The organism is Pseudomonas sp. KU43P, from assembly GCF_033095865.1.
Lineage (GTDB): Bacteria > Pseudomonadota > Gammaproteobacteria > Pseudomonadales > Pseudomonadaceae > Aquipseudomonas.
Window position 1 is genome coordinate 4,236,802 of record NZ_AP019365.1, and the last position, 56,654, is coordinate 4,293,455.

The 56,654-nt window shown below is 62.7% G+C and carries 51 protein-coding genes and 7 tRNA genes (2 of these 58 only partly in view); 10 read left to right on the plus strand and 48 right to left on the minus strand.

What is annotated here, in order from left to right; translation table 11 throughout:
* The 6 genes from folC to KU43P_RS19340 form a co-directional block, all read right to left on the minus strand.
* A protein-coding gene (folC, locus tag KU43P_RS19315; protein WP_317659063.1) for a bifunctional tetrahydrofolate synthase/dihydrofolate synthase crosses the window boundary here: on the minus strand, positions 1-571 show its start. 716 nt of this gene lie to the left of the window's left edge; only the first 571 of its 1,287 coding nucleotides appear in the window; its start codon is at positions 569-571; its stop codon lies off the left edge, out of view.
* Positions 571-1,464, minus strand: a complete 894-nt coding sequence (accD, locus tag KU43P_RS19320) for an acetyl-CoA carboxylase, carboxyltransferase subunit beta (RefSeq protein WP_317659064.1) — start codon at positions 1,462-1,464, stop codon at positions 571-573. Before accD ends, folC begins: the two co-directional genes overlap by 1 nt.
* A gap of 223 nt (positions 1,465-1,687) precedes the next feature.
* Positions 1,688-2,308, minus strand: a complete 621-nt coding sequence (locus KU43P_RS19325; protein WP_317659065.1) for a phosphoribosylanthranilate isomerase — start codon at positions 2,306-2,308, stop codon at positions 1,688-1,690.
* A gap of 60 nt (positions 2,309-2,368) precedes the next feature.
* Positions 2,369-3,223: a tRNA pseudouridine(38-40) synthase TruA gene (gene truA, locus KU43P_RS19330; protein ID WP_317659066.1), complete on the minus strand. Its 855-nt coding sequence runs from the start codon at positions 3,221-3,223 to the stop codon at positions 2,369-2,371.
* Positions 3,224-3,330: 107 nt separating this feature from the next.
* Positions 3,331-6,069: a FimV/HubP family polar landmark protein gene (locus KU43P_RS19335; protein WP_317659067.1), complete on the minus strand. Its 2,739-nt coding sequence runs from the start codon at positions 6,067-6,069 to the stop codon at positions 3,331-3,333.
* A gap of 72 nt (positions 6,070-6,141) precedes the next feature.
* Positions 6,142-7,146 carry an aspartate-semialdehyde dehydrogenase gene (locus KU43P_RS19340; protein ID WP_317659068.1) on the minus strand — a complete coding sequence of 335 codons (1,005 nt, stop codon included), beginning with the start codon at positions 7,144-7,146 and terminating at the stop codon, positions 6,142-6,144.
* A 677-nt stretch (positions 7,147-7,823) separates the two neighbouring features.
* On the opposite strand from KU43P_RS19340, the gene KU43P_RS19345 reads away from it, so the two are divergent.
* On the plus strand, positions 7,824-8,999 hold the full coding sequence (locus tag KU43P_RS19345; protein WP_317658136.1) for an IS481 family transposase: 1,176 nt from the start codon (positions 7,824-7,826) through the stop codon (positions 8,997-8,999).
* Positions 9,000-9,361: 362 nt separating this feature from the next.
* Here KU43P_RS19345 and asd read toward each other — a convergent pair whose 3' ends face one another.
* The 5 genes from asd to leuC form a co-directional block, all read right to left on the minus strand.
* Entirely contained in the window at positions 9,362-10,474 is a 1,113-nt protein-coding gene (asd, locus tag KU43P_RS19350; protein WP_317659069.1) for an aspartate-semialdehyde dehydrogenase, read from the minus strand.
* Between the two features lie 63 nt (positions 10,475-10,537).
* Positions 10,538-11,620 carry a 3-isopropylmalate dehydrogenase gene (gene leuB / locus KU43P_RS19355; protein WP_317659070.1) on the minus strand — a complete coding sequence of 361 codons (1,083 nt, stop codon included), beginning with the start codon at positions 11,618-11,620 and terminating at the stop codon, positions 10,538-10,540.
* Between the two features lie 54 nt (positions 11,621-11,674).
* The gene (locus KU43P_RS19360) at positions 11,675-12,439 is read right to left on the minus strand and encodes a class I SAM-dependent methyltransferase (protein ID WP_317659071.1); all 765 of its coding nucleotides are present in this window, start codon (positions 12,437-12,439) and stop codon (positions 11,675-11,677) included.
* Between the two features lie 148 nt (positions 12,440-12,587).
* Complete coding sequence (gene leuD / locus KU43P_RS19365) at positions 12,588-13,232, minus strand: 3-isopropylmalate dehydratase small subunit (protein ID WP_317659072.1); 645 nt, start codon at positions 13,230-13,232, stop codon at positions 12,588-12,590.
* Positions 13,229-14,662, minus strand: coding sequence for a 3-isopropylmalate dehydratase large subunit (gene leuC / locus KU43P_RS19370; protein ID WP_317659073.1), 1,434 nt, complete (start codon positions 14,660-14,662; stop codon positions 13,229-13,231). Before leuC ends, leuD begins: the two co-directional genes overlap by 4 nt.
* Before the next feature lie 130 nt (positions 14,663-14,792).
* Between leuC and KU43P_RS19375 the strand changes: the two genes are divergently transcribed.
* A complete protein-coding gene (locus tag KU43P_RS19375; protein ID WP_317659074.1) occupies positions 14,793-15,671 on the plus strand; it encodes a LysR family transcriptional regulator in 879 nt (292 codons plus the stop codon).
* A gap of 61 nt (positions 15,672-15,732) precedes the next feature.
* A complete protein-coding gene (locus tag KU43P_RS19380; protein ID WP_317659075.1) occupies positions 15,733-19,029 on the plus strand; it encodes a PAS domain S-box protein in 3,297 nt (1,098 codons plus the stop codon).
* A 51-nt stretch (positions 19,030-19,080) separates the two neighbouring features.
* Here KU43P_RS19380 and KU43P_RS19385 read toward each other — a convergent pair whose 3' ends face one another.
* The 12 genes from KU43P_RS19385 to gltX all read right to left on the minus strand — a co-directional run bounded on the left by KU43P_RS19385 (position 19,081) and on the right by gltX (position 25,275).
* On the minus strand, positions 19,081-19,524 hold the full coding sequence (locus KU43P_RS19385; RefSeq protein ID WP_317659076.1) for an Hsp20 family protein: 444 nt from the start codon (positions 19,522-19,524) through the stop codon (positions 19,081-19,083).
* A 222-nt stretch (positions 19,525-19,746) separates the two neighbouring features.
* A complete protein-coding gene (locus KU43P_RS19390) occupies positions 19,747-20,718 on the minus strand; it encodes a tRNA dihydrouridine synthase (RefSeq protein ID WP_317659077.1) in 972 nt (323 codons plus the stop codon).
* 51 nt (positions 20,719-20,769) lie between these two features.
* A complete protein-coding gene (locus KU43P_RS19395; RefSeq protein WP_317659078.1) occupies positions 20,770-21,204 on the minus strand; it encodes an acyl-CoA thioesterase in 435 nt (144 codons plus the stop codon).
* A gap of 43 nt (positions 21,205-21,247) precedes the next feature.
* Positions 21,248-22,081, minus strand: coding sequence for an alpha/beta fold hydrolase (locus KU43P_RS19400; RefSeq protein ID WP_317659079.1), 834 nt, complete (start codon positions 22,079-22,081; stop codon positions 21,248-21,250).
* Between the two features lie 25 nt (positions 22,082-22,106).
* Complete coding sequence (locus KU43P_RS19405) at positions 22,107-22,646, minus strand: TetR/AcrR family transcriptional regulator (protein ID WP_317659080.1); 540 nt, start codon at positions 22,644-22,646, stop codon at positions 22,107-22,109.
* 170 nt (positions 22,647-22,816) lie between these two features.
* Positions 22,817-22,892: transfer RNA gene (locus KU43P_RS19410), tRNA-Glu, on the minus strand.
* A 43-nt stretch (positions 22,893-22,935) separates the two neighbouring features.
* Positions 22,936-23,011, minus strand: a tRNA-Ala gene (locus KU43P_RS19415).
* A gap of 65 nt (positions 23,012-23,076) precedes the next feature.
* Positions 23,077-23,152 (minus strand) — tRNA-Glu (locus tag KU43P_RS19420).
* A 42-nt stretch (positions 23,153-23,194) separates the two neighbouring features.
* Positions 23,195-23,270: transfer RNA gene (locus KU43P_RS19425), tRNA-Ala, on the minus strand.
* 52 nt (positions 23,271-23,322) lie between these two features.
* Positions 23,323-23,398 (minus strand) — tRNA-Glu (locus KU43P_RS19430).
* 72 nt (positions 23,399-23,470) lie between these two features.
* Positions 23,471-23,546 (minus strand) — tRNA-Ala (locus tag KU43P_RS19435).
* 247 nt (positions 23,547-23,793) lie between these two features.
* Positions 23,794-25,275 (minus strand): glutamate--tRNA ligase, encoded by a 1,482-nt coding sequence (gltX, locus tag KU43P_RS19440; protein ID WP_317659081.1) that lies wholly within the window; start codon positions 25,273-25,275, stop codon positions 23,794-23,796.
* A 143-nt stretch (positions 25,276-25,418) separates the two neighbouring features.
* On the opposite strand from gltX, the gene KU43P_RS19445 reads away from it, so the two are divergent.
* Together KU43P_RS19445 and KU43P_RS19450 are read left to right on the plus strand one after the other, a co-directional pair.
* Positions 25,419-26,474 (plus strand): HlyD family secretion protein, encoded by a 1,056-nt coding sequence (locus KU43P_RS19445; protein WP_317659082.1) that lies wholly within the window; start codon positions 25,419-25,421, stop codon positions 26,472-26,474.
* 49 nt (positions 26,475-26,523) lie between these two features.
* On the plus strand, positions 26,524-28,014 hold the full coding sequence (locus KU43P_RS19450) for an MDR family MFS transporter (protein WP_317663869.1): 1,491 nt from the start codon (positions 26,524-26,526) through the stop codon (positions 28,012-28,014).
* A gap of 91 nt (positions 28,015-28,105) precedes the next feature.
* Here the strand turns inward: KU43P_RS19450 and uvrB are convergent, their stop codons facing one another.
* Positions 28,106-30,121, minus strand: a complete 2,016-nt coding sequence (gene uvrB, locus KU43P_RS19455; RefSeq protein ID WP_317659083.1) for an excinuclease ABC subunit UvrB — start codon at positions 30,119-30,121, stop codon at positions 28,106-28,108.
* A gap of 287 nt (positions 30,122-30,408) precedes the next feature.
* On the opposite strand from uvrB, the gene KU43P_RS19460 reads away from it, so the two are divergent.
* A complete protein-coding gene (locus KU43P_RS19460; RefSeq protein WP_317659084.1) occupies positions 30,409-31,605 on the plus strand; it encodes an amino acid aminotransferase in 1,197 nt (398 codons plus the stop codon).
* A gap of 73 nt (positions 31,606-31,678) precedes the next feature.
* Positions 31,679-31,754, plus strand: a tRNA-Asn gene (locus KU43P_RS19465).
* A gap of 56 nt (positions 31,755-31,810) precedes the next feature.
* Here KU43P_RS19465 and KU43P_RS19470 read toward each other — a convergent pair.
* The 5 genes from KU43P_RS19470 to KU43P_RS19490 form a co-directional block, all read right to left on the minus strand.
* Entirely contained in the window at positions 31,811-32,227 is a 417-nt protein-coding gene (locus tag KU43P_RS19470) for a cupin domain-containing protein (RefSeq protein WP_317659085.1), read from the minus strand.
* Positions 32,228-32,316: 89 nt separating this feature from the next.
* Positions 32,317-32,877, minus strand: coding sequence for a DUF1285 domain-containing protein (locus tag KU43P_RS19475; protein ID WP_317659086.1), 561 nt, complete (start codon positions 32,875-32,877; stop codon positions 32,317-32,319).
* A gap of 10 nt (positions 32,878-32,887) precedes the next feature.
* A complete protein-coding gene (locus KU43P_RS19480) occupies positions 32,888-33,493 on the minus strand; it encodes a DUF4823 domain-containing protein (protein ID WP_317659087.1) in 606 nt (201 codons plus the stop codon).
* Between the two features lie 65 nt (positions 33,494-33,558).
* Positions 33,559-34,527, minus strand: coding sequence for a GTP 3',8-cyclase MoaA (locus KU43P_RS19485; RefSeq protein ID WP_317659088.1), 969 nt, complete (start codon positions 34,525-34,527; stop codon positions 33,559-33,561).
* 108 nt (positions 34,528-34,635) lie between these two features.
* Entirely contained in the window at positions 34,636-35,271 is a 636-nt protein-coding gene (locus KU43P_RS19490) for a TetR/AcrR family transcriptional regulator (RefSeq protein ID WP_046786550.1), read from the minus strand.
* A 72-nt stretch (positions 35,272-35,343) separates the two neighbouring features.
* Here KU43P_RS19490 and KU43P_RS19495 point away from each other — a divergent pair, with 72 nt between their 5' ends.
* Positions 35,344-36,477 carry an aminotransferase class V-fold PLP-dependent enzyme gene (locus KU43P_RS19495; protein ID WP_317659089.1) on the plus strand — a complete coding sequence of 378 codons (1,134 nt, stop codon included), beginning with the start codon at positions 35,344-35,346 and terminating at the stop codon, positions 36,475-36,477.
* A 305-nt stretch (positions 36,478-36,782) separates the two neighbouring features.
* Here KU43P_RS19495 and KU43P_RS19500 read toward each other — a convergent pair whose 3' ends face one another.
* The 12 genes from KU43P_RS19500 to KU43P_RS19555 form a co-directional block, all read right to left on the minus strand.
* A complete protein-coding gene (locus tag KU43P_RS19500) occupies positions 36,783-37,565 on the minus strand; it encodes a TatD family hydrolase (RefSeq protein ID WP_317659090.1) in 783 nt (260 codons plus the stop codon).
* Positions 37,566-37,595: 30 nt separating this feature from the next.
* A complete protein-coding gene (locus KU43P_RS19505) occupies positions 37,596-38,582 on the minus strand; it encodes a DNA polymerase III subunit delta' (protein WP_317659091.1) in 987 nt (328 codons plus the stop codon).
* The gene (tmk, locus tag KU43P_RS19510; RefSeq protein WP_317659092.1) at positions 38,575-39,207 is read right to left on the minus strand and encodes a dTMP kinase; all 633 of its coding nucleotides are present in this window, start codon (positions 39,205-39,207) and stop codon (positions 38,575-38,577) included. Before tmk ends, KU43P_RS19505 begins: the two co-directional genes overlap by 8 nt.
* Before the next feature lie 9 nt (positions 39,208-39,216).
* Positions 39,217-40,395: an endolytic transglycosylase MltG gene (mltG, locus tag KU43P_RS19515; protein ID WP_317659093.1), complete on the minus strand. Its 1,179-nt coding sequence runs from the start codon at positions 40,393-40,395 to the stop codon at positions 39,217-39,219.
* 4 nt (positions 40,396-40,399) lie between these two features.
* Positions 40,400-41,215, minus strand: a complete 816-nt coding sequence (pabC, locus tag KU43P_RS19520) for an aminodeoxychorismate lyase (protein ID WP_317659094.1) — start codon at positions 41,213-41,215, stop codon at positions 40,400-40,402.
* The gene (gene fabF, locus KU43P_RS19525) at positions 41,215-42,459 is read right to left on the minus strand and encodes a beta-ketoacyl-ACP synthase II (protein WP_317659095.1); all 1,245 of its coding nucleotides are present in this window, start codon (positions 42,457-42,459) and stop codon (positions 41,215-41,217) included. Before fabF ends, pabC begins: the two co-directional genes overlap by 1 nt.
* Positions 42,460-42,632: 173 nt before the next feature.
* The gene (acpP, locus tag KU43P_RS19530; protein ID WP_317659096.1) at positions 42,633-42,869 is read right to left on the minus strand and encodes an acyl carrier protein; all 237 of its coding nucleotides are present in this window, start codon (positions 42,867-42,869) and stop codon (positions 42,633-42,635) included.
* Positions 42,870-43,072: 203 nt separating this feature from the next.
* Positions 43,073-43,813: a 3-oxoacyl-ACP reductase FabG gene (gene fabG / locus KU43P_RS19535; protein ID WP_317659097.1), complete on the minus strand. Its 741-nt coding sequence runs from the start codon at positions 43,811-43,813 to the stop codon at positions 43,073-43,075.
* A 16-nt stretch (positions 43,814-43,829) separates the two neighbouring features.
* Entirely contained in the window at positions 43,830-44,768 is a 939-nt protein-coding gene (fabD, locus tag KU43P_RS19540; RefSeq protein WP_317659098.1) for an ACP S-malonyltransferase, read from the minus strand.
* A 124-nt stretch (positions 44,769-44,892) separates the two neighbouring features.
* On the minus strand, positions 44,893-45,903 hold the full coding sequence (gene plsX, locus KU43P_RS19545; protein WP_317659099.1) for a phosphate acyltransferase PlsX: 1,011 nt from the start codon (positions 45,901-45,903) through the stop codon (positions 44,893-44,895).
* A 3-nt stretch (positions 45,904-45,906) separates the two neighbouring features.
* Complete coding sequence (rpmF, locus tag KU43P_RS19550; protein ID WP_003247154.1) at positions 45,907-46,089, minus strand: 50S ribosomal protein L32; 183 nt, start codon at positions 46,087-46,089, stop codon at positions 45,907-45,909.
* A 13-nt stretch (positions 46,090-46,102) separates the two neighbouring features.
* Entirely contained in the window at positions 46,103-46,630 is a 528-nt protein-coding gene (locus KU43P_RS19555) for a YceD family protein (RefSeq protein WP_012313431.1), read from the minus strand.
* A 96-nt stretch (positions 46,631-46,726) separates the two neighbouring features.
* On the opposite strand from KU43P_RS19555, the gene KU43P_RS19560 reads away from it, so the two are divergent.
* Entirely contained in the window at positions 46,727-47,305 is a 579-nt protein-coding gene (locus tag KU43P_RS19560) for a Maf family protein (protein WP_317659100.1), read from the plus strand.
* A gap of 89 nt (positions 47,306-47,394) precedes the next feature.
* Here the strand turns inward: KU43P_RS19560 and KU43P_RS19565 are convergent, their stop codons facing one another.
* From KU43P_RS19565 to rluC, 3 genes are read right to left on the minus strand one after another with little or no spacing between them, the layout of a single operon-like run.
* Positions 47,395-48,393, minus strand: a complete 999-nt coding sequence (locus KU43P_RS19565) for a S49 family peptidase (RefSeq protein ID WP_317659101.1) — start codon at positions 48,391-48,393, stop codon at positions 47,395-47,397.
* Between the two features lie 23 nt (positions 48,394-48,416).
* Positions 48,417-49,076 (minus strand): HAD family hydrolase, encoded by a 660-nt coding sequence (locus KU43P_RS19570; RefSeq protein ID WP_317659102.1) that lies wholly within the window; start codon positions 49,074-49,076, stop codon positions 48,417-48,419.
* A gap of 3 nt (positions 49,077-49,079) precedes the next feature.
* The gene (gene rluC / locus KU43P_RS19575; protein ID WP_317659103.1) at positions 49,080-50,036 is read right to left on the minus strand and encodes a 23S rRNA pseudouridine(955/2504/2580) synthase RluC; all 957 of its coding nucleotides are present in this window, start codon (positions 50,034-50,036) and stop codon (positions 49,080-49,082) included.
* A gap of 810 nt (positions 50,037-50,846) precedes the next feature.
* Between rluC and rne the strand changes: the two genes are divergently transcribed.
* Positions 50,847-54,098, plus strand: a complete 3,252-nt coding sequence (rne, locus tag KU43P_RS19580) for a ribonuclease E (protein WP_317659104.1) — start codon at positions 50,847-50,849, stop codon at positions 54,096-54,098.
* Between the two features lie 161 nt (positions 54,099-54,259).
* Here rne and murB read toward each other — a convergent pair whose 3' ends face one another.
* The 4 genes in view from murB to KU43P_RS19600 are tightly spaced (each overlapping or abutting the next) and all read right to left on the minus strand, a layout consistent with a single transcriptional unit that may run on beyond the window.
* Positions 54,260-55,279, minus strand: coding sequence for a UDP-N-acetylmuramate dehydrogenase (gene murB, locus KU43P_RS19585; protein ID WP_317659105.1), 1,020 nt, complete (start codon positions 55,277-55,279; stop codon positions 54,260-54,262).
* Positions 55,276-55,740 (minus strand): low molecular weight protein-tyrosine-phosphatase, encoded by a 465-nt coding sequence (locus tag KU43P_RS19590; protein ID WP_317659106.1) that lies wholly within the window; start codon positions 55,738-55,740, stop codon positions 55,276-55,278. Before KU43P_RS19590 ends, murB begins: the two co-directional genes overlap by 4 nt.
* Positions 55,740-56,504 (minus strand): 3-deoxy-manno-octulosonate cytidylyltransferase, encoded by a 765-nt coding sequence (gene kdsB, locus KU43P_RS19595; protein ID WP_317659107.1) that lies wholly within the window; start codon positions 56,502-56,504, stop codon positions 55,740-55,742. The genes KU43P_RS19590 and kdsB overlap by 1 nt, the downstream gene beginning before the upstream one ends.
* A protein-coding gene (locus tag KU43P_RS19600; RefSeq protein WP_003247142.1) for a Trm112 family protein crosses the window boundary here: on the minus strand, positions 56,501-56,654 show its 3' portion. Its footprint extends 32 nt past the window's final position; the window shows 154 of its 186 coding nt (coding positions 33-186); the start codon falls outside the window, past its right edge; it ends in the stop codon at positions 56,501-56,503. The genes kdsB and KU43P_RS19600 overlap by 4 nt, the downstream gene beginning before the upstream one ends.

Sequence of the window (56,654 nt, forward strand, 5' to 3'; positions counted from 1 at the left end):
CCGGCTTGCCCTGGCGGAAGATGCCGGCCTTCTCGAAAGCCACCAACTCGCGGGTATCGCCCAGATAATCGATATGGTCGACGCCGATACTGGTCACCAGGGCCAGGTCGGCATCGACCACGTTGACGGTATCGAGGCGACCGCCAAGGCCCACTTCGAGCACTACGGCATCCAGCTTCGACTGGTAGAACAACCAGAACGCCGCCAAGGTGCCCATCTCGAAATAGGTCAGGGAAATCTCGCCACGCGCCGCCTCGACGGCGGCAAAGGCCTCGCACAGGCGTTCGTCGCTGGCTTCATGGCCGTCGATCAGCACCCGCTCGTTGTAGCGCAGCAGGTGAGGCGAACTGTACACGCCTACCTTCAAGCCCTGAGCACGCAGCATCGAGGCCACGAATGCACAGGTCGAACCCTTGCCGTTGGTGCCGGTAACGGTCACCACACGCGGCGCCAACTTGCCCAGCGCCAGCCGGGCAAGTACCTTCTGCGACCGCTCCAGGCCCATGTCGATGGCCGACGGATGCAGCTGTTCGAGGTAGGCGAGCCATTCGCCCAGGCTACGCTCCGTCATCACGCGACCGCAGCCGCCTCACGCGCCTGCACTGGCGTTTCCTGACCGGTCATCTGCGCCAGCAGGCGGGCCAAGCGCGGGCGCAGCTCGCCACGGGAAATGATCAGGTCGATGGCGCCATGCTCCAGCAGGAACTCACTACGCTGGAAGCCTTCTGGCAGTTTTTCGCGCACGGTCTGCTCGATCACGCGCGGGCCGGCGAAGCCGATCAGCGCCTTCGGCTCACCGACGATGACGTCGCCCAGCATTGCCAAGCTGGCGGAAACACCACCGTAGACCGGGTCGGTCAGCACGGAGATGAAGGGGATGCCTTCTTCACGCAGGCGCGCCAGCACGGCCGAAGTCTTGGCCATCTGCATCAGCGAGATCAGCGCTTCCTGCATGCGCGCACCGCCGGAAGCCGAGAAGCAGACCATCGGGCAACGGTTTTCCAGGGCATAGTTGGCGGCGCGAACGAAGCGCTCACCGACGATTGCACCCATGGAGCCGCCCATGAACGAGAATTCGAAGGCGCTGACCACGATCGGCATGCCCATCAGGGTACCGCTCATGGAAATCAGCGCGTCCTTCTCACCGGTCTGCTTCTGCGCAGCGGTCAGGCGGTCCTTGTACTTCTTGCCGTCACGGAACTTCAGGCGGTCGACCGGCTCCAGCTCGGCGCCCAGTTCGGCACGGCCTTCCTCATCGAGGAAGATATCGATACGCGCACGTGCGCCGATTCGCATGTGGTGGTTGCACTTGGGGCAGACATCCAGGGTCTTTTCCAGCTCCGGACGATACAGCACGGCCTCGCAGGATGGGCACTTGTGCCACAAACCTTCTGGCACCGAACTCTTCTTCACCTCGGAACGCATGATCGAAGGGATCAGTTTGTCGACTAACCAGTTGCTCATGCTTTATTTCTCCAGTATTGGCGGGCGGGGACCGATCTGGCCGGCCATGCCCTGCCCTTTGAGCTCAAATTCTTTTATGAAACGATGACGGCCCGGTCGCAGGGGCTGCCTGCGCAGCGCGCCGTCTTCAATATGTGCGTCGGCTGCCCGGCATACCGGCAGCCACCCCGCAGGGTTGCGATAGGTATGGACGATGGCGCGCAGCCAGCCGTCACATCTGGCATCACGCCTGTTTCACCGCACGCATGAACGCCTCGATCCTGGCGGCATCCTTGATGCCTTTGGCCTGCTCCACGCCGCCGCTGACATCCACCGCATAAGGCCGCACCTGGGCAATTGCCTGGCCAACGTTATCCGCTGACAAGCCACCGGCAAGAATGATCGGCTTGCTCAGCCGCGCCGGCACCAGCGACCAGTCGAAGGCCTCGCCGGTCCCCCCTGGCACGCCGGCCACATAAGTGTCGAGCAGGATGCCGCGGGCGCCTGCATAAAGCTGGCAGGCAGCTTCCAGATCGTCACCGGGGCGTACGCGCAGCGCCTTGATCCAGGGGCGATGGTAGCCCTCGCAATCGGCCGGGGTTTCATCGCCGTGGAACTGTAGCAGGTCCAGTGGCACCACTTCGAGAATCTCGTTCAGCTCGCAGCGCGAGGCATTGACGAACAAGCCGACAGTGGTCACGAACGGCGGCAGCTCGGCGATGATCGCCCGCGCCTGGCGCACGTCAACGGCACGCGGGCTCTTGGCGTAGAAGACGAAGCCGATGGCATCGGCACCAGCCTCGGCAGCGGCCAGCGCGTCCTCGATACGGGTGATGCCGCAGATCTTGCTGCGTACGTTGCTCATGGACTGCGAACCCTGAGTGGACAGTGAAAGGCCCGATGGTAGCAAATGCCTTTTCGCCCGTCAGTCCGCCAATGCTTCGTAGCCGGTCAGAAAGTGTGGGCCAATGTAACGCTGCGGCAGCTGGAACTCTTCCGGGTACTCCACCTGCACCAGATACAGGCCATAGGGGTGAGCCGTGACCCCGCCTTCACGGCGGTTGCGCCCTTCCAGCACCTCCCAGGCCCAACTTGCAGGGCGCTCACCAGCACCGATGGTCATCAGCACCCCGGCGATATTGCGCACCATGTGATGGAGGAACGCGGTGGCACGCACGTCCAGCACGATCATCTGGCCATGGCGGGTGACGCGCAGGTGATGGATGTGCTTGATCGGCGACTTGGCCTGGCACTGGCTGGCACGGAAGGCGCTGAAGTCGTGGGTGCCGAGCAGGTACTGCGCCGCTTCGGCCATGCGCTGGACATCCAGCGGGCGATGGTTCCAGGTCACCTCTTCGGCCAGGTGCGCCGGGCGGATCGGGTCGTTGTAGATGACGTAGCGATAGCGCCGAGCGCAGGCCTTGAAGCGGGCGTGGAAGTCTGCCGGCATCGGCCGCGACCAGACCACGCTGATGTCGTGAGGCAGGTTGAAGTTGGTGCCCAAGGTCCAGGCGCGCTCGTCGCGCACGGCGCGGGTGTCGAAGTGCACGATCTGGCCGCAGCCATGTACGCCAGCATCGGTGCGGCCGGCGCACACCACGCTGATCGGCTCGTTGGCCACTTTCGACAGCGCTTGTTCCAGCGCCTGCTGGACACTGGGCACACCGCTGGCCTGGCGCTGCCAGCCGCGGTAACGCGAGCCCTTGTATTCCACGCCCAGGGCGATGCGGGTGAAGCCTTCGGCGGCGGATTCGGAAGGGGCGGTGTCGATGATGTCCAAGCGTGGAAACCTGTTGGGGCAATACGGAATGGCGGGATTATAACGACAACGGCAGCCTTGTTGGGCTGCCGTTGGTTTTACCCCGTGAGAGGGCTGCCAGGAAAACCTCAGACCAGCCGGGACAGCATCTCCTCGGCTTCCTGACGCTGGGTGTCATCGCCATCCTTGACCACTTCATCGAGGATGTCGCGTGCGCCCTGGTGGTCACCCATGTCGATGTAGGCGCGTGCCAGGTCGAGCTTGGTGGCCACTTCATCGCTGCCGGAGAAGAAATCGAAGTCCAGGTCGTCCAGCGGCTCTGGCTCCTGGGCCGCGTCAGCAGCAGTGAAGTGCGGCTCCAGCGACGGCGACTCAAGGCTCTGCGACAGCTTGTCCAGCTCAGCGTTGACGTCGCTCAGTTCCGAGGCAAAGCTCTTGGCGGCTGGCGACTGGTCATCCAGCGACAGTGACAGGTCGAAGTCGTCTGGCAGCTCCAGCTCGGATATCGGATCGAATTCCGGGATCGCGTCGAAGGCGGCGAGTTCGGCAGCTACGTCTACAGGCTCCTCAGGTACTTCAGCCGGGCTGACTGGTTCGCCGACATCCAGGTCGAAATCGGCCAGGTCATCGATGCTTTGCGGTTCGGCCTGGGCCTGTGCCAGCAAGGCTTCGAAGTCTTCATCGGCATCGGTCTGGGGGGCGGCGCCAGCGTCGGCCACAGGCTCCGACACAGGCGCCTCATCCAACATCGGCGGCTCGAGCGGGTCGCTTTCCGGCAGTTCATCGCCCAGGCTCAGGTCGAAGGCGCTGTCCAGGTCGTTGTCATCCAGCACCGAAGTCTCGACGAAGGCCTCGGCAGCCGCATCGAGGTCTGGCTCAGGCACTTCGACTTCGGGCTCAGGCACCTCAATTTCCGGCTCAGGCGCCTCCAGGTCGAGCTCAGCCGCTGGTTCATCGAACGCAGCCGATTCGGCCTCGGTGACCGGTTGCACGGCAGGTTCGGCTTCAGCCGGCGCTTCGGGTTTATCCTCCAGCAGCTCCTGGACGTACTGTTGATCCATCTCTGCGGCCAGCGCTGCAGCTCCCAGACCGGCGGCGGCGAGGCCGAGCATGGCCGGGAAGCGCTCTTTCAGCGCACTGACTTGCGCGGTGTTCCCTTCGTTTTGCGCAAGCTTGCGCTCCTGTTCGACGAAGGCACTCTGGTCGCCTTGACGGGCATACACTTCCATCAGCTTCAAGCGCAGGCCATCTTGCTCAGGCTGGGCGGCAACCGCCGTTTCCAGCAGGTCGGCGGCATGATTGAGCCGGCCGCGGGCCAGGCTCTGCTCCACTTCAGCCAACAACTCGGCATTGGCATCCTGCGTGGGAGCCACAGGAGCCGGCGCTGCAGGTTTCTCGGCGGCAACCGCCGCCGCTGCCGAAGCCGCCACAACGGCTGGCGACAGGGTCACGCTCGGCGCAGAAACGTCCAGTTCGTCGAAGCTGCTCGGTGGCAAGTCGAGGTCGGGGCTACGCTCGCCCTCCTCGGACAATGCTCGCGCCATGCGCAGGTGCTTTTCAGCCTCCTGCTGGGCTTTGCGCTTGCGTGCCAGCAGCAACAACAGAAGCAGCAGCACCAGGAATGCAGAGCCGGCGATCAGGCCAAGCACCACCGGGTTGCCCAGCATCTCGTCCAGGGCGCTTGGCTGCTGGGCCGCAGGTGCGGGTTGGGTGACCGGAGCGGCTTCAGGTGCGGTGTCGACGGCGGCGGGTGGCGGAGCGACAACAGGCTCGGCCGGTTGTGCCGAGGCAGCGTCGGCCGGCTGGGCAGGGTTCGCTTCGCCCGGCAGGGCCGCTGCTGCCGGCGTCTCGCCAGCCGCACCCTGGGCTTCAAGGCGGGCGAGCTGGTCGTTCTTCAACTGGATCAACTTCTGCAGCTTGTCGAGCTGGCTCTGCAGGTCGGTCATCCGGCTCTTGAGTTCTTCATTGTCACGACGGCTGGTATCCAGGCTTTCCTGGGCGACGGCCAGCTTGTCGTTGATCGCCTTGGCATTGCCAGCGCCCGCCTGATTGCCCGGGCTGACCAAGCGCAGGTTGTCGCCCTGGGCAATACGCTCGGGTGCCGCATCAGCCGCCCCGCGACGGGTAGCATCGAGCTGCCGCGCGCGCGGGCCCAGGCGCCGGCCTTCACGCCAGGCCGCATACTGCTCGGCCACTTCGCGATTGGCCTCACCCTGGGGGACGCTCTGGATCTGCTGCTGGTCGGGCAGGCGCAGCACCTGGCCCACCTTCAACTGGTTGATGTTGTTGCCGATGAACGCATCCGGGTTCAGCGCCTGGATGGCGATCATGGTCTGCTGCACCGAACCGCCACCCTGGGTGTTGCGTGCAGCAATCTGCCACAAGGTATCTCGGCGCTTGGTGGTGTAGCTGCCAGCGTTGCTGACCGCCGGGGTGACATTGGCTGCCGCAGGTTGCTGGCCCTGGGCCTTGGCCTGATCGAGCAGCACGCTGTAATCACGCAGCAGGCGGCCCTGGGGCCACATCACCTGAACCAGGAATTTGACCACCGTGCCTGGCAACGGCTGGCTGGAGGTGACCCGCAGCACGCTCTTGCCGTTAGGGTTGATCACCGGGGTGAAGGTCAGGTCTTCGAGATAGGTCGGATACGCCACCCCGGCCTTGCTGAACTCTTCCGGCGGCGCCAGGCTCGGCGCCACTTCGGCAGCGGTCAGGTCGCGCACATCGAGCAATTCGATCTCGGCGTCCAGCGGCTGGTTCTGTGCCGACTTGAGCGTCAGCTCACCCAACCCCAGGGCATTCGCCATGCCAGACGACAGCGCCGACGCTGCCGCCACGGCCAGAACCAGTTTGCGAATTCGAAGCATGACCTCTTCCCTTGTATGAATCGTCCCGGAAACCTGCAGGCAGAGCGGGACAAAAGTGCTCGCCAGTATCTTTTACGCTATGTGTTTAATCAACAATTGTGCCACCTGCACGGCATTCAGCGCGGCGCCCTTGCGCAGGTTGTCGGTGGTCAGCCAGAGGTTGAGCTGTTGCTGCTCGTCAATTCCATGGCGCACACGACCAACATAGACCACGTCTTGCCCCACTGCGTCACCAACTGGCGTTGGATAATCATCGCGTTCGACCAGTTCGACGCTGTCAGCAGCGTCGAGGGCCTGGTTGACGGCGTCCAGGTCCACCGGTGTACGGCTTTGTACCGCCACACTGAAGCTATCGCCGAAAAACACCGGGACTTGAACGCAGGTCACGGAAATCTTCAGTTCGGGCATGTTCAGCAGCACGCGTAGTTCGCCCACCAGGCGCTGCTCAAGGGCCGTATGGCCGAGCGTATCGGCGGCACCGACCTGGGCGAGCAGGTTGAAGGCTACCTGACGATCGAAGAAGCGCGGTTCCAGTGGGCGGGCGTTGAGCAGCTCGGCGGTTTGCCGGGCGAGTTCGTTGACCGCTTCGCGGCCCTGGGCTGAGACCGCCAGCGCGGCCATGACCTGCACGCGCTCGATGTCGAGCTGGCTTTTGAGAGGAGCCAGGGCGACGGCGAGGGCAACGGCGGCGGAACTCGGGCTGGCCAGGCGCGCCGGCAGCTCGAGGTTGGCGATGCGCTCGGCATTGGCTTCCGGCACCACCGCCAGGGCGTCGTCCAGGCCGCCAGAGAGATCGATGACCGTGCAACCTGCCTGTTCGGCTTTGCTGGCGAAGCTGCGGCTGACGGCTGGGCTGGCGGCGAAGAAGGCGAGTTTGACCTGGCTGAAGTCGAAGCTGTCCACTTCACGGACTTTGATCTTCTTGCCGGCGAACATCACACTACTGCCCGCCGATTCCATGCTGGCCAGCAGGTGCAGGGTTGCGACCGGGAATTGCAGTTCTTCGAGGATCTGAACGAGGGTTTCACCGACGCTACCGGTAGCGCCAATGACGGCGATGTCCAAGGGTTGGGTCATGGTGGGGATCCTTTTGCTGAAACGGCGGGGGCGGCACTTTACTTGGATTGTAGAGTTTTGTCTGTGCTGACCCAGTTGGTGATCTTGATCTTGATCTTGATCTTGCTTTTGCCCTTGCTTCTAAGCGCGCGGTAGTTCAGACAACGCAGAGTGCGACTTCAGGAGGCCGAGTGGAGGTGACTGGAGGGGGCCGGTGCGCAGCACCCTTCGGCGTCAGCCGAAGCGCGAGATGTAGACTTGCGCAGCAAGTCGTAGGCCGCGGAGCCCCCGGAAGGCACCGGAGCGAGGGGACCCCGGAGCGAAGCGCAGGGGCCGTATAATGGGAGCCTTTTTTGGTTACTTTTTGGGGCGTTTGCCAAAAAGTGACCCGCCGTAAGGGCGGAAAGGTGACTTGGCGTCGCTGCTGAAAATGGATATGTGTGCACAGCCTAGAACCACTAGATGGCTTTTGGCTTTTGGCTTTTGGCTTTTGGCGTGGGCGTCGAAACCCATAGTGGTATCCATACGCCATGGTGGCACCACTTCACCTTTTCGCCCTTACGGCGACCTACTTTTTGACTGGGCAAAAAGTAGGCAAAAACCCCGGCTGGTATGACTCACCCACATGGGTTACAAATCAGTTCACTCACATAGGTGACAGTTTTTAACTGGCAAGGTCGGTTTTCGAGGATCTGACCATGCCTTGGCGAGAGCTAACACCTATGGACCTGAAATTGCTTTTCATCGCTGACTATCTCAAGGGGCCGCCCAGCTTCAGCGCCCTGTGCCAGGCTTATGAAATAAGCCGGAAGACCGGCTACAAGTGGATCGAGCGGTATGAAAAGGAAGGCCCGGCAGGGCTGGAGGAGCACAGCCGTCGCCGATTGACTCAAGACGGCGGCATCCCTCATACCGTCCGTGAGGCAATCATTGAGCTGCGTGGCCGGGGTGAGACAGAACCTGGGCCCAAGAAAATCCAGGCTGCTTTACAGGTACGATTTCCAGATCAGGTGCCCCCGTCGAAGACGACGATCTACAACGTCCTGAAGCAAGCAGAACTCGTAAAGCCGCGCCGCCTGCGTCAGCGAGTGGCGGTTTACCCCAAGCCCCTTGAGAAAGCAGAGACGCCCAACCAGCTCTTTAGCGCCGATTACAAGGGGCAATATCTGACGGGTGCTGGAGTGTGGTGCTATCCGCTGACGATCATGGACCACGCCAGCCGCTTCTTGCTCGCGTGCCACAGCATGCCCAACACCAACTTTCAGGAAACTCAGGCGGTATTTACCAAGGTGTTCCGTGAAAATGGCTTACCCGAGCGTATTCGAACCGACAATGGCGTACCGTTTGCCAGCAAAGGGCGTGCAGGCCTTTCCCAGTTATCTATCTGGTGGCTGCGCCTAGGCATCATTCCTGAACGAATCGCACCCGGCAGGCCTGAGCAAAATGGTCGGCATGAACGTATGCATCGAACTCTTAAGAGCACTCTTCCAGCGCCACCAGCGGTAGCATGGGAAGCTCAACAGCAGCACTTTGATCGATTCGTGCAGCATTACAATCACGAGCGTTTGCACGAAGCGCTGAAACAGAAAACGCCTGCATCCTGCTATATGCCCTCACCGCGCCCGTATCCTGAAAAATTGCCTGAAATGGCCTATCCAAGTCACATTGAATGCTACCCAGCGGACAGCTGTGGCATCTTGAATCGGCGGGGTTTGAGGATTTATGTTGGCTATGTGCTCAAGCATCAGCTCATTGGGCTGGAGCTGATCGGCGATGGGGCGTGGGATGTCATTTTCGGTCCAATCATCCTCGGTCGTATCGATGAGCGAGATGCTATCGACGGCTATGTGACACTCAAGGTGTTACCTATGTGAGTGTACTTTTCTGTAACCCATGAGGGTGACCCGTACAGGCTCCCATCATCCGGCCCCTGCGCTTCGCTCCGGGGTCCCCTCGCTCCGGCGCCTTCCGGGCCCACGCGGCCTACGACTTGCTGCGCAAGTCTACATCTCGCGCCTTCGGCTTCGCCGAAGGGGTGCTTCGCACCCTGGCCCTCCAGTCACCTCCACTCGGCCTCCTGAAGTCGCACTCTGCGTTGCCTGGTCTATCGCGCACTTAGAAGCAAAAGCAAGAGCAAGAGCAAGAGCAAGAGCAAGAGCAAGAGCAAGAGCAAGAGCAAGAGCATAAAAAAACCCGCGCTGTCTCCAGCGCGGGTTTCTTCAGTATCGCAGTGCGATCAACGCTCCAGCAGAATCCGCAGCATGCGACGCAGCGGCTCGGCAGCGCCCCACAGCAGCTGGTCACCCACGGTGAACGCGCCCAGGTACTGGGAGCCCATGTTCAGCTTGCGCAGACGACCCACCGGGATGTTCAGGGTGCCGGTAACCTTGGTCGGTGCCAACTCCTGCATGCTGATCTCGCGCTGGTTCGGCACCAGCTTCACCCATGGGTTGTGCTGGCTGATCATGCCTTCGATGTCGGCCAGTGGCACGTCCTTGTTCAGCTTGATGGTCAGCGCCTGGCTGTGGCAACGCATGGCACCGATGCGCACGCAGATGCCATCGACCGGAATCGGGCTCTTGAAGCGACCAAGGATCTTGTTGGTCTCGGCCTGGGCCTTCCACTCTTCACGGCTCTGCCCGTTGGGCAGTTCCTTGTCGATCCACGGAATCAGGCTGCCGGCCAGCGGCACGCCGAAGTTCTCGATCGGGAACGCTTCACCACGCATGGCTTCGGCGACTTTGCGGTCGATGTCGAGGATGGCGCTGGCCGGGTTGGCCAGGTCATCGGCGACCGCGGCGTGGATGCCACCCATCTGCTTGATCAGCTCACGCATGTTCTGCGCGCCGGCACCGGAGGCCGCCTGGTAGGTCATGGCGCTCATCCACTCGACCAGGCCGGCTTCGAACAGGCCGCCCAGGCCCATCAGCATCAGGCTGACGGTGCAGTTGCCGCCGATGTAGTTCTTGGTACCGGCATCGAGCTGCTGGTCGATTACCTTGCGGTTGACCGGGTCGAGCACGATGACCGCGTCGTCCTGCATGCGCAGCGACGAGGCGGCGTCGATCCAGTAACCCTGCCAGCCGGCTTCGCGCAGCTTGGGGAAGACCTCGTTGGTGTAGTCGCCGCCCTGGCAGGTCAGGATCACGTCGAGGGTCTTGAGCTCTTCAATCGAATAAGCGTCCTTGAGCGGAGCAATATCCTTGCCCACGTTCGGGCCCTGGCCACCGACATTGGAGGTGGTGAAGAACACCGGCTCAATAAGGTCGAAGTCCTGCTCCTCCAGCATCCGCTGCATGAGCACGGAACCGACCATACCGCGCCAACCGATCAGACCTACACGTTTCATCGCAACTACACCTTTGCTAAAAGTGGGCCGCCACCGACCAAAAACGGTGGCGGGCCAGAGAGATTACAGATTCCGCAGCGCTGCGACTACTGCGTCGCCCATTTCCTGCGTGCCTACTTTATTACAGCCTGCCGACCAGATGTCACCGGTACGCAGGCCTTGGTCCAGCACCAGGCTCACGGCCTGCTCGATGGCCTCGGCTGCGGCGTGCTGGTTGAAGCTGTAACGCAGCATCATCGACACCGACAGGATGGTCGCCAACGGGTTGGCGATACCCTGCCCGGCGATGTCCGGCGCCGAACCGTGGCAAGGCTCGTACATACCCTTGTTGTTGGCATCCAGCGACGCCGAAGGCAGCATGCCGATGGAACCGGTGAGCATGGAAGCTTCATCCGACAGGATGTCACCGAACATGTTGTCGGTCACCATCACATCGAACTGCTTGGGTGCGCGCACCAGTTGCATGGCGGCGTTGTCCACGTACATGTGGCTCAGTTCGATATCCGGGTAGTCCTTGGCCACGTCTTCGACCACTTCACGCCACAGCTGGCTGGACGCAAGCACGTTGGCCTTGTCCACCGAGCACAGCTTCTTGCCGCGTACGCGCGCCATGTCGAAGCCGACACGGGCGATACGGCGCACTTCGCTTTCGCTGTAAGGCAAGGTGTCGTAGGCCTGGCGCTCGCCACCTTCGAGTTCGCGCTGGCCGCGCGGTGCACCGAAGTAGATGCCGCCGGTCAGCTCACGGACGATGAGGATATCCAGGCCCGAGACGATTTCCGGCTTCAGCGAGGAGGCATCAGCCAGTTGCGGATAGAGAATGGCCGGGCGCAGGTTGGCGAACAGGCCCAGTTGCGAACGGATCTTCAGCAGGCCGCGCTCCGGGCGGATGTCACGCTCGATCTTGTCCCATTTCGGGCCACCGACGGCGCCCAGCAGCACGGCATCGGCCTTGCGCGCACGCTCCAGGGTCTCGTCAGCCAGTGGCACGCCGTGCTTGTCGATGGCTGCGCCACCGATCACGTCGTGCTCAAGGCTGACGCCGAGCTGGAACTTGTCGTTGGCCAGCTCCAGCACCTTGACCGCTTCGGCCATGATTTCCGGGCCAATACCATCACCTGGGAGAATCAGAATCTGCTTGCTCATGCTTTCCTCTATCCATTCAAGCGATGCGGCCGGTTCGGCCGCACCGAAAAAAACTTAGCGCTCGGCCCACAACACGATGACATCGGTGCTGAACGAGCCATCGGTTTCGATCTGGTAATACTGCCGCACTTCTTCGCCCATCGCCTGTTGCAACTGGCGAATCGCCACGCGCAGCGGTTCGGGCGTGCGCATACGCTCCACCCACGACGCCCACTCCAGGCGCAGGCGCTGGCGCGTGTGGCTGCGCACGTGCAGGCCGGCCTCGCTGACCAGGCGCTGCCACTGGGCAGCAGAATAATCGCGCACGTGGCTGGTGTCGCGCAGCACTTCCACCGACTGCAAGTAGGTGTCGAGCAGCGGGCTGCCCGGCGACATCACGTCGATGAACGCCGCAACCCCACCCGGCTTGAGCACCCGGCGCACTTCACGCAAGGCCAGGCCAACATCGCTCCAGTGGTGCGCCGAGTAACGGCTGAAGACGAAGTCGAACGACGCATCGGCGAACGGCAGGCGCTCGGCGGCGCCATGGGCGGTCTTGATGTTGCCCAGGCCACGCTCGGTAGCTGCGCTGGCCACTACGTCGAGCATCGCTTGCGACAGATCGTAGGCGACCACTTCGGCGACCAGCGGTGCGACGTGGAAGCTGACGTGACCGGCACCACACCCCAGGTCCAGCACGCGGGCGCTGCCCTGCCCTGCCAGCTCTGCCTGCAGCAGGGCGAATTCGCTGCCTTGGGCATGCACGGCGCTGCTGAGGTAGGCATTGGCCTGTTCGCCGAACTGGCGTTGGACCACATCGGTGTGGGTAGTGCTGGTCATGGGGTGTTCCTTCTGGTTTGAGGCTGCTTGTACGGCCGCTATCGCCGGCAAGCCGGCGCCCACAGAAACCCCACGCGCCCAAAGCGCTGTGCAGTACCTGTGGGAGCCGGCTTGCCGGCGATGAGGCCAGCAAACCCAATTACATCATTCAGGCATCACGAAACAACCAAGGCTGCCCGGCGCGGTGCTTGCCTTCGAAGGCCTTGATCGCATCGCTGTCCTGCAGGGTCAGGCCGATGTCGTCGAGGCCATTGAGCAGGCAATGCTTGCGGAAGGCGTCGATCTCGAAATGCAGCACCTTGCCATCCGGACGGGTCACCGCCTGCGCCTGCAGGTCAATGGTCAGCTGGTAGCCCGGGCTGGCTTCGACCTGCTTGAACAACTCGTCGACTTCCTCATCGCTGAGGATGATCGGCAACAGGCCGTTCTTGAAGCTGTTGTTGAAAAAGATGTCGGCGAAGCTCGGCGCGATCACGCTGCGGAAGCCGTACTCGTCCAATGCCCACGGTGCGTGCTCACGGCTCGAACCGCAGCCGAAGTTCTCCCGCGCCAGCAGGACGCTGGCACCCTGGTAACGCGCGTGGTTGAGCACGAAGTCCTGGTTCAGCGGGCGCTTGCTGTTGTCCTGGTAGGGCTGGCCCACATCCAGGTAGCGCCACTCGTCGAACAGGTTCGGGCCGAAGCCGGTGCGCTTGATCGACTTGAGAAACTGCTTGGGAATGATCTGGTCGGTATCGACGTTGGCACGATCCAACGGGGCGACAAGGCCAGTGTGCTGGGTAAAGGCTTTCATGCTGCGCTCCCTTGGATCAACTCGCGGACATCGATGAAGTGGCCAGTTACCGCGGCAGCGGCGGCCATGGCCGGGCTGACCAGGTGAGTACGACCACCGGCGCCCTGACGGCCTTCGAAGTTGCGGTTGGAGGTGGACGCGCAATGCTCGCCGCTTTCCAGGCGGTCCGGGTTCATGGCCAGGCACATCGAGCAACCCGGCTCACGCCATTCGAAACCGGCTTCGAGGAAGACCTTGTCCAGGCCTTCACGCTCGGCCTGGGCCTTGACCAGGCCGGAGCCCGGTACTACCAGCGCCTGCTTGACGTTGGCAGCGACCTTGCGGCCTTTGGCGATTTCCGCGGCAGCGCGCAGGTCTTCGATACGCGAGTTGGTGCACGACCCGATGAACACGCGGTCGAGCTTGATATCGGTGATCGCCTGGTTGGCATCCAGGCCCATGTACTTGAGGGCGCGCTCGATCGAGCCACGCTTGATCAAGTCAGGTTCGGCAGCCGGGTCCGGTACACGCTGGTCGACGGCCAGGACCATCTCGGGCGAAGTGCCCCAGCTCACCTGCGGCTTGATCTGCGCGGCATCCAGTTCAACCACGGTGTCGAATACCGCATCGGCATCCGAAACCAGGCCTTTCCAAGCCTCGGCAGCCTGTTTCCACTGCTCGCCCTTGGGCGCATACGGGCGGCCTTCGACATAGGCGATGGTGGTGTCATCCACTGCCACGAGGCCGACACGGGCACCGGCTTCGATCGACATGTTGCAGATGGTCATGCGGCCTTCCATCGACAACTCGCGGATGGCGCTGCCGGCGAACTCCATGGCGTGGCCGTTGCCACCGGCAGTGCCGATCTTGCCGATCACGGCGAGAACGATGTCTTTGGCGGTGACGCCGGCCGGCAACTGGCCTTCGACCCGCACCAGCATGTTCTTCATCTTCTTGGCGACCAGGCATTGGGTGGCGAGCACGTGCTCGACCTCGGAGGTGCCGATGCCATGGGCCAAGGCACCGAAGGCGCCATGGGTGGAGGTGTGCGAGTCGCCGCAGACCACGGTCATGCCTGGCAAGGTAGCGCCCTGCTCCGGGCTGATGACGTGGACGATGCCCTGGCGCACGTCGTTCATCTTGAATTCGACGATGCCGTATTCGTCACAGTTTTCATCGAGGGTCTGCACCTGCAGGCGCGACACCTGGTCGACGATGGCCTCGATGCCGCCCTTGCGTTCCGGCGTGGTCGGCACGTTGTGGTCGGGGGTGGCGATGTTGGCGTCGATGCGCCATGGCTGGCGTTTGGCCAGGCGCAGGCCTTCGAAGGCCTGCGGCGACGTCACTTCATGGATGATGTGGCGGTCGATGTAGATCAAGGACGAGCCGTCATCACGGCGCTTGACCTCATGAGCTTCCCAGAGTTTGTCGTAGAGCGTTTTGCCAGCCATCAGACTGTTCCTCATCAGCGTCTTTCTATGCCAAAGACCCCTTGGCTTGTACGGACGATGCTATGGCGATAGATTGAATAACTCAAATTCATAATTTTTATGCTTTGGATAACCAACAGGAATTCTAACCATGGACTTGGCCAACCTCAGCGCCTTTATCGCCATTGCCGAAACCGGCAGCTTCTCCGGCGCCGCCGAACGCCTTTTCCTGACTCAGCCAGCCATCAGCAAACGCATCGCTGGGCTGGAGCAGCAACTGGATGTGCGCCTGTTCGATCGCCTCGGCCGTGAAGTGACCCTGACCGAAGCGGGCCGGGCACTGTTGCCTCGCGCCTATCAGATCCTCAACGTGCTCGATGATACGCGTCGCGCACTGACCAATTTGACCGGTGCAGTGGGGGGACGCTTGACCCTGGCCACCAGCCATCATATCGGCCTACACCGTTTGCCCCCGCTATTACGTGCATTTACTCGGCAGTACCCCTCGGTGGCGTTGGATATTCAGTTCCTAGATTCGGAAGCGGCCTACGACGAAATCCTTCATGGCCGCGCCGAAATTGCCGTCATCACCCTCGCCCCAGAGCCCCACCACCTGGTCAAGGCCGTGCCGGTGTGGGACGACGCCCTGGATTTCGTCGCCGCCCCGGAACACCCGCTGGCCAGCAACCAGCAGGTCAGCCTGGCCGACGTTGCACGCCACCCGGCGGTGTTTCCGGGCGGCAATACCTTTACCCACCATATCGTCCAACGCCTGTTCGAAAGCCAGGGCCTGACACCGAACATCGCCATGAGCACCAACTACCTGGAAACCATCAAGATGATGGTTTCCATCGGCCTGGCCTGGAGCGTGCTGCCCCGCACCATGCTCGATGATCAGGTTGCACCCATCGCTTTGCCCGGCATACAGCTGTCGCGCCAGCTAGGCTACATTCTGCACAAGGAGCGAACGCTATCGAATGCGGCCAGGGCCTTCATGGCCCTGCTCGACAGCCATGCAGGGTCCGCCTGACCGGTCGTCAGCTCGGCATTTCCAACTCAAGGACGCGTCAAACGCCAAAGGTCTGGTACCAATGCCCAAATCAGCAAACCGCTTTCCGCGCCTGCCGCGTATCCCTGCGGCCGACCCCCAGGAATCCGAGCAAGCCTGGCAGAACGCTCCACAGCTGCTGGCCGCGCTCAACGGCGCACGCCTGGGCGCTTGGCTGTGGGATATCGAGACCGGCCGGGTCAGTTGGTCACGCGGCACCCAGGCGCTGTTCGGCTTCGACCCTCAGCGCCCGCTGCCCAACGACATCGACTACCTCGACCTGCTGCCCGAGGAAGACCGTGCCCGCACCCGTCAACTGTTCCAGGCGGTAGTCAACGGCGAGCCAGTGGAGCAAGCCATGCGCCACCGTATTCGCTGGCCGGATGGCAGCCTGCACTGGCTCGAGATCAACGGTAGCCTGACCCACGATCGCCAGGGCCGGCGCCAGATGATTGGGGTGATCCGCGAAATCACCCGCCAACGCGAACGAGAAACCGCGTTGATCAACTCGGAAAAGCGCTTTGCTACCCTGTTTCACCTAAGCCCCAATGCGATCCTGCTGACGCGGCGTAACGACGGCATGATCTTCGAGGTCAACCAGCACTTCGAAGACATGTTCGGCTGGCCCGGCAGCCAGGTGATCGGCAAGACCAGCCTGGAACTAGGGCTGTGGGTACACCCCGAACAGCGCCACCAGATTCTCGAAGCGACCCGCGCCAGCGGCGGCCCGCTGAGCATGGAGGTGCAGTTTCGCGCCAGCAACGGCAAGCTCCACGACGGCATCCTCTGCACCCAGGGCATCGAACTGGAAGGCGTGACCTTCCTGCTAAGCACTTTCGTCGACACCTCCGAACGCAAGCGCGCCGAGCAGGCACTCAAGGACAGCCAGGAACGCCTGGACCTGGCCCTGGATTCGGCGCAACTGGGCACCTGGGACTGGCACATACCCAGCGGCATGCTCTACGGCTCGGCGCGGGCCGCGCAACTGCACGGCCTGGATCCGATCCCCTTCCATGAGTCGTTCGACTCGTTCTTCGAAGGGGTACCCGAAGAAGAGCGCGACGCGATGCGCCAGGCTTATCGCAGCCTGCGCGAAGGCCCGGCCGGCAACTACCAGATCACCTACCGCGTGCAACTTGAAAACGGCGCGTCGCGTTATATCGAAAGCCGTGCCCGCCTCTACCGCGATGAGCACGGCACCCCCCTGCGCATGGCCGGCACCCTGCTCGACATCACCGAACAGGTTGAGCGCGAACTGCGCCTGAGCGCCTCGGAAGAGAAGTTCGCCAGCCTGTTCCAGGTCAGCCCCGACCCGATCTGCGTCACCCGCCAGGACACCGGGCAATTCATCGAGATCAACCCAGCCTTCACCCAGACGTTCGGCTGGACCGCCGACCAGGTGATCGGCCGCACAGCCGAAGAGATCGGCCTGTGGGCCGAATCGATCGAACGCGCCCGGCGCATCGAGCGGGTAATCCGCGAACAGGCCCTGAGCAACGTCGCCGTGGTGGTCAACCACCGCAACGGCTCGCCCTTGACCTGCGTGATCGCCAGCAGGCTGATCACCGTCGACAACGAGCCGTGCAGCGTCACCACCCTGCGCGACATCACCCAGCAGCAGCGGGCGGAAGCGGCGCTCAAGTCCAGCGAGGAGAAATTCGCCAAGGCTTTCCACTCCAGCCCCGACGCCATCACCATCACCGAACGCCACAGCGGCCGCTATGTGGAGGTGAACGATGGTTTCTGTCGGCTCACCGGCTACAGCAGCGATGAAGTGGTGGGGCGCAGCGTCTTCGAGCTGGGTATCTGGGCTGACGACAAACAGCGCAACGCCCTGCTCGCCGAGCTCAAGGAGCGAGGCCGGGTCCACCACCGTGAAATGCTCGGGCGAAACAAGCGCGGCGACATTCTGACCGTCGAAGTGTCGGTGGAGCCGATCAGCCTCAACGAGGTCGACTGCCTGCTGCTGACCGCCCGCGATGTCAGCCAGCTGAAGAATGCCCAGGCACAGATTCGCCACCTGGCCTACCACGACCCGCTGACCAACCTGCCCAACCGCGCGTTGCTGATGGACCGCCTGAGCCAGCAGATCGCTCTGCTGCGCCGCCACAACCTGCGCGGCGCCCTGCTGTTCCTCGATCTGGACCACTTCAAGCACATCAACGATTCACTCGGGCACCCGGTAGGCGACACGGTGCTGAAGATCATCACCGCGCGCCTGGAAGCCAGCGTTCGCCTGGAAGACACCGTGGCACGGCTGGGCGGCGACGAGTTCGTGGTGCTGCTCAGCGGCCTGGAAGGCAGCCGCGAATCGGTCGAGAACAAAGTGCGCGAGCTGGCCGATACCTTGCGTGAACTGCTGGCCGAGCCGATGTCACTGGACGGCCAGCGCCTGCAGGTAACGCCCAGTATCGGCGTGGCACTGATCCCCGACCACGGCGCCACCCCGGCCGATCTGCTCAAGCGCGCCGACATTGCCCTCTACCGGGCCAAGGATTCGGGGCGCAACACCACCCAGCTGTTCCACACCACCATGCAAAAGGCCGCCAGCGAACGCCTGCGCATGGAAAGCGACCTGCGCCTGGCTTTGGCCCGGGGCGAACTGGCACTGCACTTTCAGCCCCAGGTGGATGCCCGGGACAATCGCATCGTCGGCGCCGAAGTGCTGCTGCGTTGGCACCATCCGCAACTGGGCCAGCAACCGCCTGCACAGTTCATCCAGGTGCTGGAGGAAAGTGGCCTGATCCTCGAAGTGGGCAGCTGGATACTCGACGAAGCCTGCGATGCCTGCGCCCGCATGCTCGAAGACGGGCTGATCGATGCCAATGACTTCAGCCTGTGCGTGAACATCAGCCCACGGCAGTTCCGCCAGAACGATTTCGTCGAGCGGGTGTTGCGCAGCCTGGATGACTACCGCCTGCCGCGGCACATGCTGAAGCTGGAGATCACCGAAGGCATCGTGATCCAGAACCTGGAAGACACTATCAGCAAGATGCGCGAGCTCAAGCGCTACGGCGTGAGCTTCGCCATGGACGATTTCGGCACGGGTTATTCATCGCTGACCTACCTCAAGCGCCTGCCGGTGGACGCGCTGAAAATCGACCAGACCTTCGTCCGCGATGCCCCGGAAGACCCCAACGATGCCGAGATCGTCCGCGCCATCGTGGCCATGGCGCGTAGCCTGGACCTGGCCGTGATTGCCGAAGGCGTGGAGCTGACCGAGCAACTGGAGTTTCTTGAACGGCTGGGTTGCCACCTGTATCAGGGCTACCTGCACAGCCGGCCGCTGCCCTTGCCGGAATTCAGGCAAATGCTGATGGAGGCACCCGCCGATTATTGAGCGCAAAAAAAGGGCACCTTCGCAGGTGCCCTTTCTTGCATCACGCCAAACTCAGTTCAGCGCTGGCTTGTCGCCATTGATCGGAATGCGCTTGGCCTTGGCTTCTTCCGGCACGATGCGCAGCAGGTCGATGCTGAGCAGGCCGTTGGCCAGGCCTGCGGACTTGACCTCGATATGGTCAGCCAGGCGGAACGATAGCTTGAAGGCGCGCTGGGCAATGCCCTGGTGCAGGTAGGTCACTTCCGACGCGCTGTTTTCGCGCTTGCCGCCGATCACGGTCAAAACGCCTTTTTCGACCTGCAGGTCGAGGTCCTGCTCCTGGAAGCCGGCTGCGGCAACCACGATGCGATAGTGGTCATCGCCATGTTTTTCCACGTTGTAGGGAGGGTAGCTGCTACCCGCCTCGTTACGTGCCGCGGATTCGAACAGGTCGTTGAAACGGTCGAAGCCAACGGAATGGCGGAACAGTGGAGCGAGAGAGAAAGCGCTGGTCATGGTCATAAACTCCTGAAATTCAGCAAGTAAGTCATTACGCGACCCGACTTCGGCATCGCGTACTCAAGAGATATGGACGGGCGAACAGGTTTCAAGGGGAGGAGGAAAAATTTGATTCTTGCCGTGGGATCGATGCCCTATCGCTGGCAAGCCAGCTCCCACAGAGGCCCCACACGCCTGCGCATTACCTGTGGGAGCCGACTTGCCGGCGATAGGGCCGGATCAGGCCACACAGTCCTCGAACGCCTGCACCTGAAGCCCAAGCAACCGGCTGATCCGCGCGCAGTCATCTTCCCTGCGCAATTCGGCAAACAGCACCACCGCCTCGGGATAACTGCGGGTCAACATCGCCAGCCATTGTTTCATCCGCCCGGGCGCATAGCGAGGCGACAGCTTGGCCTGAGCCTGGCGCCAGAACTCGCGCAGCAATGGCAGCAACGCCTCCCAGCTCAGCGGCTGGTACTCGCGACCGTCCCGTGCGGCCGCAATCTGCAAGGCCAGGTCCGGCCGCGACACCAGCCCGCGGCCGAGCATGATGTCCTCGGCGCCGCTGACCTCACGGCAACGCCGCCAGTCTTCGACGGTCCAGATTTCGCCATTGGCGAACACCGGCACCTTGACCACATCCTGCACCCGCGCCACCCATTCCCAGTGCGCCGGTGGTTTGTAACCTTCGACCTTGGTTCGCGCATGCACCACCAGGTGCGCCGAACCGCCTTCGGCCAGCGCCGTGGCGCAGTCCAGCGCGCCATCCGGGCTGTCGAAGCCCAGGCGCATCTTCGAGGTGACCGGGATATGCGCCGGCACCGCCCGCCTCACTTCACGCACGATGGCATGCAGCAGTTCCGGCTCCTTGAGCAACACCGCCCCGCCCCGCGACTTGTTCACGGTCTTGGCCGGGCAGCCGAAGTTAAGGTCGATCACTGGCGCCCCCAGCTCGCAGGCCAGCGCTGCATTCTCGGCCAGGCATACCGGGTCCGAGCCCAGCAACTGCACGCGCATCGGCACACCGGCAGCGGTACGCGCACCCTGACGCAGCTCGGGGGCGAGCTTGTCGAACGAGGAGGCTGGCAGCAGGCGGTCGCACACGCGGATGAACTCGGTGACGCACCAATCGATGCCGCCCACTCGGGTCAGGACGTCGCGCAGGATGTTGTCGACCAGCCCCTCCATGGGGGCCAGGGCAATTTGCATTTCGGGGACTCGGCGAGAAAAGCCGGCAGTCTAGCAAAAAACGGCGCCGGTTCAGGCACCGATCAGCGCCGGACCATAACCCTCGATGAACTCGGCAGGCATACGCTTGGGTTTGCCGCTGGACAGCTCGATGCAGGCGAATGTGGTCTGCGCGCGCAGCAGGGTTACGCCGTCACGCGGGCGCTTGAGCTGGAAACGCCGCGTCATGCGCAGGCGCTGGTCCCAATCGATGATCCAGGTCGCCAGTTGCAACTCGTCATCTTCGTAAGCGGCGGCAAGGTAGTCGATCTCATGTCGCACCACCGCCATGGCCCGGTCAAGGCGCCGGTATTCGGCCAGGTCCAGGCCCAGGCGCTGGGAATGACGCCAGGCACAACGCTCGAGCCAGGTGACGTAGACCGCGTTGTTGGCGTGGCCGAGGCCATCGATGTCTTCGCTGCCGACCCGCAGGTCGATGATGAATGGCGTTGCCAGGTCCCAGCTCATGCCCGCTCCCAAAGTCAGTGAAGGGGCAGAGTGTAATGGAAGTTCAGGCGCTTTGCCGGGCTGGGGCGTTGGCACGGGCCAGCAGTTCGAGCACGGCCTGGCTCAACCGCGGGTCAGCCAGCACACGCTGGTGGCCTCCGCCCTCTAACAGCAACAGGCGGCTGTCGAACCAGGCCTTGTGGATCAATTGCGCCTCGCCGGCGGGCACCAGTTCATCATCGGCGGCATGCACCACCAAGCCAGGCACCTCTAGCTGATAGCCACTGACATCGAGGCGAGCGATTTGCATGCCGACATCCCGTTCGACCTGGCGGATGAACGCCGCCCTGGCCCGGGCAGGCATGCCCAGGTGCTTGGCGAAGCCGCGCAGCACGCCCAGCAATTGCGCCGGCGCGCCAATGCTGACCGCTGCCTCGGTGCGAAGCCCCATTTGCAGGGCGAGCATGACGCTGGCACCGCCCATGGAGTGCCCGATCACGGCGCGCAACGGCGGTAATTCGGCTGCCGCTTCCAGCAGGGCACGGGCAAACAGCACCACGTTCGCCTGCTGCCCGGGGGAACGACCATGGGCCGGCCCTTCCAGCGACACCACCGTGTGCCCTGCCTGGACCAAGGTTTCGATCAGGGCGGCAAACTGGGTCGGGCGCCCTTCCCAGCCATGCATCAGCAACACGGTCGGCCCCTTGCCCCAACGCAAGGCGGACAACCCGAAGCGCAAGGTGATGCGCTCGGCACTTGCCAGCAACGGCAACTCCCACTGCCGGGGCGGCAGGTTGCGGGGCGTCATGAAAGCCCGGCGCATCTTGCCGGCGACATGCTCGGGGGCCAGGTGGCCCAGGGTGCCATTGACGCCACGAATCCAGCTCAAGGTAGTCATCGCCTTGCTCCTAGTTCACGCAAATTCAGATCACCGCCGATTTGGCGGCACGCAGAATGCGGTCGGACAGCTCGCCGGTGCCCAAGGCACGGGCCAGCGCCAGGCCGCCGATCATCAGTGCCAAGTCGGCCAAGGCCTTGTCGGCATCCTCGGGGCAGTCGACCATGGCCGCCGTCATCAACTCGATGTGTTCGGCCAGCACGTCGCGAAAAGCCTCTGGCAGCCGCTGTATCTCACCCAGCGCGTTGGGCAGCGGGCAAGCATGCACCTCGGCATCGCGGTGCTTGCGTGACAGGTAGAAGGCACTGGCCAATGCTCGGCGGCCGGCACCATCCAGGCTGGGATCAACCTGCGCCAGCAACGCCCTGCGCTCACCGAGCAACTGGCGGAAGGCTTCGAGCATCAGTTCGTCCTTGCTCTGGAAGTGTGCGTAGAAGCCCCCAACGGTAAGACCGGCGGCGCCCATGACCTGGCTGACGCTGGGCTCTGCCGGGCCGTGCTGGATCAACGCACTGCATGCGGCGTCAAGGATGCGCTCGCGGGTTCTGGTCTTCTTGTCGCTCATGGGTCATTTACCGAGCAAATATGATGATCGAAATATTATATGAATAATATTTTCCAGCAAGGGAAATTGATCACCGCTTGTCGGTGCAGATTTTTGGGGAAGGTAGAAAAACAAAAGGCCCATTCAATAAGCGAATGAGCCTTTAAAGTCCCGCAAAACGCGGGTAAAAATGGCGTCCCCTAGGGGACTCGAACCCCTGTTACCGCCGTGAAAGGGCGGTGTCCTAGGCCACTAGACGAAGGGGACGTAAACCTTCGCAAAAGTCCGCTTGTGCGAACCCTGGCAGAATTGGTGGAGCTAAGCGGGATCGAACCGCTGACCTCCTGCATGCCATGCAGGCGCTCTCCCAGCTGAGCTATAGCCCCGAAAACAAAAGGCTCATCCAAAATCCGAATGAGCCTCTTAAAGCCCCGCAACGAGCGGGTAAAAGTGGCGTCCCCTAGGGGACTCGAACCCCTGTTACCGCCGTGAAAGGGCGGTGTCCTAGGCCACTAGACGAAGGGGACATAACCTTCGCGAAGGTTCGCTTATGCGAACCCTGGCAGAATTGGTGGAGCTAAGCGGGATCGAACCGCTGACCTCCTGCATGCCATGCAGGCGCTCTCCCAGCTGAGCTATAGCCCCGGATTTCTAGCCTCTCGGCCCAGTGACATCATCGATATCACTTGTGCAAAACTGGCGTCCCCTAGGGGACTCGAACCCCTGTTACCGCCGTGAAAGGGCGGTGTCCTAGGCCACTAGACGAAGGGGACGAACCTTCTTACCTTCAAGACCCGGTTGCTGGACCCGATCTTGCTTGTCAGCCTTGGCTGCCAAGCGGAATTTGGTGGAGCTAAGCGGGATCGAACCGCTGACCTCCTGCATGCCATGCAGGCGCTCTCCCAGCTGAGCTATAGCCCCACAATGTCGCTCTGAACTGAATCACCGGCTGGGTGCCTGGCGTTTCATTTTCGTTCATCGCTGTGGACGGGGCGCATATTAAGATCGGATTGCAGAGCTGTCAAACAAATTTTCGAAAAAATTCAAAAGTTTTTTCACAGATAACAATCACTTACCGCCCTGCCCCGCATTCATTGCAATGTTTCCTCAGAATTTGTACCTGTGGGAGCGGGCAAGCCCGCTCCCACAGGTTCGGGTCAAAACTGCCTCAGGCGATGTTCGCCAGCAGCTTTTCCCATTCCTTGTTTTCTTTCTTCGACACGCCACCCAGCAGGTCAAGGGCCTGACGCAGACGGTAACGGGTCAGGTCCGGGCCGAGGATTTCCATGGCATCGAGCACCGACACCGAGCTGGCCTGCCCAGTAATGGCGGCGAACATCAGCGGCATGGCATCACGCAGTTTCAGTTCCAGCGACTCGACCACGGCCTGGATGCAAGCGGTGATGCGGTCCTTTTCCCACTGACGCAGACTTTCCAGCTTCCACAGGATCAACTGCATCACCTGGCGCACCTGGTCGGCGGACAGCTTCTTGCTCTCGAACAGCTTGGCGTCGAGCTTCAGCGCGCCTTCGAAGAAGAACCCGCCCAGCGGGGCGATCTGGCTGAAGGTTTCAACCCGGCCCTGCACGTGCGGGGCGATCTTCATCATGTAGTCGCTGTTGAAGGCCCACTTCTGCACCCGTGCAGCGAACTCTTCCACCGGCAGCTCACGCAGCCACTGGCCGTTCAGCCAGGACAGCTTCTCGATGTCGAAGATCGGGCCACCCAGGGAAATACGCGACAGGTCGAAATGCTCGACCATTTCGGCGAGGGAGAACTTCTCGCGCTCATCCGGCATCGACCAGCCCATGCGGCCAAGGTAGTTGAGCATCGCTTCGGGCATGAAGCCCATGCGCTCGTAGAAGGTCACCGACGTCGGGTTCTTACGCTTGGACAGCTTGCTCTTGTCCGGATTGCGCAGCAGCGGCATGTAGCACAGCTTGGGTTGTTCCCAACCGAAGTACTCGTACAGCTTGATCAACTTCGGCGCCGAGGGCAGCCATTCTTCGCCACGCAGCACGTGGGTGATGCCCATCAGGTGGTCGTCGACCACGTTGGCCAGGAAGTACGTCGGCAGGCCGTCGTTCTTCATCAGCACCTGCATGTCCATGCGGTCCCACGGGATTTCGACGTCGCCGCGGAGCATGTCAGGCACCACGCAGATGCCTTCGCTTGGCACCTTCATGCGGATTACGTGGGGTTCGCCAGCGGCCAGGCGACGCTGCACTTCCTCGTCGCTCAGCAGCAGGGCGCGGCCGTCGTAGCGCGGGGTTTCACCACGGGCCATCTGCTCGGCACGCATCTGCTCCAGCTCGTCGGCGGTGCAGAAGCAGTAGAAGGCGTGGCCGGCATCGACCAGTTGCTTGGCGTACTTGGCGTAGATCTCGCCACGCTCGCTCTGCCGGTACGGGCCGTGCGGGCCGCCGACATCCGGGCCTTCGTTCCATTCGATGCCGAGCCAACGCAAGGCGTCGAAGATCTGCTGCTCCGACTCGCGGGTGGAGCGCAACTGGTCGGTGTCTTCGATACGCAGGATGAACTCACCGCCGTGCTGCTTGGCAAAGCAGTAGTTGAACAGGGCGATGTAGGCAGTGCCGACATGGGGGTCGCCAGTGGGCGATGGCGCGATACGCGTGCGAACGGTGGTCATGGAGAGTCTCGAACGAAAGATGAAACAAAGGCGGGATGTTAGCAGGGAGCAGGCACCGGGCTCCAGCAATGGCGCTAACGTCACTTGTGGACATGCCGTTTGTCGCTGTTAAATTTGTTTACATTTCTGGAACGATAGTCCTCATGCCTGCTCAACTCAAACGCCGTCTACTGGTCTTTTTCAGCCTGGTAGCGATCATCGCCCTCGCCTTCCTCGCTCACTGGTACTTCAAGGGCCGCTTCTTCGAAAGCACCGACAATGCCTATGTCCAGGGCGAAATCACGCGCATTTCCAGCCAGCTCGGCGCTCGCATCGACGAGGTAAGGGTCGACGACAACCAGCATGTGAACAAGGGCGACCTGCTGGTGCGCCTGGAAGCCGCCGATTTCCAGCTGGCCGTGGATCGTGCCAGCGCCGCCCTGGCGACACGCGAGGCGGAGTATGCCCAGGCACAAAGTCGCCTGACCCAACAAGGCAGCCTGATCGCCGCCGGCCAGGCCCAGGTATCCGCCAACCAGGCTACCTTCGACCGCTCGCGCCTGGACCTGAGCCGCGCCGAAAAACTGCGCAAGCCTGGTTTCGTCTCGGAAGCGCAGGTCACCACCTTGTCGGCAGACGCCCACGTGGCCGGCTCCCAAGTCGATAAAGCCCGCGCCGATCTGCAAGGCCAGCGCCAGCAGGTCAGCGCACTGAACGCCGACCTCAAGCGCCTCGATGCGCAGATCGCCAATGCCCGCGCCGACCTGGCCCAGGCCGAACTGAACCTGACCCGCTGCGAGATCCGCGCACCGATCAGCGGCACCATCGGCCAGCGCAACGCCCGTAACGGCCAGGTGGTGCAGGCCGGCGCCTATTTGCTGTCGATCGTGCCGGATGAAGCCATCTGGGTGCAGGCCAACTTCAAGGAAACCCAGATCGGTCACATGCAACCTGGCCAACGCGCCGAACTGCTATTCGACAGCTACCCCGATACGCCGATCGAAGGCCGCGTCAACAGCCTGTTCGCCGCCTCCGGCGCGCAGTTCAGCCTGCTGCCGCCGGACAATGCCACCGGTAACTTCACCAAGGTGGTGCAGCGCATTCCGGTGAAACTGACCTTCGCCGCCGACAACCCGCTGCATGGGCGCATCCGCCCCGGCATGTCGGTAACCGCCACCGTCGACCTGCGCACCACGGACGAAGGTCACGATGGCCGGTGACACGCTGCTTCGACCGACGGCCGAACCGAGCCGGCGCGACTGGATTGCCGTGATGAGCGTGATGCTCGGCGCCTTCATGGCGGTGCTGGACATCCAGATCACCAACTCCTCGCTCAAGGACATCCAGGGCGCGCTCTCCGCCACCCTGGAGGAAGGCTCGTGGATCTCCACCTCCTATCTGGTCGCGGAAATCATCATGATTCCGCTGACCGCCTGGCTGGTGCAACTGCTGTCGGCGCGCCGCCTGGCAGTGTGGGTTTCGGGCGGATTCCTGTTCGCCTCCCTGCTCTGCTCGATGGCCTGGAACCTGGAGAGCATGATCGTATTCCGTGCCCTGCAGGGGTTCACCGGCGGCGCGCTGATTCCGCTGGCCTTCACCCTGACTTTGATCAAGCTGCCTGAGCACCACCGCGCCAAGGGCATGGCCATGTTCGCCATGACCGCGACTTTCGCCCCGTCGATCGGCCCGACCCTGGGCGGCTGGCTGACCGAAAACTGGGGCTGGGAATACATCTTCTACATCAACATCCCGCCAGGCCTGGTGATGATCGCCGGCCTGATGTACGGGCTGGAAAAAAAGGAAGCGCATTGGGAACTGCTGAAAAGCACCGACTATGCCGGTATCGTCACCTTGGGCCTGGGCCTGGGCTGCCTGCAGGTGTTTCTAGAGGAAGGCCACCGCAAGGACTGGCTGGAGTCAAGCCTGATCGTCGGCCTGGGCACCGTTGCCCTGATCAGCCTGATCACGTTCGTCATTCTGCAGTTTTCCAAACCGCACCCCCTGATCAACCTGCGCATTCTCGGCAACCGCAACTTCGGCCTGTCGAGCATCGCCAGCCTGGGCATGGGCGTGGGGCTGTATGGGTCGATCTACCTGCTGCCGTTGTACCTGGCGCAGATCCAGGGTTACAACGCCTTGCAGATTGGCGAGGTGATCATGTGGATGGGCGTGCCGCAGCTCTTTCTGATTCCGCTGGTGCCGCAACTGATGAAGGTGATCTCGCCCAAGGTACTGTGCGCCGTCGGATTCTGCCTGTTCGGGGTCGCCAGCTTCGGCTCCGGTGTGCTCAACCCAGACTTTGCCGGGCCGCAGTTCAATCACATCCAGATCGTGCGCGCCCTCGGCCAGCCGATGATCATGGTGACCATCTCGCTGATCGCCACGGCGTACATCCAGCCTCAGGATGCTGGCTCGGCGTCGAGCCTGTTCAACATCCTGCGCAACCTCGGGGGCGCCATCGGCATTGCCTTGCTGGCGACGCTGCTGGATGCGCGAACCAAGGTGTATTTCGACTACCTGCGTGAAGCGGTGGTGCCGAGCAACCCGCAGGTCGCCGAACGGCTGGCGCAGTTGACGGAGCGGCTGGGCAATGACAATGCGGCGCTGGGCAAGTTGAGCGAGATTACCCACCAGCAGGCACTGATCATGGCGTACAACGACGCCTTCCACTTTGTAGGGATCGGCTTGGCGGTGAGCATGCTGGCGGTGTTGTTGACGCGCAAGTTGCCGCAGGGGTTGAAGGCGGGAGAAGTTCACTAGCCTGTGCTGGCCTCATCGCCGGCAAGCCGGCTCGCCGGGGTCCTGTGGGAGCCGGCTTGCCGGCGATGAGGCCAGCACAGACAACAGATGATCAACTGGTAATCAACCGCTCCCGAAGCTGCGTAATCTCGTCACGCAACTGCGCCGCCGCCTCGAATTCCAGATCACGGGCAAACTGCATCATCTTCTCTTCGAGCTGCTTGATGCGCTTGGTGATCTCACCTGGCGTGCGCAATTCGGCCTCGTAACGGGCAGCCTCCTCCGCCGCCTTGGCCATGCCCTTGCGCTTCTTGCTGCGCGCGCCGGGCACGGTGGCGCCTTCCATGATGTCGGTGATGTCCTTGACCACGCCTTTGGGCACGATGCCATGAGCCTCGTTGAAGGCAACCTGCTTCTCCCGACGCCGCTCTGTCTCGTCGATGGCTCGCTGCATCGACCCGGTAATGTTGTCGGCGTACAGGATGGCCCGGCCATTGAGGTTACGCGCGGCACGGCCGATGGTCTGGATCAGCGAACGCTCGGAGCGCAAGAAGCCTTCCTTGTCGGCATCGAGGATCGCCACCAGCGACACCTCGGGCATGTCCAGGCCCTCGCGCAGCAGGTTGATGCCCACCAGCACGTCGAAAGTACCCAGGCGCAGATCGCGGATGATCTCCACCCGCTCCACCGTGTCGATGTCCGAGTGCAGGTAGCGCACCCGCACATCGTGGTCGGCCAGGTAGTCGCTGAGGTCCTCGGCCATGCGCTTGGTCAGTGTGGTGGCCAGCACTCGCTCGCCCTGCTCGACGCGCTTGCGAATTTCCGACAGCAGGTCGTCGACCTGGGTCAGGGCCGGGCGCACCTCGACCTGCGGGTCGACCAGACCTGTGGGGCGCACCACCTGCTCGACCACCCGGCCGGCGTGCTCTGCCTCATAGGGCCCCGGGGTGGCGGAGACGAAGATGGTCTGCGGGCTCACCGACTCCCATTCGTCGAAGCGCATGGGGCGGTTGTCCAGCGCCGAGGGCAAGCGAAAACCGTACTCCACCAGGGTTTCCTTGCGTGATCGGTCACCCTTGTACATCGCACCGACCTGCGGAACGCTGACGTGGGATTCGTCGATCACCAGCAGCGCATCTGCCGGCAGGTAATCGTACAGCGTCGGTGGCGGCGCCCCGGCCGGGCGGCCGGACAGGTAGCGCGAGTAGTTCTCGATGCCGTTGCAGTAACCCAGCTCGAGGATCATCTCCAGGTCGAAGCGGGTACGCTGCTCCAGGCGCTGGGCTTCCACCAGCTTGTTGGCCTTGTTCAGGTATTCCAGGCGGTCCTTGAGCTCTTCCTTGATGCCCTCCACCGCTTCCAGCAGGGTTTCGCGCGGGGTGACGTAGTGGCTCTTGGGGTAGAAGGTGAAGCGCGGCAGCTTGCGAAACACCTCGCCGGTCAGCGGGTCGAAAGCGGCGATGTTCTCCACCTCATCGTCGAACAACTCGATACGGATGGCTTCCAGGTCCGATTCTGCCGGAAAGATGTCGATGACGTCGCCGCGCACACGGAAGGTGGCGCGGGCAAAATCCATTTCGTTGCGGGTGTACTGCAGGTCGGCCAGGCGGCGCAGCAGTGCGCGCTGGTCGAGCTTGTCGCCGCGGTCGACGTGCAGGACCATCTTCAGGTAGGTTTCGGGGCTGCCCAGGCCATAGATGCACGACACCGTGGTGACGATGATCGCGTCGCGCCGTTCCAGCAGCGCCTTGGTCGCCGACAGGCGCATCTGTTCGATGTGGTCGTTGATCGATGCGTCCTTCTCGATGAAGGTGTCCGACGACGGCACGTAGGCTTCGGGCTGATAGTAGTCGTAGTAGGAAACGAAGTACTCCACCGCGTTGTTCGGGAAGAATGCCTTGAATTCGCCGTACAACTGCGCCGCCAGTGTCTTGTTCGGCGCCAGGACCAGGGTCGGTCGCTGCACCTGCTGGATGACGTTGGCGATGCTGAAGGTCTTGCCCGAACCGGTCACCCCGAGCAGGGTCTGATGCGACAGGCCGGCGTCGATGCCTTCGACCATCTGGCGAATGGCCTCGGGCTGATCGCCTGCCGGCTGAAAACGGGTGACGAGCTGGAACTCGGACATGACGGACCTCGCAGCGCTGCAGCAACTGTAAATTTAGCCAGTAGTCTATACCCAAATGCGCCCGCTCGGGGCCGGATTCAAGGCCAAGCCGTTAGCGCTTATTGCAGTGGACCCGGCAATTCGACCAATGGTCGAAAAAAATTTGCGCAAATCGGCTGAAAAGCCCCGACACAGTGTCGCCGTGACCGATCGGTATCACTATACTGACTCCCCGTTTGTGCACCGCTTCAGTGCATTCGGCTGGAGCGTGTACGTCCTATCACTCTCCAATCAGAGCCAAGGTAACAATGAGCCTGTTTTCCGCTGTAGAGCTGGCACCCCGCGACCCTATCCTGGGCCTCAACGAAGCATTCAACGCCGACCCGCGTACCGACAAGGTCAATCTGGGCGTGGGCGTCTACTGCAATGAGGAAGGCCGCATTCCGCTGCTGCGCGCCGTGATCGAAGCCGAAACCCAGCGTGCCGCCCAGCATGCTTCGCGCGGCTACCTGCCGATCGACGGCATCGCCACCTACGACCAGGCTGTACAGAAACTGATCTTCGGCGCCGAATCGCCGCTGCTGGCCGCTGGCCGCGTGGTCACCGTGCAGGCCGTTGGCGGCACCGGCGCACTGAAGATCGGCGCCGATTTCCTCAAGCGCCTGTCGCCCAACGCCGTGGTCGCCATCAGCGACCCAAGCTGGGAAAACCACCGCGCTCTGTTCGAAACCGCCGGTTTCCCGGTGCAGAACTACCGCTATTACGATGCGCCGAGCAACGACGTCAACCGTGCCGGCATGCTCGAAGACCTGAACAACCTGCCATCCGGCTCGATCGTCGTGCTGCACGCCTGCTGCCACAACCCCACCGGCGTCGACCTGGGCCTGGACGACTGGAAAAACGTCCTGGAAGTGGTCAAGGCCAAGGGCCACGTGCCGTTCCTCGACATGGCCTACCAGGGCTTTGGTGACGGCATCGCCGAAGACGCCTTCGCCGTGCGCCTGTTCGCCGAATCCGGCCTGGAATTTTTCGTGTCCAGCTCGTTCTCCAAGTCGTTCTCGCTGTACGGCGAGCGTGTTGGCGCGCTGTCGATCGTCACCGCCAACAAAGACGAGAGCACCCGTGTGCTGTCCCAGGTCAAGCGCGTGATCCGCACCACCTACTCCAACCCGCCGACCCACGGCGCAACCATCGTCGCCACCGTGCTCAACAGCGACGAGCTGCGCAACATGTGGGAAGCGGAGCTGGCCGAGATGCGCCAGCGCATCCACGGCATGCGCAAGCAGATGGTCGAGCTGCTGGCCGAGTACGGCGCCAAGCGTGACTTCAGCTTCGTCGGCCGCCAGGCCGGCATGTTCTCCTACTCGGGCCTGACCGTGGAGCAAGTGGCACGCCTGAAGAACGAGTTCGGCATCTATGCGCTGGACACCGGCCGCATTGCCGTTGCCGCGCTGAATCAGAGCAACATCCACGTGGTCACCAAGGCCATCGTCGAAGTGCTGTAACTGCTTGATTCGCTTCTGATTTGCCGAGGAGAGGCTTGACTTCCCCTCGGCAATCATTAAGATACGCGCAGATTCCGCGATAGCTCAGTCGGTAGAGCAAATGACTGTTAATCATTGGGTCCCTGGTTCGAGTCCAGGTCGCGGAGCCAGATACTGAAAAAGCCCCCAGATGCGCAAGCACTGGGGGCTTTTTCGTTATGGCTGGTTATTTTTCAAGCGCTTCGGTCACCGGCTTGCCCTCGTCCACCAGGCTCCAGACCAGCAGCTTGGCCGGCTGGGTATCACTGGCATTGCGCGACACGCCGTGCACCGTGCCGGGCGCTTCATACCAGTACTCGCCGGCCTTGTAGGTCCGTTCCGGTTCATTGTTGAGCTTCGACACCACTGCCCCTTCCAGTACGTAGGCCATTACCGCTCCTGGATGCTGGTGGGCAGGCGATGCCTCGCCCGGCGCATAGCTGACGGTCAGCATGACGGCGTTCTTGCCCGGCGCATTCGACGGCTGCTTCTGCTGCAGGACCTTGACCTGGTCGGATACGTCACCATGCGCCCAGGCAGCGGGTTGGCCGGTAAGCAGACCGACAGCGACAAGCACGGCAAGGGAAAGGCTGGAAGTTTTCATGGGGCGTCTCCTGTTTGGCGAATGCCTGCAGGTTAGGCCCCGAAGCGTTGGCGGCAAACGGCCAATTCGATGAAAAAACAGGAGGCCGATCAGCAGGTACGCCCGATCGGGTAGAACTCGCCATGGCTCCAGACCCCAAGCCACTCCTCGCCCTCGATGACCCGCGGCACCGCCAGCTCGACCAATTGGTAGAACACGTTTCGGTGTATCAAGGCCTCGAGATTGGTGCGCATCAGCACATAGGGCGCGGGCTCCTGGGTTACCGGATCGATCTCCACCCGCAGCGGATTGTCCGGGCCGGCTTCGACCTCATCCTCGACATTGCTGGTAAAGCGCAGCACCTGCTGCTCGCCGCTGCCCATAACGTCCAGCGCCACGGCAACGAACGGCGCATCGTCGACGCGAATGCCGACCTTCTCCACCGGTGTGATCAGGAAGTAAGCGTCGCCATCACGGCGGATGATGGTGGAGAACAGGCGCACCATCGGCTTGCGCCCGATCGGCGTGCCCAGGTAGTACCAGGTGCCATCGCGGGCGATGCGCATGTCGATGTCGCCGCAAAAATCCGGGTTCCACAGATGCACCGGCGGCAGCCCCTTGTGCTTGGGTATCTGTGCCAACAGGTCATTGGCCTTGCCGGAATCCGTCATCGCGCTTGCCTCACTCACTCATGCCCAGAAGGCTACGAGCGTACTCGCGCATCGGTGCGGCTAGCAAATCCTGAGGCGAGTTGTCGTGGAACGTCAACAAACCGCCACGGCTCTTGATCCGCGCGGTGTCGATCAGGTAACGGGTATTGGTTTCGATCAGCATCATCTGCACCACACCGGTGTCCCAACCCAGACGGTCGACTGCCTGCTCGTCATACCACTCATCGCCATTGCCGATGCGGTCATCGGTGCGCGCGAAACGGGTATACAGCACATAGTCGGCCCCGACCGACCGGGCCTGGGCAATCGCTTCTTCCAAGCCCAGCGGGCCCTGGGCGCGACGTACCAGCGGGAAATACTCGACGAAGCTCTTGAACGCCTCCTCGGCTACCACGTTCTGCTGCGGCAGCGGGCCTTTGCCCGGCGGCATGAACGCGCCCTGGCCGATGAAGATGAACGAGTCTGGCTGCAGGCGGATCGACAGACTGCGGCGGGTATCGCTGTGGTCCAGCAGGCCGGCATCGCTCATGTGGTAACGGACGCCCTCGCCCATATCACTGACATTCATGCAGCCACCCAGCGCCAACAGCGCCAGCGGCAAGACCAGGCTACGCATCTTTCCTCCAATGGCCGGCGACGAAAAACCGGCGAATAGCCGGCGGATGCAGCTTTTGCGCCAAATCAGCCGCCAATCACCTTCATCACCATCACATCGCCGGAAAATGCCAGCTCCTGCTTGTCGGCCAAGGCTTTCACCAGCAAGCGCTGCAACACCGGCAAGGCTTCGTGGCGAGGCTTTTCCAGCAGGTCGCCGACATAGTGGCGATTACTCGACGACAGGCAGCCATGCAGCCAACCCGTGGACGACAGCCGCAAGCGCGAACAGGTGCGGCAGAACGGCACGCTCTCGTTGGCGATCACTCCGAAATGCCCCTTGCCGGAAATCTGGTAGCGCAGCGCGGTGGCATCCAAGGGCGCGGGTGCTTGCTGGTAATCGTGCGCCTGGCCGATCAGCGCCAGCAAATGGTCCAGCCCCACGAACTGCTGGAGAAAAGCGTTGTGGTCACGGGCCAAGTGCCCCATGCGCATCAGCTCGATGAAGCGCAGCTCATAACCGCGCTCAAGGCAGTAATCGAGCATGGGCAGCACCTGGTCCAGGTTCTGGCCACGCATGGGCACCATGTTCACCTTGATCTGCATGCCCATGCCCTGCGCCTGCTGCATGCCAGCCAGCACGCTGGCTAGGTCCCCGCCGCGGGCAATTCGGCGGAAGGCCTGCGGGTCGAGGGTATCGAGGGAGACGTTCAAGCGGCGAATGCCGGCGGCGTGCAGCTGCGGCAACTTGCGCGAAAGCAACTGGCCGTTGGTAGTGAGGGTGATGTCTTCAAGCTCGAGCCTGGCAACTGCGGCGAGGAAAGCATCCAGCCTTGGGCTGACCAGAGGCTCCCCGCCAGTGATGCGCAGGCGCTCGATGCCAGCGGTTTCGATCAGATAGGCCACACCGCGCGCCAACACCTCGGCCGGCAGCTCATCCTGAGCGGCCACCAGGCGCTTGCCGTCAGGCACGCAATAACTGCAGGCATAGTTGCAAGCAGCTGTCAGGCTGACGCGCAGGTTGCGAAAACGCCTGCCTTGACGATCGACGATCATGAGTGACTCCGGCATGGATGAATCGGGGGCCGGCAAAACCTGACTCAAAATTCAGGTTTTTGCAAGCCCCTGCTCGATGCCGCGCTCAACGCGTCGCTACGAAACCCTTCAGTTGGCCGGTTCCGGGTCGCGCTTGCGCTTGTTGCCCATGCGCACACCGATGTCCATGAGGAACTGGAAGAACCCTTCCTGATCTTCCAGTACATTGCTCCAGAACGGCGAGTGGTACAGCGCCACGGCGCCATGCACCAGTGCCCAGGCGGCACAGTAGTGGAAGTACGGCGGCACGTCTTCGAGCTTGCCTTCGCTGATGCGGCCCTTGATGAGCTGGGTCAGGCGATCGAAGTTGGAGGCGCGGATGCTGTGCAGCTCCTCGACCATCTCCGGCACCTGGTTGCCCTTGACTACCTTCTCTTCGAGGCGGTCGAACAGCCGATAGCGTTGCGGATCGCGCATGCGGAACTCGAAGTAGGCGCGCGAAAGCGCCTCCTTGTCGCGGTCGACATCGGCCGAATGCAACAAGGCGTTCAGATCGCGCTCGTAGTCGAGCATCAGGCGCAGGTAGATCTCGGCCTTGGACTTGAAGTGCTTGTAGATCGTGCCTTTGCCGATACCCACTGCGTCAGCGATCATCTCGACGGTGACGCTGTCTTCACCCTGTTCGAGAAACAGCTTGAGTGCAGTGTCGAGGATTTCCTGTTCGCGACGGCGAAACTCACGGACCTTACGAGGTTCTTTCTGCATAGGAAGGACTGGATGACAATCGAAGCGGTTTATTATGCCTAACTTGCGGCAAATTGCACGGATCTTCCAACCATGTCTATGTTTCACGATGAGTTCGAGCAGGCCCAGGGGTTGCGTTACCTGAACCATGCAGCCATCTCGCCATGGCCACGACGGGCCAGTGAAGCGGTGGCACGTTTCGCTCGGGCCAACGTCAGCCTGGGTGCCAGCGAGTATCCGGCCTGGCTGGCCACCGAGCGGCGCCTGCGCGAGCGCCTGGCACGGCTGATCAACGCCCCCTCGCACGGTGACATTGCACTGGTCAAGAACACCTCGGAGGCCCTTTCTCTGGTCGCGTTCGGCCTTGAGTGGCAGGCGGGCGACCAGGTCGTGATCAGCGACGAGGAATTTCCCTCCAATCGGGTGGTGTGGGAGGCCCTGGCCGATCGCGGAGTAGAAGTGGTGCAGGTAAACCTCGCCGGTGCCGACCCCGAGGCTTCGCTGCTGGCAGCCTGCAATTCGCGCACGCGCTTGCTGGCAGTCAGCGCCGTGCAGTTCGGCAGCGGCCTGCGCCTGGACCTGACGCGGTTAGGCCAAGGCTGCCAGGCGCGCAATGTGTTGTTCTGTGTCGATGCCATCCAGCACATCGGCGCCCTCCCCTTCGACGTTCAGCAGTTCGAATGCGATTTCGCCATGGCCGACGGCCACAAATGGATGCTCGGCCCCGAGGGGCTTGGCCTGTTCTATTGCCGTGCAGCGTTACGTCCGCGCCTGAGGCTCAACGCCTACGGCTGGCACATGCTCGAACACCTGGGGGATTTCGAACGCCGCCAGTGGCAGCCGGCGCGCAGCGCACGACGTTTCGAGTGCGGCAGCCCGAACATGCTCGGCGCCTGCGCACTGGAGGCGAGCCTGTCATTGCTGGAGGAAGTCGGCATGGAGGAAGTGGCACGGCAGTTGGAACAACGGGTCGAACAGTTGCATCACGGCCTTGCCAGCATTCCCGGGGTGCGCCTGCACAGCCCGACAGCCCCGCAGAGGCGCGCCGGTATTGTCAGTTTCAGCATCCAAGGGCAGCTGAACGCGGATGTCTATCGAGCGCTCACTGCCGAAAGCACGATCTGTGCACTACGGGGCCCCGGTATACGCTTTTCGCCGCATTTCTATACCAAAGAACAGCTGATCGACGAAGCTATTCAGCAAGTGAGGCGACTGGCCATACGATGAGGGAGGAACGGAAGGCGGGCGTATTCCAAATCTGTTTAAAAAACGAACAACAGACACTGGCACTGCGCCAAACCTGACCAATACTTGAAGTGTTGGCGCGGCGCATCCCCCCCAAGTGGCGCGCCAATAAAGGTGCTCAGGGACCGCGTACCTTTGTTTTACTCCTAATGGTCTTAACCCGGATTCCCCCCCCAGAACCCGGGTTTTTTTTGTCCGTCTGACGTGGGCTCTTTGTTGCCTGGACGATCGAGCGCCGCCTGCGCTGCGCTCGATATCCGCAACAATACCCAACCAGAGCCCTACACTCAGGCGACCCGCGCCAGTGGGAACAATCGCTTGAAGTTGGCCGTGGTCTGCTCAGCCAACTGCTCGTAACTGACGCCACGCAAGGAAGCCACGTACTCGGCCACCTCGCGCACGTACTGCGGCAGGTTCGGCTTGCCGCGGTGCGGGATAGGCGCCAGGTACGGCGAATCGGTTTCCACCAGCAAGCGATCGACCGGCACCTGCCGAGCCACTTCGCGCAAGGCCTCGGCATTGCGGAAGGTGACGATTCCAGACAACGAGATGTAGTAGCCCAGATCCAGAGCAGCCCTGGCCATGTCCCAGTCCTCGGTGAAGCAGTGCAGGACACCGGCCTGAGGCAGGTTCGCCTCGCACAGCAGCGCCAATGTATCGGCCCTGGCGGCACGGGTATGCACGATCACCGGCTTGCCGGTCTGGCGCGATGCCTCAAGGTGCAGGCGGAATGATGCCTGCTGCAGTTCGGCGGCTTCCGGCTCGTAGTGGTAGTCCAGCCCGGTTTCGCCGATCGCGACCACATGCGGGTGCGCCAACTCGCGCAACAGCCATTCAAGCGCCGGCGTTTCTCCCGGAGCCAGGTCCAGCGGATGCACCCCTACCGAGCAATCCACATCGGCGTACTGCTCGCTCAGGGCCTTGACCGCCCCGGCGTTCTCGGCGCTTACGCCAATGCACAGAAAGTGCCCGACACCTCGCTCACGGGCAGCCTGCAGGGCAGCATCAAGGGAGCCCTGGTGGGCGCTCAGGTCAAGACGGTCGAGGTGACAATGGGAATCTACGAGCATGGGATACGACACACATGAGGAAATGGATAATCAGCGCCCGCCTGGCAGCTGCAGCCAATGGGCCAGCAATGCTTCCAGCAGCAGCACGCGATTGAGGTTGGCCTTGCCCAGCACTTTCTGGCGCTGCTCGAGGATCCATGCCTGAACCTCGAGTACCTTCGCCTGGCGGCTCTTCTGCGCCAGGTATTGGACGACCTTGCGCATGTCGGCCAGGCCAAGCCCTTCTTCGTCCTGGCTCAACTGGTAACGCAGGATCAGGTGCGACCATTCGAAGAACCAGTCGAACAGCAACAACAATGGCACACCGCTCCACGCTTCGGCCAACTGACTGGGCGATTGCTGCTGCTTGAGCAGCTTCTTCACCCCTTCGCTGACCAATGCACGCTGCTCGCGCACGCCTTGGGCCTGCAGGTTCAGGGCCATCAACGGTGAGCCGGCCGCCAGGGTCAGCAGCTCGTCGCGCTCGGCCTGGTCACTTTCAGGTAGCGCCGCCGCCAGCCACGCCTGGTTCTGTGCCAGGCTGGGCTGCGGACAGGCCACTTGTTGGCAGCGGCTCTTGATGGTCGGCAGCAGGCGGCTGGGCTGATGGCTGACAAGCAGCAGCACGGTATCGCCAGAGGGCTCCTCCAGGCTCTTGAGCAAGGCGTTGGAGGCGTTGACGTTCATCGCCTCCACCGGCTCGATCAGCACCACCTTGCGCCCGCCCAACTGCGCGGTCTGGACCACGAACGACACCAGCTCACGCACTTGGTCGACCTTGATCGGCTTGTCGGCCTCTTCCGGCTCCAGCACGAAGTTGTCCGGGTGGCTGCCCGCCTTCAGCAAATGGCAGGCCTTGCATTGCCCGCAAGCATCCAGGCCCTGTGGTTGCTGGCACAACAGGCGGGCCATCAGGCGCTCGGCCAAAGCTCGCTTGCCGATCCCCTGAGGCCCATGCAGCAGGTAGGCGTGGGCATGCTGGGCACGCCCGGCCAACTGCTGCCACAGCGCCTGCTGCCAGGGGTAGGCTTCAGCCACGGCAACGCTCCACGATGGCCGGCAGCAGTACATCGATGCTGCGCTGCACGGCGTCTAGCGGCTGCGCAGCATCCAGCAGGGTGTATCGCTGTGGCGTGCGCTGGGCACGCTGCAAGTAAGCCTGGCGCACGGCCTCGAAGAAGGCTTGGCCTTCCTGCTCGAAACGATCCAGGCGACCGCGTGCGGCGGCGCGGGCCAGGCCGACTTCCACCGGCAGGTCGAAGACCAGCGTCAGGTCCGGGCGCAGATCGCCCTGGACGAATTGCTCCAGCGTGGCAATGCGCTCGACCGACAAGCCGCGGCCACCACCCTGATAGGCGTAGGTGGCATCCGTGAAGCGGTCGCACAAAACCACCGAGCCATTGGCCAGTGCCGGGCGGATAACCTGCGCCAGGTGCTGGGCACGCGCGGCGAACACCAGCAGCAGCTCGGTGTCGGCATTCATCGCTTCATCGCTGGGTGCCAGCAGCAGCTCACGGACCTTCTCGGCCAGCGGGGTACCACCGGGTTCGCGGGTCAACACCACGTCCAGGCCCTGCTCGCGCAAGCGCGCGGCGAGGTAGTCGCGATTGGTGCTCTTGCCCGCGCCTTCGGGGCCCTCAAGGGTAATAAACAAGCCGCTCACAGGCAGTCCTTAATGTTGGTCGTCAGGCGCCGGCGTTTCGACCGGCGCAGGTTCACTGGCTGGGGCCGACTCCTGAGGCGGTGGTTCATCCGCTTCAGGCTGATCAACGGGCGGCTCCTGCGGCTGATCCGCAGACGGCGCTTCTGGCGCCGTTTGCGGCCCAGGGCTGGAGCGGTAATCCGCTCGCCGCTTGAGCTGGAACTCGCGCACCGCCGAGTTGTGATCGTCCAGGTCGTCGGAGAACACATGGCTGCCGTCGCCCCGAGCCACGAAGTACAGGCTGGTGCCATCGGACGGATTGAGCGCGGCGTGGATCGCCTCGCGCCCGACCATGGCGATCGGTGTCGGTGGCAAACCTGTCATGGTGTAGGTGTTGTACGGGGTTGGCTCCCGCAGGTCGGCGCGGGTAATGCGGCCATTGTAGCGCTCGCCCATGCCGTAGATGACCGTCGGGTCGGTCTGCAACATCATCCCCAGGCGCAGCCGGCGCACGAACACGCCCGCGATCTGCCCACGCTCCTGAGGAATGCCGGTTTCCTTTTCCACCAGCGAGGCCATGATCAACGCCTGGTAAGGGTCACGATAAGGCAAGTCGGTGGTGCGTTCGGCCCACTCCTTGGCCAGCACGTCATCCAGGCGCATGTAGGCCTGCTGCAGCAGTTCCACGTCACTCATGCCGCGCACGAAGCGGTAGGTATCCGGGAAGAAGCGCCCCTCGGGGAATACTCCGGTGTGGCCAAGCTTGTCCATTACCTCGGTGTCGGAGAGGCCGTCGAGGGTGTGCTTGAGCTTCTCGTGCTTGGCGATGGCCGAACGCACCTGACGGAAGGTCCAGCCTTCGACCAGGGTCAGATTGTACTGCACCACGTCAGCACGGCGCCAGGCGTCGAACAGGTCTTCGACCGTCATGCCCGGGGTGAGGCGGTACTCGCCAGTCTTCAGCGGTACATCGGCCATGTTGAAGCGCCAGTAAAGGCGCAGCCAGACGGCATCATCGAGCAACCCCTCGCGCTGCATGCGATAGAACATACGATTGGGGTTGGTGCCATTGGGCACGTCGAGCAGGCGTTCCTGCGTCACGTGCAAGGGCTGCTCAAGCACCGAGTTGAGCTTCCATGCCGACCAGCCCAATGCCAGGCCGGCGAGGATCAAACCCATTTCCAGCAGCAGCAGGAATTTGCGTCTCACGAATTCAGGTATCCAGTAACGTACGGGCAACGGCCTGCAGTTTACGGGTGAGTGGGCCCGGCGACCAGTTCAGCGCGGCAATTGCCCGCACCGGCCAGACTCCGTAGACACTGTTGCAGACAAACACTTCATCGGCCTGCTCCAGCTCGTCGAATGCCAGGTCGCGAACCTGCACCGCGATCGACAGTGCCTGCGCCTGCTCCAGCAACGCAGCGCGCATCACCCCGGCCACGCCGCAACGGCTGAGGTCGGCGGTGAGCAGCATACCGTCGCGTACCAGAAACAAATTGCTGTAAACCCCTTCGATCACCCTGCCCTGCCCATCACGCATCAGGCCTTCGGCATGTTCGCTGTCCTGCCATTCGGCTCGGGCCAGCACCTGCTCCAGGCGGTTGAGGTGTTTGAGACCGGCGAGCAGCGGTTGTTCCCCAAGCCGGGTCTGGCAGGGGAACAAGCGCACGCCGAGCTCGGCATGTTCGACAGGATAGCTGGGCAGCGGGCTGCCCTGCAGAATTCGACGCGGTGCAACACCCGCCGCGGGTGCATAGCCACGCTGGCTGTCGCCACGGGTAAGGATGAGCTTGGCTACGCCGTCGCCCAACTGGCAGGCATAACGCCGGATCTCATCGCGCAGCAGCGCAAGGTCAGCGTCGAGCGCCAAACGCTGGCAACCCAGCGCAAGGCGCGCCAAGTGGCCGTCTAGCAAGCTGGGCCGCCCCGCGCGCACGGCGATGGTCTCGAACAAGCCATCGCCGTAGGCCAGGCCGCGGTTCTGCAGGTTGACCGCAGTCGCTGGCTGGCCGTCGATCCAGCTCTGCATCAACCCGCGAACCGGCGGAACACCAGCGAGCCGTTGGTGCCGCCAAAGCCGAACGAGTTGGACAGCACCACATCGATTGGCATGCTGCGCGCCACGTGCGGCACGAAGTCCAGGTCGCAACCGTCGTCCGGCTCGTCCAGGTTGATGGTCGGCGGCGCCATCTGGCTGTTGATCGCCAGCACGCTGAAGATCGCCTCCACCGCACCAGCGGCGCCCAGCAAGTGGCCGGTCATCGACTTGGTCGAACTGACTGCCAGCTTGTAGGCGTGCTCGCCGAAGACGCGCTTGATGGCCGCCACTTCGGCAACGTCGCCGGCGGGCGTCGAAGTACCGTGGGCGTTGATGTAGCTGACCGCCTCCGGGGCGATGCCGGCGTCGCGCAGGGCATTGGCCATGCAACGGGCCGCACCTTCACCGCTGTCGGGTGGCGAGGTCATGTGGTAGGCATCGCCGCTCATGCCGAAACCAACCAGCTCGGCATAGATGGTCGCGCCACGCGCCTGGGCGTGCTCCAGCTCTTCGAGCACCAGGGCACCTGCGCCATCGGACAGCACGAAGCCGTCACGGCCCTTGTCCCACGGGCGGCTGGCCCGGGTCGGCTCGTCGTTGCGGGTCGACAGCGCGCGCGAGGCGCCGAAGCCACCCATGCCCAGGCCACAGGCCGCCATCTCGGCACCACCGGCGATCATCACGTCGGCTTCGCCGTAGGCGATGTTGCGCGCGGCCATGCCGATGCAATGGGTGCCGGTGGTGCACGCCGTGGCAATGGCGTAGTTCGGCCCCTGCAGCCCCAGGTGGATCGACAGGAAGCCGGAAATCATGTTGATGATCGAGCCGGGCACGAAGAATGGCGAAATGCGGCGCGGCCCCTGCTCATGCAGGGTACGGCTGGTTTCTTCGATGTTGGTCAGGCCGCCGATACCCGAACCCATGGCAACGCCAATGCGCTCGCGGTTGGCGTCGGTCACTTCCAGCCCGGCATTACGCACTGCCTGGAAACCGGCCGCCAGGCCGTACTGAATGAACAGGTCAAGCTTGCGAGCTTCCTTGGCCGACAGATACTGCTCGACCTCAAAGCCCTTCACCGAGCCGCCAAAACGGGTGGAGTAGGCAGACAGGTCCGTGTGTTCGATCGGACCAATGCCACTGCGGCCAGCCAGAATGCCCTGCCAGGTGCTCGGTACATCGGTACCCAGTGGCGACAGCATACCCATACCGGTGACCACGACGCGTCTACGCGACACAGTACTCTCCTTTTCTAATAACAGAGTCTCTTGCCATTGCATTCAGGCAATGGAATGAAATGGCAACAGGCTCTCGGTGCGAGCGGATCGACGCCAGCGTTTCGCAAAGAAAAAACCGCACGCCGGCAAAGGCAGTGCGGTTTTTCTCGTCAAGAAGCGACGACTACAGCGTCTTAGGCCTTGTGGTTGTTGACGTAGTCGATGGCAGCTTGAACGGTAGTGATCTTCTCGGCTTCTTCGTCAGGGATTTCGGTCTCGAATTCCTCTTCCAGAGCCATCACCAGCTCAACGGTGTCAAGCGAATCGGCACCCAGGTCATCGACGAAGGACTTCTCATTGGTCACTTCCTCTTCCTTGACGCCCAGTTGCTCGGCGACGATTTTCTTGACGCGTTCTTCGATGGTGCTCATACCTAGTTTTCACTCCTAATGGACATATGTCAGGCAGCTGGCCGGTGACCAAGTTTATAGAAAGACGTTCGCTTTTCAAGCGGAACGCACCTTCGAAATGGTTACCTAACCCTCTGCCTGGAATCTGGTTGCAGCTTTATAACGGATTTTAGGCTCGGAGTATGACTCTTTTTTGAAGCAATCCGTCACATTGAGTTGCAGTTTTACATGTACATCCCGCCGTTAACCGGCACGGTAGCGCCGGTAACGTAGCCTGCGCCGTCGGACGCCAGGAACGAAACTACCTTGGCAATCTCGTCAGCCTGGCCCAGGCGGCCCAGCGGAATCTGGGTCTGCAAGGCTTCGCGCTGCGCTTCTGGCAGTTCGCGGGTCATGTCGGTGTCGATGAAGCCTGGGGTCACCGAATTGACGGTGATGCCGCGCGACCCCACTTCACGCGCCAGGGCGCGACTGAAGCCTTCGAGGCCGGCCTTGGCGGCCGCATAGTTGGCCTGGCCAGCGTTACCCATGGCACCGACGACAGAGCCGATGCTGATGATACGACCCCAACGCGCCTTGGTCATGCCACGCAGCACGCCCTTGGACAAACGGTAGAGGCTGTTCAGGTTGGTGTCGATCACGTCGAACCACTCGTCGTCCTTCATGCGCAGCATGAGGTTGTCGCGGGTGATGCCGGCGTTGTTGACCAGGATGGTCGGTGCGCCGAACTGCGCACCGATGGCGGCCAGCACGGTTTCCACGGACTCGGCGCTGGTCACGTTCAGCTCCATGCCGGTGCCGGTGATGCCGTGCTCCTTCAGGGTAGCGGCGATGCGCTCGGCGCCGGACGCCGAAGTGGCAGTACCGATCACGGTAGCGCCCTGGCGGCCCAGCTCGAGGGCGATGGCCTGGCCGATGCCACGGCTAGCGCCGGTAACCAGTGCAACTTTACCTTGCAGGCTCATGCAAGCTTCTCCAAATTCAGGCCAGCGCCGCACGGGTGGCGGCGAAGGCATCAGGGGTATTGAGGTTGTAGGTGGTGACGCCGTCGGCGCAACGCTTGTTCAGGCCGGCCAGAACCTTGCCCGGGCCGCATTCGACCAGGTTGACGGCACCGTTGGCCGCCAGGGTCTGCACGCACTCGACCCAGCGCACAGGCTGGTAGAGCTGAGCCAGCAGGTCATGCTTGAGCGCATCGAGATCGGCGGCGATAGCGGCAGTGACGTTCTGCACCACCGGAATTTGTGGGGCCTTCCACTCGATGGCGCTGACCGATTCGGCGAAACGCTCAGCAGCAGGCTTCATCAGTGCGCAGTGCGACGGCACGCTGACTGGCAGCGGCAGGGCGCGCTTGGCACCGGCCTCTTTGCACAGCGCCATGGCACGATCCACGGCAGCCGTGTTACCGGCGATCACGACCTGGCCAGGCGAATTGAAGTTCACCGCGCTGACCACTTCATCTTCGGCGGCCTTGGCACAGAGCCCGACCACAACGGCGTCGTCCAGGCCAAGAATCGCGGCCATGGCGCCGTGCCCCGCAGGCACGGCTTCCTGCATCAGTTCACCACGACGCTTGACCAGCTTCACCGCATCTTTGAGCGACAGGCTGCCGGCAGCGACCAGGGCGCTGTATTCCCCCAGGCTGTGACCGGAAACGAAAGCTGGCGTGGCGCCGCCCTCCGCCTGCCACAGGCGCCACAGCGCAATGGAGGCGGTGAGGATGGCCGGCTGGGTTTTGTCAGTTTGGTTGAGTTGTTCTTCCGGGCCGCCCTGGACTAGCTCCCACAGGTCGTAGCCCAGAGCCTCGGAGGCCTCCTTGAAGGTCTCAACGATCACCGGCTCTTCGGCGCCCAGCTCCTTGAGCATGCCCAGCGACTGGGAACCTTGACCGGGAAAGACGAATGCGAGGGATGCAGACATTGAACAAGCCCTTATGATCTTGTCGAATGGGGTGCGCCAAGCTCGAGGCTGGACGCAGAATTTGAAAACTTGGATGGATACGCAGACCAAGCGGTCACATTTAAGCACTTCATCGGCGAAATGCCTAAGGCAACAGGTCTTCTAGACGGCCATGCAGCCGCTGCGGCAGGTTCTCCTGGATTTCGATCAGCGCCCGCTGAATCGCACTCTGGAACCCTTCCACCCCTGCCGAACCGTGACTTTTGATGACGATGCCCTGCAAGCCGAGGAAGCTTGCGCCATTGTGCCGAGCAGGGGCCAGGTCGGCCTGCAGCCGTTTGAGCAGAGGCATGGCCATGGCGCCCGCCACCCGCGACAAGGCGCCACCCTTGAACAGCCGCTCGATGCGCGCGCCGATCATGGTCGCCAGGCCTTCGCTGGATTTGAGCAGGATATTGCCGACAAAACCGTCGCACACCACCACATCCGCCTCGCCGCGGTACAGCCCGTCACCTTCGACGAAACCGACGTAATTGAGGCCGCGGGCGTTCTGCAGCAGCGTGGCTGCCAGCTTGACCTGCTGGTTACCCTTGATGTCCTCGGTACCGATGTTCAGCAAGGCCACACGCGGACGATGAATACCCAGGGCCTGCGCGGCCACCGAGCCCATCACGGCGAACTGGTAGAGGTTTTCAGCGCTGCAGTCGACGTTGGCGCCCAGGTCGAGCAGCTGACAGTAGCCTGCCTGGGTCGGGATCGCCGCCACCATGGCCGGCCGATCGATGCCCGGCAGCGTCTTGAGCACGAAACGCGAAAGCGCCATCAGCGCACCGGTATTGCCAGCACTGACGCAGGCCTGGGCCTTGCCGTCACGCACCAGTTCCAGGGCGATGCGCATCGACGAATCCGGCTTGCCACGCAGTGCCTGGGAGGGCCGCTCGTCCATACCGATCACCTCGCTGGCGGCGACAATGTGCATGCGCGCGCGATCCGCAGCCGCTAGGCCGCTGACAAGATCTTCAAGGAGGGAGGGTTGACCGACGAGGGTCAGGTGGAGCGAGGGTGTAGCCGAAAGGCAGGCAATACTGGCCTGGACAATGCTGCGGGGACCGAAGTCCCCGCCCATTGCGTCGATCGCGATGATCTGAGCGGACAAGGATTACTCGTCAGCGCCCTTGTCGACCACTTTGCGACCACGGTAAACGCCTTCTGGCGAAACGTGGTGACGCAGGTGAACTTCACCGGTGGTTTTCTCTACCGACAGCGCGTTTTCCGACAGGGCGTCGTGCGAACGGCGCATGTCACGGGCAGAGCGGGATTTTTTGTTCTGCTGAACAGCCATAATTGATTAACTCCTAAACGTTTGGGTCACGCTTTAACTGCGCCAAAACACTGAACGGGTTGGACCGCGATACCTCGTCCTTGCTCGATTCGGGCTCGTCTGCGCCCGCCGGCTGCTGGCATTCTTCCGGATGATGAGCAGGCACGATGGGCAAGGCGAGCAGAAGCTCCTCCTCGATCAAGGCCTGCAGATCCAAAGGATCTTCGCCCAGTTCCAGCACGTCATAGCCTTTCGGCAACGACTGGGTATTCGCACCCTCCTTCACCACAGCGTACGTACATTCGCTATGGATCGGTAGGGTGACCAGCTCAAGACAACGCTGGCAAACCATCTTGACTTCGACATCCAGCTCGCTGTGGATAACCACCACGTGCTGTTCATCTCGTTCAAAATCGAACTTCGCCTGCACCGTACCGACATTGTCGGAAAGCGGGTCGCAGAGTCTTTCCAAATCAGCGAGTTGCAGCGAACCGTTAAGGGTTACGCCACGATCGGCTAATTTGCGCGGGTCAACGTGAGGTGGAATCGGGTCATTCAACATAGGCGCAGCATTCTAGGGATGCCCCCCGCACCTGTCAAAGGAAATTCGGCGGCATCTCGCATGTTAGAATCGGGTTCAACTGACCAGGAGTCTATCATGCTGCCTCTGTTGCTGGCTTCCAGCTCTGCCTACCGGCGCGAATTGCTCGCGCGCCTGCGCCTGCCCTTCATCTGGGCAAGCCCCGACCTAGACGAGCGGCGACTGGAAGACGAGCCTGCCACGGGATTGGTACGTCGCCTCGCCAGACAGAAGGCAGAAGCACTCGCCGACCGCCACCCCGGGCATTTGATCATTGGCTCCGACCAGGTCGCCGTGCTGGGCGAGCAGATCCTGGGCAAGCCCCACACCTTCGAGCGCGCCTGCGAACAATTGCTGGAAGCGAGCGGGCAGCAGGTCACCTTCCTCACCGGGCTGGCGCTGCTGAACACCACCACCGGGCAATGCCAGGTCGATTGTGTGCCGTTTACGGTGACGATGCGAGAACTGGACCGGGAGCGCGTTGAGCGCTATGTGACGGCGGAGCAACCGCTGGATTGCGCAGGCAGCTTCAAGGCTGAGGGGCTGGGAGTGAGCCTGTTTCAAAGCACCCACGGGTGCGATGCCACCAGCCTGATCGGCCTGCCTTTGATTCGGTTGGTGGACATGCTGACCAAGGAAGGCGTGGTGATTCCTTAGCACGGCATGGGATCTCCAGCGCCCATCGGATCGAGCGCCGCGCGGGCGGCGCTCGATCTCAAGACCACGACAAAAATCGCGACAAGCACTCAGCGCAGAACAGGCCCCTGAAAGCCCATCCACATGGCCAAGCGCTCTGCCACACTGGCGCCAATGCGCTTGGAGAAGCGATCGAACGGCGACTCCTGAACGGTGAAGTCCACCAAGTCCTTTTCACCCACGATCTCACGTGCCACATAGCTCGCACTGCCCAGTCCATCCACCAAGCCAAGCGCCTTGGCCTGCTCGCCGGACCACACCAGGCCACTGAACAGCTCCGGATGCTCCTTATCCTTCAGACGATCGCCGCGCCCCTGCTTGACCATGGCGATGAACTGCTGGTGCGTGGTGTTCAGCACGCCCTGCCAGAACGCCCGCTCTTCGGGTTTTTCCGGCGAGAACGGGTCGAGGAAGGCCTTGTGCTCGCCAGCGGTGTAGGTACGCCGCTCGACACCCAGTTTCTCCATCGACCCCACGAAGCCGTAACCGGCTGCCGTCACACCAATGGAGCCGACCAGGCTGGCCTTGTCGGCGTAGATCTCGTCCGCCGCACTGGCGATGTAATAGGCGCCAGACGCCCCAAGATCGGCAATTACCGCGTACAGCTTGATATCAGGATACTCCGCGCGCAGCCGACGGATTTCGTCATACACGTAACCCGCCTGCACCGGACTGCCACCCGGGCTGTTGATGCGCATGACCACTGCCTTGGTCTTGGGATCCTTGAACGCATCACGCAGGCTCTTGACGATATTGTCGGCACTTGCGGCCTCCTGATCGGCGATCACTCCGCGCACCTCCACCAGCGCCGTATGGCTACCGCTGCGCGATGCTGCCTTGTCCACATCCATGAACGGCAGGAACAGTGCAAGCAGACCGAACAAGTAGATGAAGGTCAGCAGCTTGAAGAAAATCCCCCAGCGCCGCGCCCGACGCTGCTCCTGGACACCCGCCAGCAGCGTCTTCTCCAACAGCTTCCAGCTTTTGCGCTCTTCGCGCTCTTCGCGCTCATCAGGCTCGGAACCTGGTGCTTTCCACTCGTCAGCCATGCTCACCTACCTTGGAATTTGAATTACCGGGTACCCGCCAGCCACTCGCGCAGCTGGGAGAAATGATCGATACACACCTGCGGGCCGAATTCGGCCAGAGCCCGCAGCGACATCGCACCATAGCCCACGGCCACCGAGTGCATGCCGGCGTTGCTGGCCATCTGCAGATCGAACGCCGAATCTCCGACCATCAACGCTCGACCGGGTTCGACGCCACAGTGGCCGAGAATTTCTTCGAGCATCAAGGGGTGCGGCTTGCCGCGCGTCTCGTCGGCAGCTCGGGTGATATCGAAGAACCGCTCCCAGCCGTTGGCCTTGAGCACCCGATCAAGGCCCCGACGCGCCTTGCCAGTGGCCACCGCCAGACGATAGCCCTCGGCACGGAAGGCATCCAGTGACTCGACCACACCCTCGAACAGCGGCGAAGGCTGCTGATCGAGCGCCATGTAGATATCGGCGTAATGCTGGCGGAAGCTTTCCACCTGCACCGGCTCAAGGTGGGGGTAGAGCGTCGAAATGGCCTCACCCAGGGCCAGGCCGATGATGCCCTTGACCGCCTGCTCGTCGCTTTGCGCCTCACCGGCACGCTCGGCGGCGGCATTCATGGCTTCGACGATTCGGCCGATGGAATCGGCTAACGTCCCATCCCAATCGAAGATCAGCAGCTCATAAGCCTTGCTCATAGATCACGACGCACTCAGACGCTCCACGGTTTTTGCCCAGACCTCATCTACCGGCGCCTCCAGCTTGAGCTCACCACCGTCGGGCAGCGGCACGGTCAGGGCATAGGCATGCAGGAACAGGCGCTTGCCGCCCAGCTCGCGAATTTCACGGCTGAAGTCCTCGTCGCCGTACTTGCTGTCGCCGGCAATCATGTGGCCAGCATGCAAGGCGTGCACACGGATCTGATGAGTACGCCCGGTAATCGGCCGCGCCTCGACAATCGTGGCGAACTCGCCGAAGCGACGCAGCACGCGGAACAGGGTCAAGGCCTCCTTGCCCTCATCGTTCACCTCGACCATGCGCTCGCCCGAGCGCAGGTTGCTTTTGAGCAAAGGCGCGTTGACCTGCTTCTTCGAGGTTGGCCAATGGCCGCGCACCAGCGCCATGTAGCGCTTGTCTACACCATCACCGCGCAAGGCAGCATGCAGATGGCGCAACATACTGCGCTTCTTGGCGATCATCAGCAGGCCCGAGGTATCACGGTCCAACCGGTGCACGAGCTCCAGCTCCTTGGCGTCCGGGCGCAGTTGGCGCAGCGCTTCGATCACCCCGAAGCTCAGGCCACTGCCACCATGAACGGCGATGCCGGACGGCTTGTTCATCACGATCAGCGCCTTGTCTTCATAGACAATGGCCGCCTCCAGGCGCTGCAGCAACCCCTGGGCGACCGGCGCCGGCTCGTCACGCTCGGGCAAGCGGACAGGCGGCACACGCACGATGTCACCGGCCTGAAGCTTGTACTCGGGCTTGATGCGGCCTTTGTTGACCCGCACCTCACCTTTGCGCAGGATGCGGTAGACCAGCGTCTTGGGCACGCCCTTGAGCGCCGTGATGAGGAAATTGTCGATGCGTTGGCCGGCAAGTTCCGGCGCGACTTCGATCAGCTGAACGCCGGAAGTCGGAGGGGTATTGGTCGTCATTGCGGGATCATAACAATTTTTTATGGAATTGAAGCACTTAATCATTACTGCTATAGTCGCGAACGCCGCCAAAAGCGGCAGGCCAGCGGCACCAGGCCCTTAGCCGGTCCCTGACCAACGCAATTCTGCAGGACGCGAGGCCGTCCTACGGGGTTTTCGCCAGTTTACCGAATTGCCTGGAATCGCCACCAGCGCCGTGTAGAGAAGACCGAAAAAAAACGACAAGCGCGGTATTTCACCTGCTTACCCGATTCTTTTCGCTGCACCTCTGCCCGCCCGTCGCTTCCACGCAACGCCCGGCGAATGCTTCGGAAATACCTGCCTTGGACATGAATGGCGCCAGCCCAGAACCTGCGCTGGCGAAAAATGCAACCCGTTGCGGATTCAGCGCGCGGCAGCACCCGAATTATCAGGGATACGTGCAGGGTGGAGATGCACAGCCCTCGGACCGTGTAGCACCGCGTCCGGCCACCGGCCCACTGAATGGCCGGCGAGCGGATAAGGTCCTGAACAGATGCCCTCGGGCGTCCACGGCTGACGGTTGATTCCTCCTCCTGACTGAGTGCACGAGGCCTGCTGGGTTGATTCGGATATCGATTCGGATATCTCTGCAGAAACCGCAGGGGCCTCGTTGGCACCGCAGCAAACAGGACGCGTCGTCGCGACAACGGCAGGCTGGGCAACCGGCTGGTGCCGAACGTTGCTCGACACGGGGGTGGCCCGGCCACCCTTTGCGCACCTTGGCACCGACCATGAGAAGTCGTGTGTGCCGAACGCCGTTTCCGGCAGCCCGGAAACCGACGGTACAACATGAAAAGAATGCTGATTAACGCAACTCAACCCGAAGAGTTGCGTGTAGCCCTGGTGGACGGCCAACGTCTCTACGACCTGGACATCGAGTCCGGCGCGCGTGAGCAGAAGAAGGCCAACATCTACAAAGGCAAGATCACCCGGATCGAGCCCAGCCTCGAAGCGGCCTTCGTCGACTTCGGCTCCGAACGTCACGGCTTCCTGCCGCTGAAGGAAATCTCCCGCGAGTACTTCAAGAAGGCCCCCGAAGGCCGCGTCAACATCAAGGAAGTGCTGAGCGAAGGCCAGGAAGTCATCGTCCAGGTCGAGAAAGAAGAGCGCGGCAACAAAGGCGCCGCACTCACCACCTTCATCAGCCTGGCAGGCCGTTACCTGGTCCTGATGCCGAACAACCCGCGTGCCGGCGGCATCTCCCGCCGCATCGAAGGCGAAGAGCGCAACGAACTGCGCGAAGCCCTCAATGGCCTGACCGTACCGGGCGACATGGGCCTGATCGTGCGCACTGCCGGCCTGGGCCGCAGCAGCGAAGAAATGCAGTGGGACCTCGACTACCTGCTGCAGCTGTGGACCGCCATCAAGGAAGCCTCGCTCGACCGCGCCGCGCCGTTCCTGATCTACCAGGAAAGCAACGTCATCATCCGCGCCATCCGCGACTACCTGCGCCAGGACATCGGCGAAGTACTGATCGACAGCATCGACGCCCAGGAAGAAGCCCTGACCTTCATCCGCCAGGTGATGCCGCAGTACGCCAGCAAGGTCAAGCTGTACGAAGACAGCGTACCGCTGTTCAACCGCTTCCAGATCGAAAGCCAGATCGAAACTGCCTTCCAGCGCGTGGTCGACCTGCCGTCCGGCGGCTCGATCGTGATCGACCCGACCGAGGCCCTGGTTTCCATCGACATCAACTCGGCGCGCGCCACCAAGGGCAGCGACATCGAAGAAACCGCCCTGCAGACCAACCTGGAAGCGGCTGAAGAAATCGCCCGCCAGCTGCGCCTGCGTGACATCGGCGGCCTGATCGTCATCGACTTCATCGACATGACTCCGGCGAAGAATCAGCGCGCCGTCGAAGAGCGTGTGCGCGAATGCCTGGAGGCCGACCGCGCCCGCGTCCAGGTAGGCCGCATTTCGCGCTTCGGCCTGCTGGAAATGTCTCGCCAGCGCCTGCGCCCGTCGCTCGGCGAAAGCAGCGGTATCGTCTGCCCGCGCTGCTCCGGCACCGGCATCATCCGTGACGTCGAATCGCTGTCCCTGGCCATCCTGCGCCTGATCGAAGAAGAAGCCCTGAAGGACCGCACCGCCGAAGTGCGTGCCCAGGTGCCGATCCCGGTGGCCGCCTTCCTGCTCAACGAGAAGCGCAACTCGATCACCAAGATCGAGCTGCGTACCCGTGCGCGCATCATCATTCTGCCGAACGATCACCTGGAAACCCCGCACTTCGAAGTCCAGCGCCTGCGCGATGACAACCCGGAAGTGCTGAACAACCAGTCCAGTTACGAAATCGCTGCTGCCGAAGCCGAAGAAGCGCCGCTGCCGACCGCTACCCGCACCCTGGTGCGCCAGGAAGCTGCGGTGAAGACTGCACCGGCTCGCGCCAACGCACCTGTGCCAACCGCTGAAGCAGAGCAGCCTGCCGCACCAGCTGTACCTGCACCGAGCGTGCCGGAGCCGAGCCTGTTCAAGGGCCTGGTCAAGTCGCTGGTCAGCCTGTTCGCCGGCAAGGAAGAACCCGTCGCCGCCCCGGCCGTGACTGCCGAGAAGCCAGCCAGCGAACGCACGCCGCGCAACGAGGAGCGTCGCAACGGCCGTCAGCAGAGCCGCAACCGTAACGGCCGCCGTGACGAAGAGCGCAAGCCGCGTGAAGAGCGTGCCGAGCGCACTCCGCGTGAAGAACGTCAGCCTCGCGAAGAGCGTGCACCGCGTGAAGAACGCGCACCACGCGAAGAACGTGCACCGCGCCAGCCCCGCGAAGACCGCCGCAGCAACCGCGAAGAGCGCCCGGTACGCGAGCTGCGCGAGCCACTGGATGCCGCACCGGCCGCCCGTGAGGAGCGTCAGCCGCGCGAAGAGCGTGTAGCCCGTGAAGAACGCGCCCCTCGTGAAGAGCGTGCACCACGTGAAGAACGCGCCCCTCGCGAAGAACGTGCACCGCGTGAAGAGCGTGCACCGCGTGAGGAACGTGCTCCACGCGAAGAGCGTGCGCCGCGCGAGGAACGTGCTCCACGCGAAGAGCGTGCACCGCGTGAGGAACGTGCTCCACGCGAAGAGCGTCAACCTCGCCCGCCGCGTGAAGAGCGTCAGCCACGCACCGCCGAGCAGGCCGCCGAGCAAGCTGCAGAACTCGCCGAAGAGCAACTGCCGAACGAAGAACTGCTGCAGGACGAGCAGGAAGGTGTCGATGGCGAGCGTCCGCGTCGTCGCTCCCGCGGCCAGCGTCGTCGCAGCAACCGTCGCGAGCGCCAGCGCAATGCCAACGGCGAGCTGATCGATGGCGGCGAAGAAGAAGGTAACGAAGGCAACGATGAGCAGCCGCAACAGCACCAGGCCACCGCGCTGGGTGCCGAACTCGCTGCCGGCCTGGCCGTCACCGCTGCTGTCGCCAGCAGCAACATCAGCGCGGGTGCCGAGGCTCAAGCTAACCAGCAGGCCGAACGCGCCACTGCCGAAGCCCCGGTTACCGACAATAGCGAAGCCGCTCAGCCGGCCGAGCAGGTCGAAATTGCCGCCCAGGCCGACGAAGCCGTGATCGCGCCAGTGGTCGAGCTGCCTGTCAGCGAACCCGTCGCCGTGGTCGAAGCCAGCGCTGAGCCAGTGGTCGAAGTAGCACCACAGCCAGCGGTCGAAGCTGAAGCCGCTCCTGCCGCTGAGCCGGTTGTAGTCGCCGAAACGCCTGTCGAAGCCCCAGCCGTCGAGGCCGGTGAAGCAGAGAAGGCACCAGCGGCATTCGAAGCTGCGCCTGTTGTCGAGCCAGCACCGGCCGTCGAAGCTCAGCCAGAGGTGGTCGCAGAGGCTGCCCCGGTTGTTGCCGAAGTGGCACCTGTGGCTGCCGAGCCTGCCCCGGCTGAAGCACCGGCAGTGGTTGAGGCCGCTACCGTAATGCTGCCCAATGGCCGCGCACCGAACGACCCACGTGAAGTGCGTCGCCGCAAGCGTGAAGCCGAAGCCGCCGCCAAAGCTGCCCAGGAAGCTGCCGCTACTGCCGGTGAGCCTGCGCTGGAAGCCGCCGATGAGCACAAGCCTCATCACGGTTGATAGCAACGGCTGAATGAAAAAGCCCCGCCAGTGCGAACTGGCGGGGCTTTTTCTTGGCTGGGTGTTTCGTTGCTGTCTCTGGCCTTATCGCGGCTAAAGCCGCTCCCACAGATACCGGTAGGAGCGGCTTTAGCCGCGATGAGGCCGGCACCGGTACAGGATCAGTAGAGGTTAGGCTCCATCTCCAACTCAACCCCAAAGCGCTCAAGGATATCCGCCTGGATGCGACGCGCCAGGTCATGCATCTGCCCTCCGCTCGCCCGGCCATAATTGACCAGCACCAGCGACTGCAACCGATGTACCCCGGCATCCCCTTCACGAAACCCTTTCCACCCCGCCTGCTCGATCAACCAGCCTGCTGCCAGCTTCACCTGGCCATCGGCCTGGGGATACGCAACCACAGCGGGATACCGAGCACGTATACGCTCCACAAGCACAGCAGCCACTACGGGATTCTTGAAAAAACTCCCTGCATTACCCAGCTCGGCCGGGTCAGGCAATTTCTCGCGGCGGATGCTGCAGATGGCATCGCTGATTGCCTGCGCGGTGGGCTGCTCGACGCCCTGCTCCTGCAGACGCTGACGCACCGGGCCATAGTCCAGGTGCGCCTGCAACACATGGCTCAAGACAAAACGCACCCGCAGGATCAGCCAGCGACCCGGATTACGCTTGAACAGGCTATCGCGATAGCCGAAGGCGCATTCCTCAAGATCAAAGTCACGCAGCTCACCGGTTTCTCGGTCAAGCGCGGTCAGCCCGACGAATACATCCTTGACCTCCACGCCATAGGCACCAACGTTCTGCATGGGTGCTGCACCCACCGTACCCGGGATCAGGCTGAGGTTTTCCAGGCCGCAGAAGCCTTGCTGCAACGACCATTGCACGAACGGGTGCCAGGCTTCACCCGCCTCCGCCTCGACCACCACACGCTTACCGTCATCACTCAGTACGCGACGGCCCTGGCTGGCCATGTGCAGCACCAACCCGTCGATATCACGAGTCAACAGCAGGTTGCTGCCACCCCCGATCACCAGCACCGGGAGGCCTGAGTGTCGCGCCTGCTGCAGAGCCTCGCGCACCTCTTCATCGTTGTGCGCCTGGGTGAAATAGCGGGCTTTCACATCGATGCCGAAGGTGTTGTAGGGCTTGAGCGACACCTGCGCTTGCCAACTCACCGTCATAGTCGCCCCTTGATTTCCACGACCAACTCACTGCAGGCTGCTTCGATCAGGTCAAGCACCTGCTCGAAGCCATCAGCGCCGCCGTAGTAAGGGTCCGGCACTTCGTCGAGGGCGGCGCCATAGCGACGCAGGAACAAGTCCAGCTCACCGACAGCATTGTGCGGGCGCATCGCGCGCAAGTGGCCAAGATTGCTTTCATCCATGGCCAGAATAAGGTCGTACTCGGCGAAATGCGCCGCCTTGACCTGCTGTGCGCGCTGCGCAGAGAGGTCGTAGCCCCGTGCCAGGGCAGCCTTGCAGGTGCGGCTGTCGGGCGCCTTGCCGACATGCCAGTCACCCGTGCCGGCAGATGCCACAAGCACCTGATCGGCCAGGCCCGCAGTTTGCAGTTGATGACGCAGCACACCTTCGGCAGTGGGCGAACGGCAGATGTTGCCCAGGCACACGAACAGAACGCGCATCAGGCCTCCAGCAAGCGCCGCACGCGCTCCAGGTCTTCCGGGGTGTCGACACCGACGGCGGGCGCTTCGATGGCATCCTCAACGTGGATGCGCACGCCGTGCCAGAGGGCGCGTAGCTGCTCCAGCGCTTCGGTCTGCTCGAGCCAGCACGGGCCCCAGCCGACGAAGTCCTGCAGGAAGCCGACGCGGTAGGCGTACATGCCGATATGACGGCGATAGGGCACGCCTTCCGGTAGCGGGTTGCGGTCCTTGGCGAAGGCATCACGCGCCCACGGCAACGGCGCACGGCTGAACGTCAACGCCAGGCCGTTCTTGTCGCTGACCACTTTGACCGCGTTCGGGTTGAACACGGTTTCCGGCTCATGGATCGGCTCGGCCAGCGTGGCGATGCTGGCTTGCGGGTGGGCCGCCAGGTTGGCAGCCACCTGGTCGATGATCACCGGCGGAATCAATGGCTCGTCGCCCTGCACGTTGACCACGATGGCATCGGCGGACAGCCCCAGGTGGGCGGCGACTTCGGCCAGGCGGTCGGTGCCCGACTCATGGTCGGCACGGGTCATCAGCACCTCGCCGCCGAACGCCTGGCAGGCTTGGACGATGCTGGCGTCGTCGGTGGCGATGACCACGCGGCTGGCGCCACTCTTGCGCGCCTGCTCCCAGACGTGCTGGATCATCGGCTTGCCAGCGATCAGCTGCAAGGGCTTACCCGGCAGACGCGTGGAGCGCAGGCGGGCAGGAATCACAACGGTGAAGTCGACACTCATTTGTCCAGGCGCTCGTCGTCGGTCAGGGTGCGCGCCTCGCTTTCCAGCATCACCGGGATGCCATCGCGAATCGGGTAGGCCAGGCCTGCGCCCTTGCTGATCAGCTCGGTCTTGTCGGCGCTGAGCTTGAGCGGGCCTTTAGTGATCGGG

Bases quoted from the DNA above. Each gene is read 5' to 3' on its own strand.
- accD (WP_317659064.1), bottom strand. From the start codon at position 1,464: ATGAGCAACTGGTTAGTCGACAAACTGATCCCTTCGATCATGCGTTCC.
- KU43P_RS19325 (WP_317659065.1), bottom strand. From the start codon at position 2,308: ATGAGCAACGTACGCAGCAAGATCTGCGGCATCACCCGTATCGAGGAC.
- KU43P_RS19335 (WP_317659067.1), bottom strand. From the start codon at position 6,069: ATGCTTCGAATTCGCAAACTGGTTCTGGCCGTGGCGGCAGCGTCGGCG.
- KU43P_RS19340 (WP_317659068.1), bottom strand. From the start codon at position 7,146: ATGACCCAACCCTTGGACATCGCCGTCATTGGCGCTACCGGTAGCGTC.
- KU43P_RS19345 (WP_317658136.1), top strand. From the start codon at position 7,824: ATGCCTTGGCGAGAGCTAACACCTATGGACCTGAAATTGCTTTTCATC.
- asd (WP_317659069.1), bottom strand. From the start codon at position 10,474: ATGAAACGTGTAGGTCTGATCGGTTGGCGCGGTATGGTCGGTTCCGTG.
- leuB (WP_317659070.1), bottom strand. From the start codon at position 11,620: ATGAGCAAGCAGATTCTGATTCTCCCAGGTGATGGTATTGGCCCGGAA.
- KU43P_RS19360 (WP_317659071.1), bottom strand. From the start codon at position 12,439: ATGACCAGCACTACCCACACCGATGTGGTCCAACGCCAGTTCGGCGAA.
- leuD (WP_317659072.1), bottom strand. From the start codon at position 13,232: ATGAAAGCCTTTACCCAGCACACTGGCCTTGTCGCCCCGTTGGATCGT.
- leuC (WP_317659073.1), bottom strand. From the start codon at position 14,662: ATGGCTGGCAAAACGCTCTACGACAAACTCTGGGAAGCTCATGAGGTC.
- KU43P_RS19375 (WP_317659074.1), top strand. From the start codon at position 14,793: ATGGACTTGGCCAACCTCAGCGCCTTTATCGCCATTGCCGAAACCGGC.
- KU43P_RS19380 (WP_317659075.1), top strand. From the start codon at position 15,733: ATGCCCAAATCAGCAAACCGCTTTCCGCGCCTGCCGCGTATCCCTGCG.
- KU43P_RS19385 (WP_317659076.1), bottom strand. From the start codon at position 19,524: ATGACCAGCGCTTTCTCTCTCGCTCCACTGTTCCGCCATTCCGTTGGC.
- KU43P_RS19390 (WP_317659077.1), bottom strand. From the start codon at position 20,718: ATGCAAATTGCCCTGGCCCCCATGGAGGGGCTGGTCGACAACATCCTG.
- KU43P_RS19395 (WP_317659078.1), bottom strand. From the start codon at position 21,204: ATGAGCTGGGACCTGGCAACGCCATTCATCATCGACCTGCGGGTCGGC.
- KU43P_RS19400 (WP_317659079.1), bottom strand. From the start codon at position 22,081: ATGACTACCTTGAGCTGGATTCGTGGCGTCAATGGCACCCTGGGCCAC.
- KU43P_RS19405 (WP_317659080.1), bottom strand. From the start codon at position 22,646: ATGAGCGACAAGAAGACCAGAACCCGCGAGCGCATCCTTGACGCCGCA.
- gltX (WP_317659081.1), bottom strand. From the start codon at position 25,275: ATGACCACCGTTCGCACGCGTATCGCGCCATCGCCCACTGGCGACCCC.
- KU43P_RS19445 (WP_317659082.1), top strand. From the start codon at position 25,419: ATGCCTGCTCAACTCAAACGCCGTCTACTGGTCTTTTTCAGCCTGGTA.
- uvrB (WP_317659083.1), bottom strand. From the start codon at position 30,121: ATGTCCGAGTTCCAGCTCGTCACCCGTTTTCAGCCGGCAGGCGATCAG.
- KU43P_RS19460 (WP_317659084.1), top strand. From the start codon at position 30,409: ATGAGCCTGTTTTCCGCTGTAGAGCTGGCACCCCGCGACCCTATCCTG.
- KU43P_RS19470 (WP_317659085.1), bottom strand. From the start codon at position 32,227: ATGAAAACTTCCAGCCTTTCCCTTGCCGTGCTTGTCGCTGTCGGTCTG.
- KU43P_RS19475 (WP_317659086.1), bottom strand. From the start codon at position 32,877: ATGACGGATTCCGGCAAGGCCAATGACCTGTTGGCACAGATACCCAAG.
- KU43P_RS19480 (WP_317659087.1), bottom strand. From the start codon at position 33,493: ATGCGTAGCCTGGTCTTGCCGCTGGCGCTGTTGGCGCTGGGTGGCTGC.
- KU43P_RS19485 (WP_317659088.1), bottom strand. From the start codon at position 34,527: ATGATCGTCGATCGTCAAGGCAGGCGTTTTCGCAACCTGCGCGTCAGC.
- KU43P_RS19490 (WP_046786550.1), bottom strand. From the start codon at position 35,271: ATGCAGAAAGAACCTCGTAAGGTCCGTGAGTTTCGCCGTCGCGAACAG.
- KU43P_RS19495 (WP_317659089.1), top strand. From the start codon at position 35,344: ATGTCTATGTTTCACGATGAGTTCGAGCAGGCCCAGGGGTTGCGTTAC.
- KU43P_RS19500 (WP_317659090.1), bottom strand. From the start codon at position 37,565: ATGCTCGTAGATTCCCATTGTCACCTCGACCGTCTTGACCTGAGCGCC.
- pabC (WP_317659094.1), bottom strand. From the start codon at position 41,215: ATGCAGAGCTGGATCGACGGCCAGCCAGCGACTGCGGTCAACCTGCAG.
- acpP (WP_317659096.1), bottom strand. From the start codon at position 42,869: ATGAGCACCATCGAAGAACGCGTCAAGAAAATCGTCGCCGAGCAACTG.
- fabG (WP_317659097.1), bottom strand. From the start codon at position 43,813: ATGAGCCTGCAAGGTAAAGTTGCACTGGTTACCGGCGCTAGCCGTGGC.
- fabD (WP_317659098.1), bottom strand. From the start codon at position 44,768: ATGTCTGCATCCCTCGCATTCGTCTTTCCCGGTCAAGGTTCCCAGTCG.
- rpmF (WP_003247154.1), bottom strand. From the start codon at position 46,089: ATGGCTGTTCAGCAGAACAAAAAATCCCGCTCTGCCCGTGACATGCGC.
- KU43P_RS19555 (WP_012313431.1), bottom strand. From the start codon at position 46,630: ATGTTGAATGACCCGATTCCACCTCACGTTGACCCGCGCAAATTAGCC.
- KU43P_RS19560 (WP_317659100.1), top strand. From the start codon at position 46,727: ATGCTGCCTCTGTTGCTGGCTTCCAGCTCTGCCTACCGGCGCGAATTG.
- KU43P_RS19565 (WP_317659101.1), bottom strand. From the start codon at position 48,393: ATGGCTGACGAGTGGAAAGCACCAGGTTCCGAGCCTGATGAGCGCGAA.
- KU43P_RS19570 (WP_317659102.1), bottom strand. From the start codon at position 49,076: ATGAGCAAGGCTTATGAGCTGCTGATCTTCGATTGGGATGGGACGTTA.
- rluC (WP_317659103.1), bottom strand. From the start codon at position 50,036: ATGACGACCAATACCCCTCCGACTTCCGGCGTTCAGCTGATCGAAGTC.
- rne (WP_317659104.1), top strand. From the start codon at position 50,847: ATGAAAAGAATGCTGATTAACGCAACTCAACCCGAAGAGTTGCGTGTA.
- murB (WP_317659105.1), bottom strand. From the start codon at position 55,279: ATGACGGTGAGTTGGCAAGCGCAGGTGTCGCTCAAGCCCTACAACACC.
- KU43P_RS19590 (WP_317659106.1), bottom strand. From the start codon at position 55,740: ATGCGCGTTCTGTTCGTGTGCCTGGGCAACATCTGCCGTTCGCCCACT.
- kdsB (WP_317659107.1), bottom strand. From the start codon at position 56,504: ATGAGTGTCGACTTCACCGTTGTGATTCCTGCCCGCCTGCGCTCCACG.